The organism is Arthrobacter sp. MYb23 (assembly GCF_002979775.1).
Lineage (GTDB): Bacteria > Actinomycetota > Actinomycetes > Actinomycetales > Micrococcaceae > Arthrobacter.
The window spans coordinates 170,362-227,378 of the sequence record NZ_PCPR01000001.1 but is presented as its reverse complement, the minus strand read 5'-3'; the positions used below and the strand labels follow the sequence as shown (position 1 = coordinate 227,378).

Sequence of the window (57,017 nt, the reverse complement as noted above, 5' to 3'; positions counted from 1 at the left end):
CGAGAAGGCGCAGCGTGATGCGGAGGAGACGGTCCACGTCGCACTCCACACGCTGACTCGGGGTGATGCTCCGGCGCCTGCGACGCTCAAGGCGGCTGCCGCCGTCGTGGTTTCCGGTACGGAAGTATCCGTCACGTGGGCAAGCGGCGCTTCGCAGGCTTTCGACCTGCGCACGTTCGTACCGTGGGACGGGCAGGTGGGCAAGTGATCGAGCTCAAGTACGGGGCCTCCCGGGTGGAACCGCGCCAGGACGCCGCCATGCAGCGTTTCCGCGGACATCGGGTGGGACAGTTCATCCACTGGGGTCTCTACTCCCTCCCGGCAGGCCGCTGGGAAGGCAAAGACGTGAACTTCGCGGCCGAGTTCCTGCCACGGATAGCCAAGATTCCGCAGCAGCGATGGGAAGCGCTGGCCAACGACTTCACGCTGGCGGATTTCGACGCCAAGCAGTGGGCGGACACGGCCGTGGCCTTGGGCGCACGCTACATGACCATCACCACCAAGCATCACGATGGCTTCTGCCTGTGGCCCAGCGCCTACACGGACTTCCACATGGGCAACACGCCGTCGGGACGCGATGTCCTGGCGGAGCTCATCGAGGCGTACGAGGCCCGGGGGATTGACGTCAACTTCTACTACTCCGTGCTCGACTGGCGGCACCCGGACTGGCGCTTCACGCTGGAGAGCGACGCCGACCATGCGGCTTTTGCGCGCTATCTGGACTTCGCGAAGAAGCAGTTGGAGGAACTGGCGGAACGGTATCCGAGCGTCAAGGGCTTCTGGTTCGATGGCACGTGGGACGAATCCGTGAAGGCCAACGGCTGGTGGACCTGGGAAGTTGAACGGATGCTGAAGGATCGGATTCCCGGCGTGGTGGTCAACAGCCGCCTGCGTGCGGACGACTTCGGAGCCCGACACATTGATTCCAACGGCTCGCTCATGGGCGATTACGAAAGCGGTTACGAGCGCAGGCTGCCCGAGCCGTGGAATACCAGTGTGGCCGAGCGGGATTGGGAAGCATGCATGACCATCCCACAGGCGAGCTGGGGGTACCACCAGGGAGAGTGGGCCCTGTCCACGTTGAAGCATCCCTGGGATGTGGTGGACATGATCGCCCACTGCACATCCCTGGGCGGCAACTTCCTGTTGAACTTCGGGCCCAGGGGTGACGGGTCCATGGCCCCGGCCGAGGTGGAGATTGCCCGCAGTGTGGGAGAGTGGCTCGCAGTCAACGGGGAAGCGATCTATGGGTGCGGCTTCGCCGAGGGCTGGAACTACCCGGGGTGGGGGTATTTCACCCGGTCTGCCACTGGCGAGGTGTATGCGGTGGTCACCCGGTCGCCGGCATCCGGGCGGATCCGCCTGCACCTGCCCGCGGGCCTGGAACTCGTGGGGCTCCGGTTGCTGGGCTCTGCCTCCGGTGGGCATCCGTTCAAGAGGCTGGCCGAGTCCTTGTTCGAGGTGGAGTTGGGGGCTGCCTCGGAGGCCGGGCCGCTGGTGTTCGCGTTGGACACCGCTGCCTTGGCCAGTCCCGCGTCCGAAAAGGAACCCAACCCCGACGTGCTGGACTGACGTGCTGGCCTAGGGTCAGGCTGCCAGATCGCCGGAAAGACCCCGAAATCGCCGGAGAGCCGCGAACTCGCCGGAGAGCCGCGAACTCGCCGGAGAGCCGCGAACTCGCCGGAGAGCCGCGAACTCGCCGGAAAGCTCCGGCGTTCTCGCAGCTCTCCGGCGATTTCGGAGAGCCAGGTCTAGGCGCCGGCAGCGGCCAGGCGGGCCTTCTTCTTCAACACCGAGTTCTTCCTGGTGGTGCGGAGCATGTCGATGGTGAGCAGCACCAGGGCAAGCCACACCACGCAGAAGCCGATCCAGCGGGCAGTGGTCATGGTCTCGTTGAAGACGGTCAGCGCCACAATGAACTGAAGGACCGGAGCGAAGTACTGCAGCAGGCCGATGGTGGTCATGGGGAGGCGGCGGGCTGAGGCTCCGAAAAACAGCAGCGGAACGGCCGTGATGACGCCGGAGGCCACCAGGAGCCAGAAGTGGCCTGCGCCGAGGGTGGTGAGAGTCTCCGCACCCGTTACGCCAAGGACCACCATGGTGATGGCGGCAAAGGGAGCCAACACCACAGTCTCAACGCTGAGGCTGGTAAGGGCGTCAACCTTGGGGCCAACCCGCTTTTTCACGAAGCCGTAGAGGCCAAAGCTGAACGCGAGGATCAGGGCAATCCAGGGGAGCTGACCGTAAGAGAACGTCAGGACGCCCACGGCCACGAAACCAATCCCCACTGCTGCCCACTGCAAAGGACGCAGCTTCTCCTTGAGGACGAAAACGCCGAGCAAAACTGAGACCAGCGGGTTGATGAAGTAACCCAAAGACGTCTCAACGGCATGTCCGGTGGTGACACCAAAGGTATACGTGAGCCAGTTGATGGCAATCAGCACAGCGGCCAGGGCCAGGGGGCCAAAAACCGAACGGTCCTTTACTGCAGCGCCGAAAACGCGCCAAGCCCGGGTGATGGTGATGAGCAGTGCGCAGAAGAGCAGGGACCAGACGATCCGGTTGGCCACGATTTCGATCGCGCTCGCGGGCATCAGGACGAAGAAGTAGAGCGGAAGCAGCCCCCACAGGCCGTAGGCGCCAATGCCAAAGAGGATTCCCGCTGTCGACTCGCTTCTCACTGGTTTGCCAGCCGGTTTCGGCGAACCGCCGGAGCCGGTACCCCCGCCCGCCGTCGTCGTGGGGTGGTTTGAAGAGGGTGGGTTGGCAGCTATCTGATCCGGAGTCGACACATTGTCGCCAACACCACCTGGCCCCGCAATATTCCGCAATCTTTATCATTTTCTGTGACTCCTGCCATATAAGCGGCCCGGTGTTGGGTGGACCTCTAGAATTGGATTCTGCGCGCCCCAACAATGGCGTGGCTCACTGCTTCGGAAGGGCTAACGGTGTCCAACTCAGCCGCAACAACCCCCAATCGTCCGCTTCGTGTCGCGATCGTCGGCGCGGGACCCGCAGGCGTGTACGCCGCGGACATCCTGACCAAATCCAACGAGGTCAAAGACGGGCATGTGGAGGTCAGCATTGATCTCTTCGAGGCATATCCGGCGCCGTACGGTCTGATCCGCTACGGAGTGGCCCCGGATCACCCGCGCATCAAGGGCATCGTCAATGCACTGCACAAGGTCTTGGACCGCGGTGATATCCGATTCCTCGGCAACGTGACCTACGGCCGGGATCTCACGCTCCACGATTTCCGCGCGTTCTATGACGCCGTCATTTTCTCCACCGGGGCCATCAAGGATGCTGGCCTGAACATTCCGGGCGTCGAGCTGGAGGGCTCCTTCGGCGGCGCTGACTTCGTGTCCTGGTACGACGGACACCCGGACGTTCCCCGCGACTGGCCACTTGATGCCAAGGAAATCGCCGTGATCGGCAACGGCAACGTAGCCCTGGATGTGGCCCGGATGCTCGTGAAGCACCCTGAGGAACTCCTGGTCACGGAGATCCCGGACAACGTCTATGCCGGGCTCAAGAAGTCGCCGGTCACAGACGTCCACGTCTTCGGCCGCCGTGGCCCGGCCCAGGTGAAGTTCACTCCGTTGGAGTTGCGCGAGCTGTCCCACTGCAAGGACGTGGACATTGTCCTGTACCCGGAGGACTTCGAGTTCGACGAAGCCTCGGACGAGGCCATTAAGACCAACAACCAGATCAAGACCATGGTCAACACCATGACCAACTGGCTGGTGGAGGAACACGCCGAATCGGAACAGCCTTCATCGCGTCGCCTGCACTTGCACTTCCTGCACAGCCCCGTGGAGATTCTTGACTCACCTGAGGCACCCGGCAAGGTCTCCGGCATCAAGTTCGAACGCATGCGATTGGACGGAACGGGCAACGTCAAGGGCACTGGAGAGTTCATCGAGTACCCCGTCCAGTCCGTCTACCGGGCCATCGGCTACCACGGTTCGCCGTTGGAGGAGCTGGAGTACGACGCCCGCCGCGGTGTCATACCGAACGACGGCGGCCGCGTCCTGGGCGCCGACGGCGAGCCCGTGCCGGGAATCTACGCCACGGGTTGGATCAAACGCGGACCGGTGGGGCTGATCGGGCACACCAAGGGTGATGCCCTGGAGACCATCGGCTTCCTCCTGGAGGACAGGCTCAACCTTCCTCCGGCGGAAAACCCGGATCCGCAGGCCATCATTGACCTCCTCGAGGAACGCGGCATTGAATACACCACGTGGGAGGGCTGGAACAGGCTCGATGCTCACGAATCCGCCCTGGGTGCCGCGTGGACTTCCGGCGAAACGCTTGGTGACGGGTCCGCCGTCGAGGGTGACGGTGTGGTCCGCGAGCGCATCAAGGTTGTTCCGCGCGAGGAAATGATCCGGATCTCGCGCGGCTGACATTCGACGGTTCCCGAACTAGACTTCACGGTACTGTCCCGCCCACACCACGTGCAGCGCACTGTTGTTGCGGACTATCAGGGAGTTCGATGAGGAATCCAGTCCATCCGCCCGTTCCTGGCAGCGATGCCGCGGAGCTGCTGCAGAAGCGTGCCCTGGTTGGCCACGAGCGCTTGGATTCTATGCTTCTTGGGGTGCCCGAGGACATCGTTGGGTTGCGCCGGTTGGTCCGTGAGTCGTGGCAACGTTCGGCGAGCTTGCAAGCCAACCCGGATGTCGCGGAAGCGCCTCTTGCCATGGACCGCGATGAGTTGGAGGAGTACCGCCGGCAGCATCCCTTGGCCACCATCATGCCTGTCATCAAGAAGCTCCTGGTTCAACCGAGCCATGACAGTGGCCTGTTGGTGGCTGTGGGTGACGACGTCGGCCGCCTCCTGTGGGTTGATGGCGATCCGGTGATGCAGCGCCGCGCTGAGGGCATGATGTTCGTGGCCGGCGCTGACTGGTCCGAGGCTTCTGTTGGCACCAGCGCACCTGGCACCGCGCTTGCTTTGGATCGCAGTATCCAGATCTCGGGCGCGGAGCATTTCAAGCGCTCCGTGCACCCGTGGAGTTGCACGGCTGTTCCCTTCCATGATCCCGATTCCGGCGCAGTACTGGGCGTCGTGGATATCACGGGCACGGAAACCGCTGTCGCCGCACACACCCTTTCCTTGGTGGAGGCAACGGTTGCTGCCGCCCAGGCCCAGCTGCGCATTGAACGTTTGACGCTGGCCGCTGCCGTCAAGGACAAACCTCGACGCCGGAGCGCGGCAGCAGCCTCCGGGCACGTCCTGTACCGGAACAGCCTGCAGTTGTTGGGCCGCGATCAAGCCTTGCTCAGCATCGATGGCCGGACGGTTTCCCTCTCTGCCCGGCACAGCGAGATCCTGGCCATCCTCAGCAGTCACCCCAGCGGACTCAGTGCTGAGGACCTCTGCACTCAGCTGTATCCCGGGGACGGCTCTGCCGTGACCCTCCGCGCTGAAATGGTGCGGCTCCGGAAAGTCATCCACGAACTCAGCCCGGACGCGGTCCCGGAGTCCCGTCCATATCGTTTGCCCGTGGAGCTGTTGCCGGACTCCGGTCAGGTCCTGAGTTGCCTTCAGCGCGGCGCCCACCGCATCGCCTTGGAAATCTACAAAGGCGGGCTTTTGCCGCGCTCGGAGGCCCCCGGCGTCGTGAATTTGCGTGATCGGGTTTCGCACCTGCTGCGCGAGGCTCTGCTCAGTGACGGCAGTGTTGATTCGCTCCTCAAGTACGCTGAGCTGCCCGAGGCGAAGTACGACGTCGACCTCCGCCTTGCCGTCCTAAAGGCTCTGCCGCCGCGCTCACCCAAGCGGGCCGCCGTGGTGGCTGACCTTGAGCGGATCGAAGCCGAACTAACGTTGTGAACCATAGCGAGTGAGCTGACTCACACGGTTGCAACGTAGCTGCAACCCCCTGGCTCCTAGGCTCGAATCAATGGCGACAGCCACCGTGATTCGCAGCAAAGGAGCTAACAATGACTGTTTATGCACAGCCGGGTGCCGAGGGTTCGAAGGTCACGTTCAAGGACCGTTACGAGAATTGGATCGGCGGCGAATGGGTTGCCCCGGTCAAGGGCGGCTACTTCGAGAACATCACCCCCGTCACAGGCAAAGCCTTCTGCGAAGTTGCCCGTGGCACCTCCGAGGACATCGAGCTGGCGTTGGACGCCGCGCACAAAATTGCACCCTCGTGGGGCAAGACGTCCGCCACGGAACGCGCAGCTATTTTGAACAAGATCGCGGACCGTATTGACGAGAATGTGGAACTCCTGGCGGTGGCGGAAACGTGGGACAACGGCAAGCCCGTCCGCGAAACCCTCAACGCCGACATCCCGTTGGCAGCTGACCACTTCCGCTACTTCGCCTCCGCCGTCCGTGCGCAGGAAGGCCACCTCTCCCAGCTGGATGAGGACACCACCGCCTACCACTTCAAGGAACCGCTGGGCGTTGTTGGCCAGATCATCCCGTGGAACTTCCCCATCCTCATGGCCGTGTGGAAGCTCGCCCCCGCACTGGCAGCAGGCAACGCCGTAGTACTCAAGCCCGCCGAGCAGACGCCCACGTCCATCCTGGTCCTCATGGAACTCATCGGCGATCTTCTCCCGGCCGGTGTGATCAACGTGGTCAACGGTTTCGGTGTGGAGGCCGGAAAGCCGCTCGCTTCGAGCTCCCGGATCCGCAAGATCGCCTTCACGGGTGAAACCACCACGGGACGCCTCATCAGCCAGTACGCCTCCAACAACCTCATTCCCGTCACCCTGGAACTTGGTGGCAAGAGCCCCAACATCTTCTTCGATGACGTAGCCGCCCAGAACGACGCTTTCTACGACAAAGCCCAGGAAGGCTTCACGCTCTTTGCCTTCAACCAAGGCGAAGTCTGCACCTGCCCGTCACGTGCACTGGTTCAGGAAGGCATCTACGACTCCTTCATGACGGACGTGGTGGCCCGGACCAACAAGATCATCCAGGGCAACCCGCTGGACACCGATACCCAGGTTGGCGCCCAGGCATCGAATGACCAGCTGGAGAAGATCCTGTCCTACATCGACATCGGAAAGCAGGAGGGCGCCAAGATCCTCACGGGCGGGGCCCGGGCAGAACTGTCCGGCGACCTGGCAGGCGGCTACTACGTCCAGCCCACCATTTTCGAAGGCCACAACCGGATGCGCATCTTCCAAGAGGAGATCTTCGGGCCGGTGGTGTCCGTGACCAAGTTCAGCGACTACAACGACGCTATCGGCATCGCCAACGACACCCTCTACGGTTTGGGTGCCGGTGTGTGGTCGCGCAATGGAAACGTGGCTTACCGTGCAGGCCGGGAAATCCAGGCCGGCCGCGTCTGGGTCAACAACTACCACGCCTACCCGGCAGGTGCCGCCTTTGGTGGCTACAAGTCCTCAGGTATTGGCCGTGAGAACCACGCCATGATGCTGGACCACTACCAGCAGACCAAGAACCTCCTGGTCAGCTACAACGAGAACAAGCTCGGCTTCTTCTAAGAGTTTTTGTACAGCAGATGCCCTTATGGAGCGGTTTTAGGGGCATCAGCTGTACAAAAACTCCCATCATTCGTACAGATCAAAGGAGATCGTCAATGACCACCATGCAAGCAGCAGTAGTCACGGAATTCGGAACCGACCTTGTGATCAAGGAAGTGGAAAGGCCGACGCCGGGTCCCGGCCAGGCGCTGGTCCGTCTCATTACCTCGGGGGTATGTCATACCGACCTGCACGCCGCCGAGGGCGATTGGCCGGTCAAGCCGACGCCACCCTTTATCCCGGGGCATGAAGGTGTGGGAGAAGTAGTGGCCCTTGGCGAAGGTGTCACGGATGTTGCCATTGGCCAGTTGGTGGGCAACGCCTGGCTCTGGTCTGCCTGCGGCGATTGCCAGTATTGCCGAACCGGGTGGGAAACCCTGTGCGAGTCGCAGGAGAACGGCGGCTACAGTGTGGACGGCTCGTTCGGAGAGTACATGCTGGTGGATACACGTTTTGCTGCGCGGATTCCCGAAGGCTCGGATCCGGTGGAGGTTGCGCCCGTGCTTTGCGCAGGCGTCACGGTCTACAAGGGTTTGAAGATGACCGAGGCCAGGCCGGGACAGTGGGTGACCATCTCCGGCATCGGTGGCCTGGGCCATATCGCCGTGCAGTACGCGGTGGCCATGGGGCTCCGGGTGGCAGCGGTAGACATTGCCGATGACAAGCTGGCCCTGGCACGTGAGCACGGTGCCGAACTGACAGTGAACGCACTCCACGAAGATCCCGCGGAAGTCATCCAGCGCGAAACCGGTGGCTGCCACGGCGTCCTTGTCACGGCGGTGCACCCCTCGGCGTTCGGCCAGGCGATCGGTATGGCACGGCGCGGCGGAACCATCGTCTTCAACGGGTTGCCTCCGGGAGACTTCCCTGCGCCAATCTTCGAGATCGTCCTCAAAGGACTGACTGTCCGGGGCTCCATTGTGGGAACGCGCCAGGACCTTGAAGAAGCGCTGGAGTTCTATGCCCAGGGCAAGATCAAGCCGACGGTTTCGACCAGGGAACTCTCCGAGGTCAACGCGGTCTTTGATGAGATGAAGCACGCCAAGATCGACGGCCGTGTGGTGCTGAAGTTCTGATGAACAGCATCAGCTTGGAGGCCGTGGTGACGCTGCCCGGGGAAGATTTCTCCCGGGTGGCGCTCACCGCGGTGTCCGTGGAACTGCTCCGCAAGCTGTGGGATCAGCACGGGCCGCTGATGTTTCATCAGTCGGGCGGCTGCTGCGACGGCTCCGCCCCCATGTGCTACCCGGCGGGGGAGTTCCTGACCGGTGACTCCGATGTCCTCCTCGGCAGGTTCGATATTGGAGCAGGCGGGGAGCCGCAGCCGCTCGAGTTTTGGATGTCCAAGGAACAGTTCAACTATTGGTCCCACACCCACCTGACGGTAGACGTGGTGCCCGGGCGCGGTAGCGGATTCTCTGTGGAGTCACCTGAGGGCAAGCGATTCCTGATCCGCTCCACCCTCATGGACTGGGACGTACCAAGCCTTTAGGGGAATCTGGCTGGTGTGATCGGGGCAACGCGCTTCCGTCACACCAGTCACACGGGTCACAAGGTCTAAGGAACCGTCTCACTATCTGGGATAAATATGGCCGTCCATTGGTCGGACACTATTCTTGATGAGTCCTATACCACTCCCATCCAGAATGTGGCATTTTTATGAACATTTTCAGGACCAAATCCATTGAGCAGTCCATCGCCGATGCCGACGAGCCCGGGCGAAAGCTGAAGCGCAGCCTCAGTACCTGGGACTTGATGATCATGGGCGTCGCCGTTGCTGTCGGCGCCGGGATCTTCTCCGTCGGAGCCAAGGCTGCTGCAAACTTTGCCGGCCCCGCCGTCACCATTTCCTTTGCCATCGCCGCTGTCACGTGTGCTTTGGCCATCATGTGCTACGCCGAATTCGCCACCGCGATTCCCGTTGCAGGCTCAGCCTACGTCTTTACCTACGCCACCATGGGCGAGGTCCTGGCCTGGATCATCGGCTGGAACCTCATTCTTGAACTCTTCACCGCCGCGGCCGTGATCGCCAAGTACTGGGGCATCTACCTCAGTACGGTCTTTGGCTTGATGGGAGTGGACATGCCGCCGTCGGTCAGCGTGTTCGGCATCGATCTCTACTGGGGCGCTTTCCTCATTGTCGCGATCTTCACCGTACTGCTGGTGCTGGGGACAAAGTTGTCCGCCCGCGTTGGCAACGTCTTCACCCTGATCAAGATCGCCGTAGTGCTCTTCGTGATCGTGGTTGGCTTCAGCTACGTGAAGTTCTCCAACTACACCCCCTTCATTCCGGCCTCCGAACCTACCGATTCCGGTGCCGCGGACGTCATGAAGCAGTCCTTCTTCGGCTTCCTCACCGGCGCAGCTCCTGCGCAGTACGGAACTCTCGGTGTCTTCGCCGGTGCGGCTCTGGTGTTCTTCGCCTTCATCGGCTTTGACGTGGTGGCTACCTCCGCCGAAGAGGTCAAGAACCCGCAGAAGACCCTTCCCCGCGGCATCTTCGGTGGCTTGGCAGTTGTGACGCTGCTCTACATCCTGGTCTCCCTTGCGTTGACCGGCATGGTCTCCTACACGCAATTGGCCGAGGTGAAGAACCCCACGCTGACAACAGCATTCGAGGCCGTGGGCAATACGGATGCTGCCAAGGTTATCGCGTTCGGCTCCCTGGTGGGCCTGACCACCGTGATCATGGTGCTGCTCATGGGCCTTTCCCGCGTGGTCCTGGCCATGAGCCGCGACGGACTCCTGCCACGCTCGCTGTCCAAGACCAGCGAAAAGCGCTCCACGCCGGCCCGTCTGCAGATCATCTGCGGGGCAGCGGTGGCCATTGTGGCAGGTGTAACCAAGGTGGACTTGCTCGAGGAAATGATCAACATCGGTACGCTCTCTGCGTTCGTGATGGTGAGCTTGGGCATCCTGGTGCTGCGGAAAAAGCGTCCGGACCTGAAGCCCGCCTTCCGCGTCCCGTTCGGCAAGGTCCTGCCTTGGGTCTCCGCAGTGCTCTGCTTCTACCTCATGACAAACCTGGCCGTTGAAACCTGGATCTTCTTCGCAATCTGGCTGGTCATCGGCATGGGCATCTACTTCGCCTACGGCCAGCGCCACTCAAGGCTGAACGAGAAGTTCGCCGCGGCCAAGGCCTCCGTTAACGGCGGTGCCACAACGGTCCACTCCAAAGGCGATGAGGACGAAGACTCCTACACCAAGGCCTAGGCCTTAGTGAGCACGCTGTAAGAGGGCAGTTTGTTGCTGCTATGAGAGCGCCCGGAAACCATCGGTTTCCGGGCGCTTTCGCGTGTACCCCGGAATGAGTGGCCCCGTGGCCGGTCCACGGAGATGCGGTTACGGCGCCGCATGCTCGCCGACCCACTCCACCAAGGGCCTTAGCACTTCCCAGCGGTCTGCGATCTCATCCTTGGCTGCGGGGGTGGAAAGCCACTCCGGCTGACCCACCTCAACGCTCGCTGACAAGGACTTGTGCTTGAGCAGCTCCGCGCGGGGATGCTCTTTGTCGAAGCCCCGCGGAACGGTCTTAAGCTTTTCACCCTCCACGGCGAAGCCCGCCGCCGCCACCGCATCAACAATTCCCTGCAGCTCCAATCCACTGTCCGGAGCATCCACGGCAGCCCGGAAACGTGCCAGTTGGGCTGGCGTATGGGAGTGGTATCCGCCGCCGATCAGCAGGCCGTCGGCACTGATCTGGAGATAGAATCCAACGCCCTCCTGCCCGGCAGCGAAGGCGCCTTGCGCTGTCTTGTACGGCGATTTGTCCTGGGAGAATCTGACATCCCTGTTGGGCCGAAAGATCTTTGCCGGCCCGAACTGCGGCTCCAACTCCGCAAGGAGGCCCACCAGCGGCTCCTTCACTTCGGCGTCGTACATGGCTTTATGCTCCAGCCACCACTCTCGGTTGTTGTTCTCTTCAAGCTCGGCGTAGAAACGGAATGCGGCGGTTGGGATGCCTTCGAATGTGCTCATAGAAGGATCCTAGGTACGGCAATACCGGCCCAGCCATAGCAGGGATGAGCTATGTGGAAAAACAAAAAGAACACCCCGCCGCGGAGAAGATCCGCAACGGGGTGTTCCTGGAAAGCAGAAGAGCAAAGACGCTTAGAGCTTGTTGGCTGCTTCGGCGTCGGACTCGGTCTGGCCCGCACCGAGGTTGGCGCGGAGCTTGGCGCCGAGCTCGGAGTCAACGTTGGTCCAGTACTGGATGGCACGTTCCTTGATGTCGGCGTGCTTCACGCCGCCAACGGCACCGGTGATGGTGTCCAGGAGACGGGCCTTTGCGGCGTCGTCGTAGACCTCGCGGTACAGGGTACCGGCCTGGCCGAAGTCGTCGTCCTCAGCGTGCAGGGTGTGGGCGGAGAGGGTGAGCTCGCCGTCGTTCTCCCAGCCGCCGGCCGGCGATGTGGGCTCAACAGCAGCCGGGCCACCTACCGAGTTCGGTGCGTACACCGGGGTGGAGGGGGAGTTGAACAGGAAACGACCCTGGCCATCCTGGCTGTAGTTGTTCACCTGGTTCTTGGGCTGGTTCACCGGGATCTGTGCGTGGTTGGTGCCCACGCGGTAACGGTGTGCATCTGCGTAGGAGAAGATGCGGGCCTGCAGCATCTTGTCCGGGGAAGCGGCAATGCCCGGTACGAAGTTCGACGGCGCGAAGGTGGCCTGCTCGATCTGCGCGAAGTAGTTCTCCGGGTTTTTGTTAAGCTCCATGGTGCCCACGTGGATCAGCGGGTAGTCAGAGTGCGGCCAGACCTTGGTGAGGTCGAACGGGTTGAAGCGGTACGTCTTGGCGTCCTCGTAAGGCATGACCTGGACGTGCAGTTCCCAGGAGGGGAAGTTGCCGTCGGCAATGTTCTCCTGGAGGTCGCGGATGTAGAAGTCCGCGTCCGAGCCGGCAAGCTGCTCAGCCTGGTCGCCGGTGATGGTCTTGACGCCCTGATTGGACTTGAAGTGGTACTTGACCCAGAAACGCTCGCCGGCGGCGTTGATCCACTGGTAGGTGTGCGAGCCGTAGCCCTGCATTTCACGCCAGGAAGCCGGGAGGCCGCGGTCGCCCATGAGCCAGGTGACCTGGTGGGCGGACTCGGGGGAGAGGGTCCAGAAGTCCCACTGCATGTCAGCGTCACGCAGGTGGGTACCCGGGAGGCGCTTCTGGGAGTGGATGAAGTCCGGGAACTTGATGCCGTCGCGGATGAAGAAGACGGGGGTGTTGTTGCCAACGAGGTCGTAGTTGCCCTCGGAGGTGTAGAACTTCACGGCGAAACCGCGGGGGTCGCGCCAGGTGTCGGGAGAGCCGTTCTCGCCTGCAACGGAGGAGAAGCGGATCAGCATGTCCGTCTCGGTGCCCGGCTGGAGGAAGGCAGCCTTGGTGTAGGCCGAAACGTCCGAGGTGGTCTTGAACGTACCGAAAGCGCCGCCACCCTTGGCGTGCACTACACGCTCCGGGACCCGCTCGCGGTTGAACTGCGCAAGCTTTTCCACCAAGTAGTGGTCCGTGAGGATGATGGCACCGTCAGCGCCGACGGACTTCGAGTGCGCGTCGGACGTAACGGGGGCACCTGACTGAGTTGTTGAAATGGCAGTCATTGTTCTCCTTTTTCTTATTTCTGAGTTACGGAAGTTACGGGAAGCTGTTGTTTGGACTGGCAATCCTGGCAGACGCCCTGGTACAGGACATCTGCGATCTGGATGGTCATGGGCTTGGAATTTTCATCCCAGTGCGGGGTGAGGCACGGTGCGTGGCCCACGGCGCAATCCACGTCCTCCACCTTGCCGCAGCTGATGCAGACGGCGTGATGGTGATTGTCGCCCACCCGGGTTTCGTAAAGAGCCGGGGAGTGCGGAGGTTCAAAGCGGCGCAGCATCTGCAGGTCCGTGAGGTCGCTGAGCACTACGTAAACGGACTGCGCCGTCAGTTCAGGAAGCTCTTTGCGGGCAGCGGCAAGAATGCCTTCTGCCGGGGAATGCGGATGGTGCTGGACTGCGGCGAGTACTGCCAGCCGCTGTTTGGTCACACGCCGGCCGTGGGCATGCAGGGCGGCTGCCCATTCTGCTTGCTCGGCTGTGTGATCTGTCATGCATTCATTGAAACACTTATTTTGAGGAGTTCACAATAAGGCAAGGCTAACTTCTGGTGAACGGAGCAGATCCTCCAGCGGATTGACCACTTCAGCGGCGGACCGGCCCAGCGCGTGGACCCGCAGCGGAGTACCTGCAGTTTCCGATTCCAAGGCCAGGCAACTGAATCCACTAAGACCCCCACCCAGGGGAAGCTCCGCCAGGACAGCCCCCATTGCCAGCAATTCCGCCGGCAGGATCTCGCGAACAGACGCCACAGGCCGGACAGCTTCAATGACCGTATGGCGCGGCCCTGTCTGCACCGCCCGAGCCAGCGGACCTGGGTGAGAAGCCAGCGGACTTGAGTCAGAAGCGGGCGGACTTGTGTCAGAAGCGGGCGGACTTGTGTCAGAAGCGGGCACGACGGCGTCCCCCACTTGAGGTCCGGAACTCACGGCGGCCTCGGAGCGGCTCCGTCGCAGCGCCTCACGGACTGCGGCATCGGTAGCTTCCAGAGGGTGATCAGGCTCCCCGAGGCGACGGTGGGCCGGCAACGAAAGCTGAGCCCCCGGCGTCGTGGTTTCTCCGTCCCAGCGGCCGAACAGGTGGAACGTGGGAGTTGAGGACTCAGCCACGGGCTCGCCGATGGCGGAGCCCAGAGGGTGCCAGCGGTGGGCGAACATCACCGCGAAGCGGGTTGCCCCGAGTACGTCATGGAGGGCGGCGCGTACAAGGTTGTGGCAGAAGAGCCAGTCGGACGCTGAGGCCTGCGCGAACTCGGTGGAGGGATCGGACAGACGGATCAGGATGTGCCCGGCCGTGAGGGGGTGGCGTGGCCTGGCTATTTCCCAAAACCCCGAACGGTACAGCAAACGACGCTCCAAGCGCATGTCAACTCCTTCCCGGGGTGAGCCTACCAAGCGTTCCCGCACCCAGGGATAGTTGCGGGCGGTTGCCGCAATGCTCGTTAAGGTAGGACGGTGGCGAAACTACTGGCAGATATCACCCCCTTAAAGGAGAGCCCCGCTTTTAGGCGGCTCTGGCTGGGGGCCTCCGTGGCTGCCATCGGAACCCAGCTGACCTTGGTGGCGGTGAGCCTGGAGGTTTATCGGCTCACTCAGGAGAGCTTCTACGTGGGCCTCCTGGGGATCTTCGCGCTGGTGCCCCTGGTCATTGCCGGGCTGTATGGGGGCTCTGTCTCGGATGCCTACGATCGCCGCAAAGTTGCCCTCATTGCCTCGCTGGTCCTTTGGGCCACCACGGCCGCATTGGCTTTGCAGGCGTGGTTGGAAATCGGCAACATCTGGCTCCTTTACGCGTTGGTAGCCGTGCAAAGTGGCGCCCAGGGCATTAACGGCCCTGCCCGCAGTGCCATCATTCCGCTCCTGGTCCGCAAGGATCTGCTTCCGGCGGCCAACGCACTGAGCATGCTGACGTTTGGCCTGTCCATGACCGCCGGGCCGCTCCTGGCAGGCGTCCTTGTGGCCACCATCGGATTCGGCTGGACCTACACCATAGATGTCATCAGCTTCACGTTCGCCCTGTGGGGGCTCTTCAAACTCCCGCCCCTGCCACCGTCCAAGGATGCCGTGCGGCCAGGGCTCCGCTCCGTGGTGGAGGGCTTCCGGTTCCTGGGGACACGGCCCAACGTTCGCATGACGTTCATCATCGACCTCATCGCCATGATCTGCGCCCAACCCCGGGCTTTGATGCCCGCCATCGGGGCCGTGATGATCGGTGGAGGCGAAACCACCGTGGGTGTATTGCTCGCCTCCACAGCCGTGGGTGCTTTCCTGGCCGGGCTGTTTTCCGGGCCCCTGGGAAGGGTTCGCAAGCAGGGCAGCGCCGTGGTGTGGTCAGTGATCGGCTGGGGCGCTTCCATTGCCGGGTTCGGTCTGGTGGTGCTGCTCGCCGGGGATTCCGGCCGCGACGGCGTCACTGCCTGGCTGATCCCGGCTGCCCTGTGCTGTGCCCTCGCCGGGATCTCGGACTCCATCAGCGCCGTCTTCCGTACCACCATCCTCCAGTCAGCCACTCCGGACCACATGCGGGGCCGGCTCCAAGGCGTGTTCATTGTGGTGGTGGCCGGAGGGCCCAGAGTGGGGGACATGCTGGCCGGCGGTGTCACCCAGTTCCTCAGTGAAGGCGGAGTGTTGCTTCTAGGCGGACTTCTTTGCATTCTCCTGGCATGGGTGGCTTCACGAATGCAGCCCGGATTCGTCGCCTACGACGCCAAACACCCTGTGCCCTGACCCTGCGGCACGCTGCCGGCCACCCGCCGACGTAGGCTGGCAACGGAACACGACGGGCGGCGTCGGCGTTAATCCGTACAGAACCCCTGCCAATGACGAGGAAAGCGACAAGAACAACCGTGCATAAACACAACAATGGACTCAAGACCGCGGCACTCTTCGGTGTGCTGTGGGCGGTGTTGTTGGGTTTGGGCGCCATCATCGCGGCCGGGACGCGCAGCACCACACCTATCTGGATCATGGCGTTGATCGGTGTTGGTACCACGGCTTATGGCTACTGGAACAGCGACAAGATCGCCATCCGTTCCATGGCTGCCTACCCCGTCACAGAGGCGCAGGCGCCGCAGCTCTATCAGATAGTCCGAGAGCTGTCCGTGCGTGCCAACAAGCCCATGCCGCGGATTTACCTATCGCCCACCATGACTCCCAATGCTTTTGCCACCGGACGCAATCCAAAGAACGCCGCCGTGTGCTGCACCGAGGGCATCCTTCACCTGCTGGACGCCCGCGAACTCAGGGGCGTCCTGGGGCATGAGCTGATGCACGTGTACAACCGCGACATCCTGACGTCGTCAGTTGCCGCGGCCGTGGCCGGAGTCATCACCTCCGTGGGGCAGATGCTGCTGATCTTCGGCAGCGGCGACCGGCGCAACGCCAACCCGCTGGCCACCATCGCCATGGCCCTGCTGGCGCCGTTCGCGGCCTCATTGATCCAGATGGCCATCTCCCGAACCCGCGAGTACGACGCCGATGAAGACGGTGCCGAGCTCACCGGCGACCCCCTGGCGCTCGCCTCAGCCCTGCGCAAGATCGAATCCGGGGTCAGCCAGTTGCCGCTCCCGCAGGACCAGCGGCTGGTCAATGCCTCACACCTGATGATCGCCAACCCGTTCCGCGGCGGCGGCATACGGCGTATGTTCTCCACACACCCGCCCATGAAGGAACGGATCAGCCGGCTGGAAAGGATGGCCGGGCGCCCGCTTTCCTAGAGAGCCAAACACGTCGTGAACCCGCTTTTCCGTGGTTGACCAACAACGGAAAAGCGGGTTCTCAACGTCATTGTGCTGACCAGGTCTAGGCGAACAAGCCCTCGCCGATGAAACCGCCCGCCTGGACGCCCGGAGGCACCGCAAAGAGCCCCGAGCCCGTGTGCTTCAAGTACTCCACGGACAGGGTGTCGCTCTTGGCCAATGCCAGCTGCATGGGAACGTAGTGGGTTCGGGGATCCTTGACGAAGGCAATGAAGAACAGCCCGGCGTCGAGGTGTCCCAGCCCGTCCGAGCCATCCGTGAAGTTGTAGCCACGGCGCAGCATCCTCACGCCGTTGTTCTGGTCCGGGTGGGCCAGGCGCATGTGGGAGTCCATGGGAATCAGGGGATCTCCGTTGCGGCCTGCCATGGCGAAATCGGGGGTGCTGAACTCGTCCCCGCCGGACAACGGAGCGCCAACTCCCTTGGTGCGGCCAATCAGTCCCTCCTGTTCGCGCAGGGAAGTCCGGTCCCAGATTTCAATGTGCATCTGAATCCTGCGGGCCACCAGGTAGCTGCCGCCGTTCATCCATTGTTCGCCCGCCGAGCCGGCGCCTACCCAGACGTGCTCATCAAGCAGGGCGTTGTCCTCGACCTTGAGGTTGTTGGTGCCGTCCTTGAATCCGAACAGGTTCCGGGGTGTCACCTGGGCCCTGGACGTAGAGGACGTGCGTCCAAAGCCCAACTGCGACCACCGGACCCGGACCTTGCCGAAGCCGATCCGTGCAAGGTTCCGAATAGCGTGGACTGCCACTTGGGGGTCATCAGCGCAGGCCTGGATGACGATGTCCCCACCCGTGCGGCCCGGCTGAAGATCGTCCCCTGGGAAATGCGGAAGATCGATCAGTGCCTCCGGACGACGGCCCTCCAGACCAAAGCGCGCCCTCCCATCCTTCTCGAACAGCCCCGCGCCAAAACCGAAGGTCAGCGTCAACTTCGCAGCCGCCAAATCCAAAGCTTCGCCGGTGTCTTCAGGCGGGGCATCGTACGGCCCGTCCACGGCGCCCGTCGCGCCAGTGGGGAGGCCGGTTGTCATGGATTCGGCCGCGGCAGTCCAGTCCTTGAGGAGCTTGATGAGTTCTTTGCGGTCTTCAGTGGTGACATCAAAAGCGGCCATGTGCAGGCGATCCTGGGCCGGGGTAGTGATGCCGGCCTGGTGCTCGCCAAAGAATGGGACCACCGCTTCGCCGGTGCTGGTGTCCGCGGAGGATGCAGCAGCGGCAGACAACGCGTCATGTCCCAGGAACCCGGCAGCCAGACCGGCAACCGCACCCGCGCCGCCTACTCCCGCGAGCGAGAGCAGGCCACGGCGGGAGACGCCCGTGCGGCGGCTTTCAGCGGCAGCTGCTGTACCGCCGTCGGCCGCTTCCCGGGACGTCACGACGGCGGCAGCCTCAGCTGCCGTGCCCTGCCGGACAAGGTTAGTGTCTTTGTCGACGGGCTCGTCGGTGTGCCCGAAGGGGCAGCCAGTCACAACACTACGGCTGCGGTGAGCTTGGAGAGGGGCTCACCCAGCGAATCGACCAGCGCGGCGAGCTGCTGGACTTGGTCCTGGCTCAGCTCGTTGTAGAACACGAAGCCGTCGCCCTTGGCATGCGTCTTGAGTTCGGTTTGGAGCGCCGTGAACTTCTCGTCCAAGGACTTGGCGAGCTCGGGGTCCTTCTGCTCAAGGGCCGGCCTCAGGTTCTCAAAAGCGATGCGTGCGCCGTCCACGTTGGCCTGGAAATCCCAAAGATCCGTGTGGGACCAGATTTCCTCTTCGCCTGTGACCTTGCCGGTGGCAACTTCGTCCAGGAGTTCCTTGGCGCCGTTGCCGAGCTTGTCCGGAGTGAGCTCAACCGTGCGGGTGCGGGTGACGAGGTCTTCGGTGTCTGCAACCAGCTGGGTGGAGATGGCGGTGCGCTCGGCCGGCGTCATGGCGGTGTATTCCGCAGGCGGGAAGAGGTCCTTCTCCGCACGGTGCCAGCCGGTCCATTCCTGTCCGGGTTCAAGGTCTGCCTCGCGGGCATCCAGCTTGGGGTCCAGGTCGCCGAAGGACTCAGCTACAGGTTCGATCCGCTCCCAGTGCATGCGGGTTGAAGCGTAGAGCTCACGGGCCTTGGCGGCATCACCGGCGGCGAACGCATCGGCGAAGGCTTTGGTGCCCACAATGAGCTGCTCGCTCTGGTCTTTGACGTAGGCCACGTACTGCTGGGATCCCGTGTCCAGGAGCTTCTGGAAGTCGGCGTCGACGCTGGGCTTGTTGCCGGATTCGGTGACCTCAAAGGACGCGCGGATGCCTTCGCCCTGCATGCCCGGCTTGCAGGCCGTGTTGTACTTGCCAGCCGGAGCGGTGACCACCAGGTTGCGGGTGATGCCGGGCCCGATGTTCTCCACTTCGCCGAGGATCCTCAGACCGTCTTCGGCCAGAAGGTAGAACTCGGTGACCTCCGTGCCTTCGTTTTTCACGGCAAAAGTAAGGTTGCCGCTGGGGGCGGTGCCCGTGGACACCTTGCATTCGTTGGCGTTGCTGCTGACCTGGATGGGGCCGTCTGCGGCACCCGTGGTCTTGGTGTTGTCAGTGCAGCCGGCAAGTACCAAGGGAACGGCTGCGGCCGCGCCAATGACGGCCAGGGTCCTGCGAAGTTTGGGGGTTCCGAGCATGGTGGGTCCTTATGTTGAAGGGCGTGACGGGAGTTACCCGGAAAACTGTGGTGGCCTTAGGCCTGTGTTGCGACAGCAGAGACTGAGGCTGCGCTGGAAGCCTTGGGAGGTGACGAGCGGTTAGCCCGGATGTACAGGATCAACACCGGAACCACGTACAGCAGCCAGGCGGCTGCCTCCAGCCAGGTGGTGGCGGGGGAGAAGTTCAGGGTGCCTTTGAGCAGGGTGCCGTACCAGGACGACGGCGGGATGGCGGCTGAGACGTCGAAGGCCAGGTTGTTCAGGCCCGGCAGGATTCCGGCTTCCTGCAGATCATGGATGCCATAAGCCAGAACACCGCCGGCGATAATGATCAGTCCTACCCCGGTCCAGGTGAAGAAGCGGCCCAGGTTCACCTTCAGGATACCCCGGTGAAGCAAATAACCCAGGGCGGCAGCGGTGATGAGCCCCAGCAGTGCACCGAGCAGCGGCAACGTGGTTTCACCGGTGGCCTGGGCTGCTGCCCAGATAAACAGGGCGGTTTCCAGGCCCTCCCTGCCCACGGCCAGTGCCGCAACCACCACAAGGCCCCAGGCGGCGCCGTCGGCCGCTTTGTCCACCTGCGAGCGGAGTTCGCCACCGAGGCTGCGTGCGGTACGGGCCATCCAGAACACCATCCAGGTCACCAGAGCGACGGCAACGATGGACAAGCCTCCGCCGATCGCTTCCTGCGCCTCGAACGTTAGACCACGGGGGCCAAAAGTCAGCATGGCGCCGAAACCAAGCGAAATGGCGATTGCGAGGCCCACGCCCATCCAGACACGGGGGATCAGGTGCCGCCGGCCGGTCTTGATGAGGTAAGCCATCAGGAGGACCACGATGAGAGAGGCCTCAAGGCCTTCGCGCAGGCCGATCAGGAAATTGGCGGTCATGGATTTTCTTTCGCTAAGGGGAGCCGTACTTAGGCTCACCTAAGGAAGAAGGATACTGTGACTTGACTATTACGCAAAGTAATCATGCGCTAATGCGCTCGCTCATTACGACAATCGATGTAGTTGAGGGCAGCAAAAAGCCGGGATGCAGCGCCCAGATGAGCGTGCGTCCCGGCTTTGAGGCCCTTGATTGCCTCCGCGTTTTTGCGAGGGTGCTAGCTGCGGAAGTTCACGAACTGGAGATCGGCCTCGTCGAACTTCTTCAGGATGTTCATGGTCTCCTGCAGGTCATCGCGGGACTTGGAGGTGACCCGGAGTTCGTCGCCCTGGATCTGGGACTTGACGGACTTGGGGGCTTCATCGCGGATGATCTTGTTGATCTTCTTGGCGATGTCCTGCGCAATGCCCTCCTTGATGGTGCACTCCAGGCGGAATTCCTTACCGGACGGGTAGGGCTCGCCTTGGTCCAACGACTTCAAGGAGATGCCGCGCTTGATGAGCTTGGACTGGAAGACGTCCAGAACAGCCAGGATGCGGTCCTCGGAGTTGGCCTTCATGAGGATCTTTTCGCCGCTGAAGTCGATCTCGGCACCGACGCCCTTGAAGTCGTACCGCTGGGCGATTTCCTTCTGGGACTGGTTGAGCGCGTTGGCAACCTCTTGCTTGTCTACTTTGCTTACGACGTCGAATGTGGATTCGCCTGCCATGACTCTCCTTAGGTTGGGGGCCCTGTGAGGGCGGGTTGGTCTGGCATCCAGCCTAGTACGGAAGGCGTGGGTTGGGGCCGGGGAGTTCTTTCACAGTTCGCTCACAGCGCATGCAGGGCTGGAACTGAGGCTGCCGGTCGAGAGTTGTACCAGTTGGAAGAACGCATCCACGGAGGATCAGCATGAGCAGCAAGGCCGTCCAGTCCATCAGCAAAACCGCGTCCGCAGCAGCAGGTTCCCTTGGTGCGGCGGCAGGTTCCCTTGGTACGGCCGCAGTTGCCGCAGCAAGTGCCGTAGCTGCCGCGGCTGTCGCGGCATCGATCGTCCTCAGTCCGGTTCCCAACGCTGCTTCGCGTATGGACGGAGTCCACGCGGACTTGCTGCGCGCTGTGCAGCTCAACCAGATCACTGCCGAGCAAGCCGAAAAGTTCGAAGCTAAATTGGCCGGCAGGATCCTCGGAGAAGCCTGAAATCCCGCGAAATCCCAGGCGTCCGGCGCCGATTAGATTCTTCGCAGAAAATTCTGTAAGGTTGTCTCTGCCTTCGGTTACCGGATCTAAAAGAAACGGTCTCCGGAAGTGATCTTCTTTTGAAGTTCGGCAGATTACCCGAGCGGCCAAAGGGGGCTGACTGTAAATCAGCTGGCAACGCCTACGGGGGTTCGAATCCCTCATCTGCCACCCAAGGAGAATCCCCGGAACCACTGGTTCCGGGGATTTTTTCGTGTGCCCACAAGTCTTCTGCTGGCTGATCCCACCTGCTTGAGGATCCCGCAGTTGTTCGCCCAGCTCCCCGTTGTGCGGCGGGGGACTCGAACGAGTGCGTGACTGGGGGAACCGCGGACTCGGCTGTGCGGCTAGCACCCACTTTGATGGCATCAACCTTGCGGCGCGCCGCAAACCTCGGCGCGCCGCAAACCTCGGCGCGTCGCAGCACCCGAGTGCTCGAAGTGGGTGGTGACGGTGCGGCATAGACCCCGACGCCGGGACTAAGCCTCGCGCTCCTGCCTGAAGTCTGTGCCCTGCCGAATGTGCGTGCCCCGCCCGGTTTCCGTGGCTTGCCGGAGTTCCGCGATCTCCCTCCGAAGGGCTGCGATTTCCGTCACGAGGTCCGCCATCTCGGCGCGGACCGGTTCCTCGGCAGCTGCAGCCTTGACTTCCGCTGCCGCGGCCACGCCCTCGGCGTTCTCCTCAATTCGCTGCAGAAGCCATGAGGCAATGGAGGCCGTGACAATACCCAGGACCGCGATCCCGCTCATCATCAGGGCGGCAGCCACCATCCTGCCTATAGGAGTCACGGGGTAGAGGTCTCCGTACCCCACGGTGGTGATGGTGGTGATGGCCCACCAGGCGGCGTCCCCGAAATTGAGGATTTTGGCGTCGGGGGCGTTCTGCTCCACGTCCAGCACTGCCAGGGCCCCAATGAGGATCAGCATCGCAGCTGCACCGGCGACATACGTGGCTACGCGTCCGCGCAGTGTTTCGCCCACCGTGCGCTGCAGGACGGAGAGCAAAGTCACCAGCCGCAGCAACCGGAGTGGCCGGAAGAAGGGGAGCACCACAATCAGGAGTTCGTGGAGATTCCAGAGGAACCACCGCATGCGGTCCTCGGCAAGCCAGAGATTAACGAAGTAATCCAAAGCGAAAATTCCCCAGGTAATCCAGAGGACCACTTCGAAGGGGGTTGCCTCAGCCCCGCTCACGCGACCAATGACCTGCCACGCGTAAGCCGTGAGGAAAATCAATGCCGTGGCCATGAGGGGCCATTCAACCAGGTCCCTGTATCGCGCTTGAGTCATACGGGAATACTAGCCACAGCGAAAGCCCCGCCTTTACTGCAAGGGATCAGGAGGCTGGTGTCTCCAGCCAGTAGCCGTCCAAGTGGTGAATCAGTTGACGCCCCAGGCCGCCCTTGAGTTGGATCCACAGCGTACTGCGATCATTGGTCATGCCATCGATGGTTCCCTCGATCCGGTTGCCGCGGGCATCCTTGAGGACCACGTGCTGGTGGCGGGAGAGTTCAGGCCAAACGTCGCCTTGCGGCCTGGCGGTTTGCAGCGTGCTCAAAGGGGTCCCCCTTGTGTGTTCCATCAATATGAGTTTCAGATATTGTGCACGTCTTTCATGAACCAGCGGTAAACGTTAGTGCAAACGTTGGACATAAACCCGCTTTGCCCAAGAACGGGTCCACTATGCGGTCCCTGTATTCCCCGCAAAGTTACTGATGGGTAACATTGAGTCATGCATCTGCTTCTTCGCACCCTCATGTTGCTGTTAACCTCCTCCAAGCGCTCGCCGCTCGGTGTTTGGGAAGAATCCTCGCTGCCCCTGCGGGTTCTGCCCACTGACATCGACATCGCAATGCACGTCAATAACGGCATGTATTTCTCATTGATGGACCTCGGCCGCTTCGATCTCATGGTCCGCAGCGGCATCTGGGCCAGGATGCGCAAGCGGGGCTGGAGTCCGGTGGCAGCCGGTGAAACCATTGCCTTCCGCAAGTCCCTGCAACTTTGGCAGCGCTACACCATTGAGACCCGCATCATCGGGCTGGACACCAAGGCCATCTACTTTGAACAGCGCATGGTGGTGGACGGTGAGATCTACGCCCGCGCACACATCGCCACCCGCTTGGTCAACAAGGGCAAGCCCGTCACGCAGGAAGAAATCATCGCTGAGTTCGGAGCGCCACCGGCTGACCTTGAGTTGCCTGAGTGGATCCACGAGTGGCGCGAAAACAACGCCCTTCCCGGTTCGCGGCGTCCGGCACCGCACATCTGGCGCTAAAACGTCTGGCGCTGAGACGTCTGCCGCTAAACCCCCACATCGCGTCGTTGCAGGGCCGTCGCTCCCAACACGATGAGTACCGCAGAGATACCGTATAGGCCCGCGGCAGCTCCCCAGTCCGCGCCGTTGGCTACCGGGGAATTGCCGTAGGCCCAGTGGTACGGCGAAAGATTCAGCAACCACTCGACATCCGGACTTTGCCGTCCCACGGCGTTGAACACGTACCCAAGAACAGCCACTGCGGCACCAGCTGCGATCCCGTAGATCTTCCGGCCGCTCAGCGCACCGGCGAAGAGCGCAGCAGTCCCGCTGAGCAACGCTAAAGCGGCAAACAGCAGCACCGCCCCGGCAAGATGCCCGACGTCGATTCCCAGTTGCGAGGGCCCGTTCAGTCCCAGCACCAACAGGAAAACGAGGACCGAAAGCAACGCAATACGAACCACGATTGCCAGGGCGCGTTCGAGGACTACCTGCACCCGAGTAACACTGTGGGCGAGCGTTAGTTCGAGCAAGCCGGATTCCTCGTCGCCACCTACGGCCGCGGCACCCCAGCCGATGGAGGCCATGGACATCAGCAGGAATCCGATCAGCCCGAACATGGTGGCCTGGGTGTAACCGGGTCCTGAGGCGATTTGATCGTAGTTCAGGGCTTTGGTCATTTCGGGAGGAAGCGCATTGATCAGGTCCTGCATCTGCGCGCTGCCTCCGATCGAGGGATAGAGCGGCAGGTACAGCATGCATGCCGCCGACAAACCGACTGCCCAGGCCAGCGTTGAACGCCAGGAGTCGGTCAGGGCCTTGGTGAACAGGGGGAGGATCTTAGGCACGGTGTGCTCCTTCCGCGTGTCGGCCAGATACTTGACCGTTTTCAGGAGCTTGGCCCGGCCCAGGAGCTTGGCCCGGCCCAGGAGCTTGGCCCGGCCCCGGAGCCTGGCCGAGCCCTGGAGCTTGGCCAGGCAGAGGTGACTGGGCCGTGTAGAGCGTCAGGACGGCTTCCTCCAGGTCCGGTTCTTCGAGGACAAGATCCGTCAGGTTCAACCTGGCCAGCTCCTGGACCAAGGGCTGAACGTGGCCGGAGAGCGTCGCCGAGGCCTCAACTGTTGGGGCGGCGTGCCCTTCGGCTTTGAGCTCCCGGACCGCCACGTTGGCGATGCCGGGCACGCGGGCCAGCACCGCGCCGACGTCGTGCGCTTCCGTCCCGGTGCTGTTGAACCGCAGTTGCCGGGCTGCTGCCGTCCTGAGCGCCTCCACGGTGGAAACGGTGACGATTTCGCCGTCACGGAGGATAGCCACGGCGTCAGCGGCCTGCTGTACCTCACTGAGGACGTGCGAACTGAGGAACACCGTTGCGCCGTCATCCACTGCCTCGCGAACCATCGCATGGAACACCTGCTGAACCAGGGGGTCCAGGCCGCTGGTGGGCTCGTCCAGCACCAGGAGCTCGGGCTTATGCATGAAGGCCTGCAGGAGTCCGAGCTTCTGCTTGTTGCCTTTGGAGAGTTTCCGGGTCTGGCGATCGAGGTCCAGGTTCAGCCGTTCGGCGAGTTCGTTGACATGCTTGGGTTCCACTGGCCCGCTGATCGCCGCGAAGTGCTCCAGCATGCGGCGCCCCGTGGTCCTGTTTTCCAAGTGGAGCTCACCGGGAAGGTAGCCGATCCTGCGGCGAAGCGCCGTGCCGGCCGAACGGGGATTCTGTCCCAGGACGGAAATGGACCCCGCACTGGGCCGAATAATATCCAGCAGGCAGCGCATGGTGGTGGTCTTGCCCGCTCCGTTCGGCCCGATGACGCCGAATACTGATCCGGGTTCCACCGCAAAATCAAGTCCGTGCAGGACTTCCCGGGACCCGAACTTCTTTCGCAAACCCTCGACGACGATTGCCTGGGTCACGGGGCATGCTCCCTTCCGGTGTTGGTGCTGGTGTTGGTGTTGATGGCTTCGCGGGCCGCGTCAAGGAACCGCGCGTCGGCGTAGAAACCGTGCGTGTAAATCTCCAGGGCGGGCAGGGTCAGTTGCCGGAGGAGTTCGGGGCCGATCCCGTGAGGCTCCGGGCCTAGAGTCCCCAGCGTCCGTGAGAGGTGCCGTCCCAACATGAGGATCGAGAGGCTGTTGGAGGCGATGACGACGGCGGTGGAGCGGACGTCGTCGAACTTTCGGATGGTTCCGGCCTCCATCCCGGCGTGGATGATGTCCTGGGTTTGCTTCACGACGGCGTCGAAGAAGGCGTCGCCTGCCTCGGACTCATCGCTGAGGGTGCGTCGGATGTAGGTGATTTCGTCGGCGTACTGATCCGGGTGGTTCAAGTAGTCCTGGATCAGCTGCCTCGTGGATACCGGATCGGCTTTTTCGCGACCCTGGGTTGCTGTTTGTGCGAGGACATGCTGATCGCAGGCATCGCGCAGCCCGGCTTTGCTTCCGAAGTGATGGATGACCAGGCCGGGACTGACGCCGGCGGTAGAGGCAACAGCCCTGACGGTGGCGCGGGCGAATCCATCGCGGCCGAAGAGCCCAATGGCGGCGTCGCGGATGCGGGCCCGGGTGGTTAGATCCTCTGCGCTTGAACGCATGTTTCATAGACTAAACACTTGTTCAATCTGCGACAAGAGGTTTTACGTGATCCACGGAAAACTTCCGCATGGGCGTTTATTCCCTGTGACGCAGACAGCGAACAGGGAGCCCCTCCGCGGGACTTCGCGGGCGGGGTCGCGTACCGTGGAAGCATGGCTACAGTTGACATCACTGGAGAACAGTTCGCATCGACCATCGAGGACAATGACATTGTCCTGGTGGATTTCTGGGCATCCTGGTGTGCCCCGTGCCGTCAGTTTGCCCCCACCTATGGGGCCGCTTCAGAGAAGCACACTGACGTGGTGTTCGCGAAGGTGGACACCGAGGCTGAGCAGCAGCTCGCCGCCGAAGCCGGGATCACGTCCATCCCCACGCTCATGGCCTTCCGTGAAAAGGTCCTCGTCTTCTCGCAGCCGGGTGCCCTCAACGGTCCGCAGTTGGAGCAGGTCCTCGAGGCCGTGAAGGGCCTGGACATGGAAGAAGTCCACGCACACGTCGCCAAGGCACGTGCCGAGGCTCAGGAAAGCTAAGACCAAGCGGCGGCTTCGAAACATCGCAACCGCCGGAAAGCATCGAGGTCGCCGGAAATTTCCGGCGACCTCGATGCATTTAAGGCGTTCTCGCAGTCTTCCCGCGATGTCGCCGGATAATGGTGGCTAGAGCCGCTCGAGCTTGACGGGCTCGGCCAGCAGTGCGCTGAGGGACTCGTTCAGGTCCTGGACGGCGATGCCCTTGGAGTGCTTCTCCAGAAGCTCCTCGGATTCCCAACGCTCAGTGAGGACGAGCTTTTCCTCGGTGGCTTCAGTCAGTTCGTAACGGATGCAGCCGGGTTCATTGACGACCTCGTCGATCGCGATTTCCAAAGCGAGCTTCACACGGAAGAACTCGCCTTCGTTGGGGATGAACGTGGCCTGCAAGTCGATGGGTTCACTCATGGCTCCAACCCTACCGGCAGGACACGGCGTCGCTGGAGGTGGTTACGGTTCTGTTGCGGGCAGTGACTTGGTAGCGTTCCGTCATGTTGTCCTACACCGCCGGAGACACTGACGTCCCGCTGCTCGAAGAGACCATTGGTGCCAATTTTGAGCGCATCGCGGCGCAGTTCCCCTTGCGGGATGCGCTGATCGAGGCCGCTGCTGCGCCAGGCGGTGACGCCCGCCGGTGGAGCTACCAAAAGCTGAACGACGACGTCGATCACCTCGCCCGCGCGCTGCTCGCCGTGGGCGTGGCAAAGGGCGAAAGGATAGGCATCTGGAGCCCCAACTGCGCTGAGTGGACCATCCTTCAGTACGCCACAGCCAAAATCGGCGCGGTGCTGGTGAACGTGAACCCGGCGTACCGGAGCCATGAGCTGGAGTTCGTGGTGAAACAGAACGGTATGCGGATGTTGGTGGCGGCGCCCTCGGATAAAAACAGTGACTACGTTGGCATGGCCAGGGATGCTGCCCGCAACTGTCCCGATCTCCAAGAGCTGGTCTTCCTCCCGGGGCCGCCGGAGCTGGGACTCACCGTGGGCGTCCCGGAAGCCAACCAAGAACTCACGTACGGCCAACTCCTGACCCGGGCAGACGGCGTCGGGCCTTCAGCCTTACGGGACCGAATGGCGGAACTGGACCCGCACGATCCCATCAACCTGCAGTACACCTCAGGCACCACGGGATTCCCCAAGGGCGCCACCTTGACGCACCACAACATCCTCAACAACGGGCACTCGATCGGCCGGCTCCTGAGCTACACCGAGCACGACCGTGTGGTGATTCCTGTGCCGTTCTATCACTGCTTCGGCATGGTGATCGGGAACCTGAATGCGCTGAGTTTCGGCGCGGCAACCATCATTCCGGGCCGCGGGTTCAATGCCTCGGCAGCTTTGGAAGCGGTGCAGGACTTCGGCGGAACGTCCCTGTACGGGGTGCCCACCATGTTCATCGCCGAGCTCGCGCTGGAGGACTTCACCTCCTATGACCTCTCCACGTTGCGGACAGGAGTTATGGCGGGCTCCTTGTGTCCTATCGAGGTGATGCGCCGGGTGATCGATGAAATGCATATGGTTGACGTGGCCATTTGCTACGGCATGACAGAGACGTCGCCCGTGTCCACCATGACCCGTGCGGGAGACACCCTGGAGCATCGGACCGGCACGGTGGGCAGGACCATGCCGCACCTGGAGAGCCGCATCATTGACCCGGGTTCGGGCGACGTGGTGGAGCGTGGCGTGATCGGTGAGCTCTGCACGAGGGGTTACTCGGTGATGCAGGGCTACTGGGGTCAGCCGGACAAAACCGCTGAGGCAATTGACGCTGAAGGGTGGATGCACACTGGTGACCTTGCCAGCATGGATGAGGACGGATACGTGGTGATCGAGGGCCGGATCAAGGACATGGTGATCCGGGGCGGGGAGAACATCTACCCGCGGGAGATCGAGGAATTCCTCTTCTCGCACCCCGCCATTCAGGACGTGCAGGTCATCGGAGTCCCCGATGAAAAGTACGGTGAAGAGCTGATGGCGTGCGTCATCCTCAAACCTGGCGCACCGCCCCTGACCGCCGACGATCTGGCTGAGTACTGCCACGGGAAGCTGGCCCGTTACAAGATTCCGCGCTACATCGACATCCGGGAGTCGTTCCCCATGACGGTCTCCGGGAAGGTGCGGAAGGTGGACATGCGGAAGGACGCGGTGACCCGGCTGCACCTCCGGACCGAGAACGGGTAGTTAGCACAGGCGAGAATATCCAAGGAATGTCAGGTTCGTTGAATCCCGATGCTAAGAAGCGCTTCATTCGGAGTTGGCGCGACGCGCTCTAACTTAGGGGGCAACGCTACAGGGATCTTCGTGAGGGGCCGGGAAGGCGGCTGGTCCTGTGGCATTGGGAGAAGCAACTGCCTGGCGCTTTGTTGAGTTCGGTAGCCGGTCATCTCCGTGGCCGCGGGCATGGACCCAACTGGCTGTCGACACGGCCCGGGCATGAGCGACAACCAGACGAGGATTAGACGTCCTCGCTTACGACGTGCTGCTGTGGCGACACAGGATAAGTCTCAAGTTCCGGGTCAGCGAGTATCTCCCGAATGCAGGAGGCCGATCCCCCGATATAGACGCTTCTGGCGTATATATCGTTGCCCACGCACCAAGCGCCGTCAGCCGGTATCCACCACAGCGGAGCTCCAGAAAGCCCCGTTGCAAGCGGAGAGCAAGCTTCATCCACCGTTCCTTCCAGGACGTACATATTTCTGCCATAGGAAGCTCGTACCAGTTCAGAGTTGCGGTAGTTGTCACTGATCCCGGCATAGCCTTCCCATGCGAGGAAGTAGATATGGTCAGGGGTCTGCGTATGTCGACGCAGAGTTGGAGCTAGAGTTGCCGCTGCTTTGCTATCAAAGCCACCCATAACCGGATCCAACCGGGGCTGGCCAGGCATGTCTGCCTGGCCCGAGATGTCAGACCACTGCGTTGGGGCAGAGACCGGCGAGGACGACCCGCCAACCTCACTCCAGCGCATCGTCCGGCCAAACTCGGAGCGGGCAGGATTGAGGATGCGGCAGTAGGCCTCGAAATCCAAAGGGAAGAAGTTAGCAACAGTCAGTTCGGTTGCTGAGCGTGCCCCCCTCATGGCTTTTAGCCAGGGTGGAAGGGCCGAAAAATGGGGCGAGCGCATCGTCTTATCCTGCCAGCTTTGACTGGTGGAACGAAGGAACGCCGACCAGCTTCAGGGCTGCGGGTAGGCGGGAGGACAGTAGGACCGCTAGTGAGTTTTGATCATCACTCACCGTTCCCCGGCCTTCCCGAGGACTTGGGCTCAACCCCCGGAACGAGACCGGGTAGTTAGTTGGTATTCCGGCTGATCGTCCGGATTCCCACTACAAGTCCGACGGCGGCCGTCACCACAGCGGCCACGAGGCCCCACATGGTGTCCATGCCGATCTGCCCGGAAAACAACTCCCGTTCTGCGTTGACCAGGTAGGTCAGCGGATTGAACAGGCTGGCCACTTTCATCCACCCCGGGCCGGCCTCAATGGGCAACATGATGCCGGACAGGATCATCAGCGGGAACAACAGGGTTTGCTGCACGCCCCAGAAGATCCACTCCTTGTTCTGTGAAACCAGGGCAAGAGCATAGGACAACGCGCCCAGCCCGATGCCGAAGATGCCCAGAATGACCAACCCCAACAAGACGTGGAGGGGATGGAAAACGAAGCCAAAGGGGATACACACCACGGCGATCAGCAAGCCCTGCACCACCAATGGAGCCCACTCCTTCAGCGCCCGGCCAATCATGAGCGAAGACCGGGATAGGGGAGTGGCAAGGATCCGTTCATAGGACCCGGTCATGAGTTCGTACTGCAGGTTGGAGCCGGTCATGGAGGTGCCGAACAGGGCGATCATCACCACCACTCCGGGCAGGAACCATTGCAGCGTGGATTGCCCTCCGAAGGCCGGGGCGCCCACTGCCGAGCCCAGCAGGGGGCCGAACAACCCCAGGAACACCAACGGTTGGATGAGGGAGAAAATCAGCGAAAAAGGATCCCGCAACGGCAGCAGCATTTCGCGCCAGAAAACAAACCACGTGTCGGTTAGTATGCTGCGTGGTCCCCGCCTTTGGAGGGAAACTCCCGGGGCAACGGCTTGCTCAATCATCAGACTTCAGCTCCTTCACGCAGGCTGCGGCCGGTCAATTCCAGGAAAACATCGTCCAACGTGGGCGGTTTCAATTCGAGCGACTTGGCGGGAGCGCCGGCGTCGTGCATTTCCTTCAGCAACCCCGGCGCCAGTTGGGCACCCTGCGCCAGTCGGAGGCGGAAGCGGACCACGCCGTCGTAAGCGTTTTCCTCCATGTCGCCTTCCGCGGCGGCACGGCCCAACAGCCCCCGCACCTCGGACGCGGAACCGGCGGCGACTTCGACGGCCAGGAGGTCCCCGGCGAGATTCGCTTTGAGCCGTGAAGCGGTGTCGTCCGCGATGATGGTGCCGTGGTCGATCACAATGACGCGCTCGGACATGGAATCGGCCTCATCCATGTAATGGGTAGTCAGCACGATGGTGGTGCCGTGTTCCTCGCGCATCCGCAGAATGTGCTCCCAGAGATTGGCACGGTTTTGGGGATCCATGCCCGTGGAGGGCTCGTCCAGGAACAGCAAGCCGGGGGAGTGCATCAACCCAAGTGCCACGTCCATGCGGCGTCGTTGCCCGCCGGAAAGCTTGATCACCGTGCGCTTGGCGAGGTCGCTGAGATCCAGGGATGCCATGAGTGTTTCGGCGCGTGCCTTGGCATCGGTGGTGTTCATTCCGTAGAAGCGGCCTTGCATGATCAGTTCGTCGATCACCCGGTAGCTGTGCCCGCCGCCGTTACCTTGACCGATGTAGCCGATTCTGGCCCGAACTCCCGCAGGGTCCTTGCCCACGTCAACTCCCGCCACGGTGGCTGAGCCGGACGTGGGTCTCAAAAGGGTGGTGAGCATCCGCAGGGTTGTGGACTTGCCCGCGCCGTTCGGGCCAAGGAAGGCCACCAGCTCGCCGGGGGCGACGTCGATGTCCACGCCCTTCACGGCTTCGACGGTTTCCTTCTTCACGGTGAAGGTCTTGGTGAGCTTCTCGGTGTGGATCACGGTCACTCCAGGGATGGCAGGTGATGGCTCCTGGGCGCCACGCTATACCCGTGGATGAGGCCAGTCCATGCCCCTGCGGACAGTTCCTGTCCGCGAAGAAATCTCAGTGTCCGCGGTGATCCTGAACCGTCATCCGCGGTCCGAAAGTGGGCTTGCGGAAGCCGCTGAGGTACAGCATGCGTACCAGGCGCTGCCTCTGTCCGCGCCACGGCTCAAGGAGCTCGATCATGCCCGCATCGTCGGTCTTCCGGCCTGTCAGGGCGTACCCAACGTACGCGGCCAGATGGTAGTCGCCCACAGAAATCGAGTCCGGGCAGCCATGGGTGCGTTGGACCACTTCGGCAGCAGTCCAGATGCCGATGCCCGGAATGGTCTGCAGTTTGGTCCCGGCTTGTGCCGAGTCCAGCTCCGCCAGGCGTTCAAGCGCGACGGCGGACTGCAGCGCCCGCATCACCGTGGCCGAACGCTGTGGTCCAACTCCGGCCTTGTGCCACTCCCAGGAGGGAACAGCCAGCCACTGCCTGGCGGTAGGCGGAACCAGGAGTCCGGCAGGAGCCTTGCCCGGTGCCGGCGTTCCGTAGCGATATATCAAATACCGGTAGCCTCGCCTGGCCTCCAACGTGGTGACCTTTTGCTCCAAAATGGTGGGCACCAGTGAGTCAACCATCCGCCCGGTGGAAGGCAGCCGCAAAGCCAGGTTCCGGCGTCGTGATTCCGTGACCAGCCGCGGGAGGGTGGCATGGAAGGCGGGGTCATCAAAGGCCGACCAATCGTCGTGAGCGCCCAACAACCCGGGCATGCCGGCCACTGCGTCCTCTGCTCCCGGGCCCCAGGCCTGGGCATCCACGAAGGACTCGACTCCCAAACCCCCTCCGGACAGCCTCACGGTGACAGGCCCCGAAGCAGTGGTGAAGGCCATCCAAAAACCGCTGGAATGCGACGCAAAGGAAGGGTCGGCGTTGCCTCGCATGAGCGGAAACATGGTCTGGTCCAGACGGAACGAAGCGCCCGGATGCCACCGAATGGCCGCATCAGCCGCGGCCGCAACAACGGCCGGGGCGTCTGCAATGGTCATGTTTTTATGGTCCCACGCGTGGCTGACATTCTGCAGCCGGAACCCCTTACGGCAGCAACCACGCGCCGCTAGACTCCGTGATGTGGCGTGGGTGGGCCGCGCCATGTCCAAGGAAAAACTTCCAGAATCAAGGAGCGCGAACCATGGGTGGAGTGGTGCATTTTGAGATCCCCGCGGACAACAACGAGCGGGCCAATACTTTTTACCAGAGTGCCTTCGGCTGGACCCTGAGGCCCATGGAGGGCATGGAATATACGGCGGCAATCACGGCGCCCACTAACGAAGAGACGGGCGCCCCCAACGAGCCAGGAGCCATCAACGGCGCCTTGTTCCCGCGCACTGACGCCCTGAAGACACCCATCCTCACCATCGATGTGGACGACCTCGACGCCGCGCTGGGGCAGATCGAATCAGCAGGCGGCAGCGTGGTCCAAGCCAAGGACGCCGTACCCACCATGGGCTGGTACGCGTACTTCAAGGACACCGAGGGCAACGTTTTGGGCGTCTGGCAGACCGACGCCTCCGCCGGCACGTGACCCGGCCACCACCTGACCCCGGCCACCACCTGACCCCGGCCACCACCTGAGTCCTGCCACCACCCGAGTCCGAGCCGCCCCGGGTCGAGGCCCGTAGCGACCAGACGGTAACTTTGTATCTATGAAGTATGCCCAGTCCGTGTTGGACCTCATCGGCAATACGCCGCTCATCAAGCTCAACCACGTCACGGAGGGCATCAAAGCCACCGTCCTCGTCAAGCTCGAGTACATCAATCCCGGCGGATCCATCAAGGACCGGATCGCCGTGAAGATGATCGAAGACGCGGAAAAGGATGGTCGGCTCAAGCCGGGCGGAACCATCGTTGAGCCGACGTCGGGCAACACCGGAGTTGGACTGGCGCTCGTAGCCCAGCAAAAGGGCTACAAGTGCATTTTCGTAGTGCCGGACAAGGTGGGCGAGGATAAGCGCGCGGTGCTTAAGGCATACGGCGCCGAAGTTGTTGTGACGCCCACCTCGGTCGCACCCGACAGCCCGCAGAGCTACTACGGCGTATCCGACCGCCTGGTCAAGGAGATCCCGGGCGCCTTCAAGCCGGATCAGTTCTCCAACCCCGCCGCACCCGGCAGCCACTTCGAGTCCACGGGCCCGGAAATCTGGCAGGACACCGACGGCCGGGTCACCCATGTGGTCATCGGTGCGGGCACCGGTGGCACCATCACCGGTACGGGCCGTTACCTCAAGCAGGTCTCGGCTGACCGCGCGGAGTCCGACGGCGGCCAGGTCAAGGTCATCGGCGCGGACCCGGAAGGTTCGGTCTACTCCGGCGGAACCGGCCGGCCCTATTTCGTCGAAGGCGTGGGCGAGGACATGTGGCCCGGCAACTACGATCCCACCGTCCCTGATGACGTCATCGCTGTTTCTGACGCCGACTCCTTCACCATGACCCGCCGCCTTGCCCGTGAGGAAGGCCTCCTGGTGGGCGGTTCCTCCGGCATGGCCGTGGTGGCGGCGCTGCAGGCTGCCAAGGACCTGGACGAGTCCGCTGTGGTGGTGGTGATCCTTCCGGACTCCGGCCGTGGCTACCTTGCCAAGATTTTCAACGACCAATGGATGCGCTCCTACGGCTTCCTCTCCGGCGGTGAAGAGTCCTCCGTGGGTGAGGTCCTCAAATCCAAGACGGGGGAGATGCCGGACCTGGTCCACATCCACCCGAACGAAACCGTCCGCGATGTCATCAACATCATGAACGAGTTCGGCGTCTCCCACATCCCGGTGCTCTCTCAGGAGCCACCTGTGGTGATGGGTGAGGTGATGGGCGCCGTGGACGAGCGCAGCCTCACCAGCAAACTCTTCCGCGGTGAAGCGAAGCTGGCGGACAAGGTCTCCGAACACATGGGTGAACGGCTCCCGGTTGTCGGATCCCTGGAATCCATTTCCGCCGCGCGGGAGCTGCTGTCCGACGTCGACACCGTCATGGTGACCTTCGCCGGAGCGCCCGTGGGCATTCTGACGCGCCACGACCTCCTGGCGTACTTGAGCAATTGAGCGCCACGCGCTGACCCCTTCAAATTCTGAACCTATCTATCCGTTGAACGAACCTATCCGTTGAATGAACCTAGAGGAGCTTCCATGTCTGCCACCAACAACGCCGGGTTCAACACGCGCGCCGTCCACGCCGGACAGGCTTTCGAACCGGTGACCGGCGCTGTGGTGCCCCCGCTGCATTTCAGCACCACGTACGCCCAGGACGGCATCGGCAACCTTCGCTCGGGATACGAATACGGCCGGGGAGGCAACCCCACCCGTGACGCCCTCCAGGAGCAGCTTGCCGCCCTTGAAGGTGGCACGGCTGCGTTCTCCTTCGGCTCGGGCCTGGCAGCTGAGGATTCGCTGATTCGGGCGGTTGCCCGGCCCGGGGACCACATTGTGCTGGGCAATGACGCCTATGGGGGCACCTATCGCCTGATCAATCGCGTGCTGGGGGACTGGGGCATCGGCAACACCCCGGTGGACATGTCCGATCTCGATGCCGTGGCTGCTGCGGTTGCTGCGAACAAGACGCGCCTGGTGTGGGTGGAAACGCCGTCCAACCCGATGATGAAGATCACGGACATCGAGGCGCTCGCCGCCGTGGCGCACGACGCCGGTGCCCTTCTGGTAGTGGACAACACCTTCGCGTCTCCCTACTTGCAGACCCCGCTCGCCTTGGGTGCCGATGTTGTGGTGCATTCCACCACCAAGTACATCGGTGGCCACTCCGATGTGGTGGGCGGCGCCATTGTGGTCAAGGACGCTGAACTTGCCGAGAAGATCGGTTTCATCCAGTTCGCCGTGGGTGCGGTGTCCGGTCCGATGGACGCTTTCCTGACCACCCGCGGCTTGAAGACGCTGGGTGTTCGCATGGACCGCCACAGCGAGAACGGGCAGGCCGTGGCCGAATGGTTGCTGCAGCGTCCCGAGGTGGAAGCCGTCCTCTACCCGGGCCTCCCGGACCACCCCGGCCATGATCTGGCTGCGAAGCAGATGAAGAAGTTCGGCGGCATGGTTTCCGTTCAGTTCAAGGGCGGGGAGTCCGCTGCCCGCACGGTAGCTGAATCCACTTCGGTGTTCACGCTGGCGGAATCGCTGGGTGGGATCGAGTCCTTGATGAACTACCCCTCGGAAATGACCCACGCGTCGGTGAAGGGTACCGAGTTGGCAGTTCCGGTGAACCTTCTCCGCCTGTCCTGCGGCATCGAAGAAGCCGAAGACTTGATCGCAGACCTGGAACAGGCGTTCGCCAAGATCAGCTAGTCCTTCGCTGCCCGTCCCTCGAATCCGGCTCTGGTTCGCACTCCTCACCGTTCTATGGCGGGGGGGTTCGAACAGGGGCCGGATTCTCCGTTGGGCGGCGGAGAACATCTAGCTTTCTTTAGAGAAGTCAGCTAGCTTTAGCCGCATGCCTCTTCGTTCCGACTGGTCTGCCCGTACGTGCAGCCTTGCCCGCGGCCTGGATGTCCTTGGAGACCCATGGGGGAGCCTGGTCCTTCGCGAGATCTTCTTCGGCAACGGCCGGTTCGACGCCATCAAGCAACGCCTCGAAGTCGCCGACGCCGTGCTCAGCAAACGCCTGGGATGGCTCCTCGACGCCGGACTGCTCTCCCAGCGCCCCTACCAGGACGGTGCCCGCACACGCCAGGAATACGTGCTCACCCCCAAAGGGGAGGACGCACTCCCCGTCCTTAACGCCATCATCATCTGGGCCGAGAAACACCTGGATGCTCCCAACGAGGTGTCCCATATGAAGGTCATCCACACTGACTGCGGGCAAGCCACGATGTCCGCGGATACCTGCACTCACTGCGGCGCGCGGCTCACAGCAGCCAACACCAGCTGGCACAGCTTCAAGCGCAGCGAGCACCCACTCCCGCTCGCCGTTGCACCCCCTGAACTTGAGACCACAGCTGAAACCCGGACCCCTAAAACCAGCACCACAGATGCCCCTGAATCGGAGATCCCCACATGACCGCTCCTGACGTCACAGGGACCCCGCCCGAAAAAATTAGGACTCCTGCCGGCAAAACCCCTGCCGGCAAAACGCCTGCTGGCAAGAACCGGCGCCTCCACCCCGCCTGGATCGTGGCGGCCGTTGCCTTCCTGGCATTGGTTGGAGCAGCAGGATTCCGTGCGGCACCGGGCGTGCTCATGGTGCCGCTGCAGGAGGAGTTCGGCTGGTCCACCACCGTGCTGTCCCTGGCCGTGAGCATCAACCTGGTGCTGTTCGGCTTGACGGCCCCGTTCGCGGCGGCCCTGATGGAGCGCTTCGGCGTCCGCAAGGTCACGTCCTTGGCTCTCTGCCTGATCGGACTCGGCTCAGCACTGACTGTCTTCGTCAACCAGTCCTGGCAGATCTTGCTCACCTGGGGGCTGCTGATCGGCCTGGGCACAGGGTCCATGGCCCTTGTCTTCGCCGCGACCATCGCCAACACCTGGTTCGCCAAGAGCCGTGGCCTGGTCATCGGCATCCTCACCGCAGGCAGCGCCGCCGGACAGTTGGTGTTCCTGCCCTTCATCGCAGCGCTTGCCCAGAACCCGGGCTGGCGGGGTGCTTCCTTGCTCATCGCGGCGGGTGCGCTCGCCGTGGTGCCACTGGTACTGCGCTGGTTGCGGAACTCGCCCGCCGACGTCGGGGTATTGCCGTACGGTGCCGAAAAGCCTGAGACGGACCAGGCAGCCGCCGACGAACGTGACGCTAAAGCGGCCGACGCCGGAACAACCGCGACGACGCCAGGCAAGCCCGCCGCTGTGGTTGCTTTGCCGGGATCAGGGGATTCCCCCAACGCCGCGATCCGTGCCTTGCAGGTCCTCAAACGCGCCAGCAAAGTTCGCACGTTTTGGGCCTTGGCTGCAGGCTTCGCGATTTGTGGGGCCACCACCAACGGACTTATCGGCACGCACTTCATTCCCTCGGCACACGATCACGGCATGCCTGAAACCACTGCGGCTGGGTTGTTGGCCGTCGTCGGAATCTTCGACATCGTGGGGACCATCGCGTCCGGTTGGTTGACGGACCGGTTCAACCCCAAGGTGTTGCTGGCTGTGTACTACCAGTTCAGGGGGATCGGCCTGTTGGTTCTGCCGTTGCTGCTTGGTTCCTCTGTGGAGCCGAGCATGATCATTTTCGTGGTGGTCTACGGGCTCGACTGGGTTGCCACCGTGCCGCCCACTGCAGCTATTTGCCGCTCAGTCTTCGGCGCCGACGGGTCTGTGGTCTTCGGCTGGGTGTTCGCAGCCCACCAACTCGGAGCTGCGGTGGCAGCCCTTTTGGCCGGGTTTATCCGCGATGCCACCGGGCACTACAACTACGCCTGGCTCGGTGCTGCCGCCATGTGCACGGTGGCCGCGGTCATCAGCGCCACCATCCGCAAGGACGCAGTGAAGAAGGAACCCGTCGCGGTTGCCTGATACGGGTTCTTCGGGTTCTGTTGTGGGGCCCGCTCTGCGCCTCTTTTGCTCAAAGAAGCACGCAAAGCTGGCCCCACAACGGGAGGCTTAGTCCGCTTCCGTGATCCGGAACGTCAACGTCCGAGCTTCCGGCCGCAACGCATAGTCCGGCCAGACGTCCGGTCCGCATGCCCTGGATCCGAGGCCGTGCTGGGCGGCATCGAGGTACAAGTAGCTGCCCGTGCTTGCCGGCAACTCGTGCGGGTGTGCTGCCGTGGAAATCTCCTGCGCAGTGTGCCGGGAAAGCGTGAAACCGGGCAGGCGCCCACGGGAATCAGGGATAGCGCCGAGCCCCAGCCACGGCGTTCCGGAGTTCTGCAGGTCCAGCGTTCGGACAGCACTCCGGTGTCCCGTTTCCTGCGGTTTGGCGTAATTCACCGAAAGCTCGTCGATGCCCGCCGAGTAGCGGCCCACAAGCGTCGCATGCATGCTGTCCGGGTAGGACTCGCGGGGACCGGCGCCGAACCATGAAGCACCGTCCACTGATCCGGGAAGGTCAAAGCGCACTCCCACCCGCGGCCAGATGATGTTCCACCCGGAGCTGGGAACAATGTCCAGGCGGAGCCACAGTTCGCCGTCGGAAAGTTGCCAGTTCTCCTCCACCGAGACCCACTGTGCGGCGTCGGCGGCGGCGTAGCGGGTTTGGACCCGAATGCTTGAATCGCTGGCAGTAACCCTCTCCACCCGGGCCGTGATCCGGTCCATGCCAGCATCGCGCCACACTTTTTCCATGGACGGTGCAGCGACGCCATCGCCGTTGTTGAGCCAAGGATCGGCGAGGTCGTAGCTGCCACGGCCGGCTCCGGCGTCGTTATCCGTGGGCGCACGCCACAACTCCAGCCGCGGTCCGGACACCGGCAGTCCCGCGAGCGACACCAAGCGGCCATCCTCAAAGACACCGGGGCCCAGCGACACCATCCCGGAAGCCGGTGAAGCTGCCCGTCCGGCCGAGGACAAGGGCCTTGGCGCTGCCAAGCGAGGACCTGTGGCCAGTTCCAGTTGCGCTGCGGAGATCACGTGCCCGGCCTCGGCCCATGTGGTGTCCTTGCGGAGGACCGCTTCCACAGTCAGCCACTGCTCACCGCCCTCCATGCCACCACCCTCCATGCCACCGAACTGTGGCAGCTGGATCAGCGCCGAATCCCCAGCGGCCAGAGCGGCACCGCCTGAGGTGACGACGTCGAGTTCGCCGGAAGCGATCGGCACGCCGTCCACCTCCGTACGCCAGCGGAGCACGATGTCCGAGGCATCAGCCGTGTGCCTCAAATTGGCGACGGAGACGAATCGCCGTGTGCCGCCGTCGTGCGTTTCCGTGCTGAAACCCAAGCGCAGGGGAGCGACGATCTGTTTGTACTCAAAGAGCCCGGGGCTGGGCGTCGAGTCTGAGAGGACCATGCCGTCCATCACGAAGTTGCCGTCGTGGACCACTTCGCCGAAGTCACCGCCGTAGGCGAAGAACTCAGTCCCATCATCGGTGGTGGTCCGGATGCCGTGGTCACGCCACTCCCAGACGAACCCGCCGTGCAGCCGCGGATACCGGTCCACCAGGTCCTCGTACTGATCAATGGCGCCGGGACCATTGCCCATGGCGTGGACGTACTCGCAGAGAATGAAGGGTTTGGTGCGCTGCCGTGCGGACTCCGCCGCGGAGCACCCCAACAGCAGAGAGCCGGAATCGTCGCGGCCAATCGCCTCAGTTTCCGGCACTGACGAATACATGCGCGAGTAAACGTCCGTGTACGCACCGGTGTAGTCGCCCTCGTAGTGCACGGGCCGGCTGCTGTCGCGGGCGTGAGTCCACGCGGACATGGCGGCGAGGTTGGCGCCGGTACCGGACTCGTTGCCGAGGGACCACATGACGATTGAGGGGTGGTTCTTGTCCCGCTCCACCGTGCGTTCCATCCGGTCCACGTACGCCTCGCGCCAGGCGGGATCATTGCTGGGGTTGCCTACCCAGCCGTGCCGCTCAAAGCCGTGTGTTTCAAGATCGCACTCAAGGATCACCCAGAAACCCATCTCGTCCGCGATATCCAGCAGACGAGGATGCGGCGGGTAGTGGCTGGTGCGGATGGCGTTGACGTTGAACTGCTTCATCAAGGAGAGGTCCGCGCGGGCGAAGTCCTCGTCAAACACACGGCCGCGGTCCGGATGTGTCTCGTGCCGGTTCACGCCGTGGAACACAACGCGGCGGCCGTTCACCAGGAACTGGTCACCCTTGATTTCAACCGTGCGGAAACCCAGGCGCAGCGAAATGGTCTCGCCTTCGCTTGCCACCGTTGCGTTGTACAGGCGTGGAACCTCCGCGGACCAAGGTTCGACGCCGGTGATCGCCACCGGGGCGACGTCGGCTGGGGAGTGCCAGACGACGTCGACGTCCAGTTCCGGAACTGCCAGCCGAACCGGGTAGGCGGCGTTGTCTGCGGTGATTTCGGGATCAATGATGCCTGAACCGTCGGTGTAGGACGTCCGCAACCAGACGTCGTCAATGCCCTTCTGAGGGCGGGCCTGCAGGGTGACGTCGCGGAAGATGCCGGGCATCCACCACTGGTCCTGATCCTCCACGTAGCTCGAAGCGGACCACTGATGGACCCGCACAGCCAACACGTTATGTCCCGGGCGCGCTGCCTTCGTGACGTCGAATTCCTGGGCCAGGCGGCTGCCGGTCCCAACACCGATTTCGTTGCCGTTGAGCCATACCTTGTAGCGGGATTCCACGCCGTCGAACCTCAACACGAGGCGTTGGGCGTCATTCCACTCCCCAGGCAGATCAAAGCTTCGACGGTAATCGCCGGTGGGGTTCTCGTCCGGGACATGGGGTGCATCGGTAGGGAAAGGGAACTGGACGTTGGTGTAGATGGGGCGCCCGTAAGCTCCCTCGCCCTCCAAAACCCAGTGAGCCGGAACCGGGATCTGGTCCCAACCGGAGTCGTCCAGGGTTTCCTCGCCCACACCTTCGATTGCCTCACCCGCGGGAAGAACACCCCGTCCGCCGGGCGTTCCCGGAGCCCCTGGGAGAAGGCGGAAACGCCACTGTCCGTTCAGGGACAGGGTTGGTGCATCTGTGTGCAGCCAGGAGCGGGCCGGGAGTCTCTTTCCGGTGCCGGGACCGGTGTCGGTGATGTAGTGGGAGTTGATGGTCATTACTTAACGGCTCCTTCTGTCAGCCCACCGCGCCAGAAGCGCTGCAGGACAACCATGGCGATGCTGAGCGGAATGATGGAAAGCAGCACCCCGCCCGTGGTCAGTTCATAGAATTCGGGCAAACGGTCAACCTGGCTCAGCCAGTTGTTCAGGCCGAGGGTAATGGGGTAAAGCTCGGAATCGGACAGCATGACCAGCGGCAGGAAGTAGTTGTTCCAAATGCCCACCAGCTGGAACAGGAATACGGTGACCAAAGCGGGCGTGAGTACCTTCAGGCCTATGGTGTGGAAGATGCGGAGCTCGCCGGCGCCATCGATCCTGGCGGCTTCCATCAGCGAGGTATCCACTGTGGCTTGGGCGTAGATACGGCAGAGGAACAGCCCGAAAGGGGATACCAGCGATGGCAGCAGGACACTCCAGTACGTGTTGGCCAGGCCCATCTGGCTGAACAGCAGGAAGAGGGGCAAGGCAGTGGCTGTGCCCGGAACCAGCACGCCGCCCAGGATGGTGCCGAACACCAGGTTGCGTCCCTTGAACTCGTATTTGGCCAAGGCATAACCGCCTGCTGCGGCAAAGTATGTGGCCAGAAGTGCGCCGACGCCGGCATAGATCGCTGAGTTCAGGAACCAGCGGCCAAAAATGCCGTTGTCGTAAGTGAGCACGCGGCCGATGTTCTCCCATAAAGAGAACGTGGGGGCGAACCAGAAACCGTTGGTGGAGAAGAGGTCCTCTGTGGACTTGGTGGAGGCCACAAACACCCAATACACGGGAATCAGGAAGTACAAGGCCACCACCACCAAGAGTGCGGTGACAATGATGGTGGAGGACCGGCGTCGTCCGGCGGAACGGTCAGGGCCCGCCGACGCATTGCTGCGGACCGGTGGGGTGGTTGGCTTCGTTGCGGTGGCGGTCATGAGGACTTCCTGTTCGTCAGTGCGAGGAAGGCGAAGGAAAGGGCAAACGCGGCCACAGCAATGATGACCGATTGGGCTGCAGCGACGTTGTAGTCGTTGTAGGCGAACGCTGTTGTGTAAGCGCTGAGGTTTGGTGTGTACTGGCTGTCGATCGCCGGGGCCACGGTCTTCAAGACCTGGGCTTCAGCGAAGAGCTGCAGGGTTCCGATGATGGAGAACACCGTAGTGAGCATGAGGGCCGGACGGATCAGGGGCAGCTGGATGCTGCGGGCCACGCGCCACGTGGAGGCGCCGTCAACCTTCGCGGCCTCGTAGAGTTCCACCGGGATGGCTTTGAGCTGCGCCACGATGATCAGCATGTTGTAGCCCGTGTAGCTCCACGTGACGATGTTGGCTATGGACCACAGAACGCTGTTCGCGCCCAGGAAATCCGGGGTGAGGCCAACGATCTTGGCGGCATCAAACATCGGGCTGAGCCCGGGGACGTAGAGGAAAGACCACAGGATGGTGGCAATGACGCCAGGGACGCCGTAAGGGAGGAAGTAGGCGGCACGGAAGAAGCCTGGCCACTTTGCCGAGGCCGATTCGAGCATGAGGGCCAACGCCGTGCACAGCACGATCATCACCGGCACCTGGACAACTCCGAACAGGAGCATCCGGCCAATGGAAGCGACGAAGCTGCCGTCTGCCAGGGCTTGGGCATAATTACTAAAACCGGCGAACTCACTCGTTACCCCGGCCTCACCGAAGAGTCCGCTGCGGGTCACCTTGGCGAAGCTGGACATGATGGCCACAACAATGGGCAGCAGGAAAGTGAGCACGAAGAGCCCCAGGAAAGGTGCCAGCAAAAGCCACGGCGCGCGTGAAGCAGCGCCGGCCCGCTTGCCGGTACGGCTTGGTCCCGAGGGGCGCTGCACGGTGGGTGCGGTGCGGTTGGTGCTCATGCCGTTTCCTTTCGAATGCTGAGGCCCTTGTTCTTGAAAACGGTGATGATCTGCTGTTCGGACGCCGCGATGGAATCAACCAACGAGGTACCGAATGCTTTCTTACGGAAGCCGTCGCTGAGGATATTGAAGGACTGTTGGGTCACCGGCCACCATGACCAGTCCGGGTTCTGCTGTTGGGTGGCGGGGACAAAAACTTCCTCGTTGTAGCGTTGGCCACCGAAGAACGCCGAGGGTTGCTGCCGATCCGTGCCGATGAAGTCTGGGTTGGGTGACCAGCCGATGCCGCTGTTCTTGATCTCGGCGTCGATTCCCTCTTTGGACGTGGTCAGCCACACCGCGAACTCGAGTGCCTCCCTGGGGTGTTTACTGTTGGCCAGGACTGCAGCCGTGGAGCCACCCAGGTAGCTCGATCCAAACCCAGTACCGCCCCAGGTGGGCATGGGCGCAACCCGCCACTTGCCTTCGGAGCCGCTGACACCCTGCACCAGTGCGTCACCCCAGCTGCCGGTGATCGTGGAGGCAATGCCACCCTTTCCGGCGGCTGCGAACCAGCCCGGGGAGAAGGCGCCGTAAGCGGTGGTGACAAGGTCGTCGTCGATCGCCTTGTCAAAGAACCGGGCCGTGTTGAGGGTGGCGTCGTCGGTCATGTTGATGACCCAGCCATCCTCCTCCGGGCGCAACCACTGCGCGCCGGCCTGCCCTGCGAAAGAGGCAAAGGGGGAGGCATCACTGATGGGGAAGCAGTCAAGGTAGCTGTCCACGGAGCGAAGTTCGGCGGCCAGGGCAGCCCACTCGTCCCAGGTTTTCGGAGTACTGCCGCCCACCTTGTCCAGGATGGCTGGCTGGTAGAACATGCCCATGGGGCCGGCGTCCTGGGGGATGCCGTAAACGCCGCCGGTGTAGCTGACTTGTTTCCACAGCGTGGGATCGTACAAGTGGGCGTAGTCGTTGGCGCCGTAGCGGGTCAGATCCACCAGCCCGTTAACCAGCATGAATTCCGGGATGGACCGAAGTTCCACCTGAGCCAGGTCGGGTCCGCCTCCCGCTGCCAATGCCGAATACAGCTTCTGGTATCCGCCGGCATTGCCGCCCGGAATCCACACCACGTCCACCTGGATGTTCGGGTTGGCTGCGTTCCAGACATCGGCCACGTTCTGGAAATCCTTGAGCCAAGCCCAGTAGGTGAGCCTCACGGGCCCGCTGGCGGCGGGAATGGTTGGGGCAGCATTGACGGACTGAGTTCCGGGAGTTGCGCATCCGGCCAGCAGGCCCATTGCCGCTGTGCCCAAGCCTGCGCCCAGGAGTTGTCTTCGCGTGAATCGGGTCATAAGCCTTCACCTCTTCGTGTCAGGTTGACGATGACGCGGGCTTGGATTCAGTGGGTCCGCCGCGGCAAGTGTGACCACGGTAACAGAAAATTCGAGTACTCACTCGAATTTCATCTTTGAGTCGAAACACGCATGTACACTGGCTAGCCATGACCACAAAGGACGTGGGCCGCGCAGCGCGGCGTGGCCCCTACGCGAAATCCGAAGAACGCCGCCGAACCATTCTTGACGCTGCGCACGAGGTTTTTGCTGCGCACGGCTACCGCGGCGGGTCACTGCAGGGCGTGGCGGATCGGGTGGGGCTGAGCCAGACCAGTTTGCTGCACTACTTCCCATCCAAACGCGATCTCCTGATGGCAGTCCTGGAGCGCCGCGACGAAATCACGGGCGATGCCTTCCCGGATGACATGGAAGAAGGCTTGGTCGACTCCGTGCTCCGGACGGCGCTCTTTAACGAGAACATTCCGGGCGTGGTTGAGCTCTACACCATTCTCTGCGCCGAGTCCGTTACCGATTCGCATCCCGGACGGGTCTACTTCACCGAGCGCTTCGAACGGCTGCGCAAAAGCTACTCTCGTCGCTTCGCCGAATTGGCTGCCGAGGGCAGGCTGAGGCCCGGCGTCGATCCTGATGAAGCTGCCATGTCCCTGGTTGCATTGTGGGATGGTCTTCAAACGCAGTGGCTGCTGGCCCCTGACGACGTGGACGTGGTCAAGGGCCTGCGTGGCTACTTCAATCTGGTGGTCCTCCCCGAACCCGATCCCTCACCCAACTGAGTCGCAGTTGATGCCGTTTGAACGGCTCTAAACGGCCTCAACTGCGACTTACTTGGCTAGCCGCGGAAGGCCCCGATGCCTGTGATGTGCTGCCCCAGAATCAGGGTGTGAACCTCATCCGTTCCCTCATAGGTGCGCACGGATTCCAGGTTGTTGGCATGGCGCAACGGTGAATAGTCCAGAGTGACGCCGTTGCCTCCCAGAATGGTGCGGGCCTCACGGGCGATCTTGATGGCCTCGCGGACGTTGTTCAGCTTGCCCAAGGAAATTTGCTGAGGCTCCAAATGCCCGGCGTCCTTCAGCCGGCCCAGGTGAAGGGCCAGCATGGTGCCCTTTTGGATTTCCACGAGCATGTTCACCAGTTTCTCCTGAGTCAGCTGGTAGCCGGCCAGTGGCCTGCCGAACTGGAGACGGTTCCCGGCATACTCCAAAGCAGCTTCGTAAGAGTCCCGGGCCGCTCCCATGGCACCCCAGGCGATCCCGTAGCGTGCCTCGTTCAGGCAGGAGAACGGTCCCCGAAGTCCCGAGGCACCCGGGAGGATGGCGTCCGTACCCAGCCTTACGCCGTCGAACGTTACATCGCACTGAATGGAAGCGCGCATGGAGAGTTTCGGCTCGATCGGCGTCGCGGTCACACCGGACGTGCCGGCGGGAACCAGGAACCCGCGGATGCCGTCTTCAGTGTTCGCCCACACCACCATGACGTCCGCAATGGACGCGAGGCCGATCCAACGTTTGGCACCGTCCAGAACCCAGCCGTCGGTTGTTTGGCGGGCAAAAGTGGTCATGGACGACGGATCAGACCCCGCCGTCGGCTCTGTCAGCGCGAAACAGCCGATCAGCTCTCCGGCGGCCATTCGCGGCAGCCACTGCTCTTTCTGCGCCTCCGAGCCCCATTTGTGGATAGCCGTCATGGCAAGGGAGCCCTGAACCGAGACGAACGTGCGGATCCCCGAATCGCTGGCCTCCAGTTCCATCGCTGCAAGGCCATATTCGACGGCGGTCCGGCCGGGGCAGCCGTAACCCTCCAGATGCATGCCCAGGACACCGAGCTCGCCCAACTCCGGGGCAATCGCGCGCGGGAAATGAGCGTCCTCGTACCACCGGGCGATGTTGGGGCGGATCCGTTGCGCGGTAAAGTCGCGGACCCGCTCGCGGAGGGCCAGCTCGTCCGCGGTCAGCAGGGAATCGAGGGCAAGGACGTCGGAGGTGTTCGTCGTTGAATCGCTCATTCCAGCATCCTAGGCGGCTAAACCTGCGTTCCTGCCCGGTTAGTTCTCCGCCTCAACGAAAGAAGGGCCGGAAACACCAGTGTCGCGAGGTGTTTCCGGCCCTTTCGGGAGACCAACTGGGGAGGAACGCAGCCTACTCGCCGCGTACCACTCCAACCTCGGCCCGCTCACCGGTGAAGTAACCCCGGGTGGAGGGTGCGAAGCGGCAAACGATCGCCAAGACAACGCCCAATGCCAGCAACAGCACGCCGCTGACGAACGCCCCGCCAATGCCGAAGATCTGAGTGTCCCCGTAAGCCGGGTCCCACATCTGGACTGCGGAAATGAAGAACGCCGCCGTGAGGGACAGTGCGCCGAGGAACGGCAGGATGCCGCGGAACCACAGGTTCCTGGCGGAATCCCGGAGCGTGGAGCGGAAGAACCATACGCAGGAGAATCCGGTCAGTGCGTAGTAGAACGCGATGAACAGGCTGATGGCACTGATGGAGTCCGAGAGCAGGTTTTCGCTCAGGAAGCTCATGGCAACGTAGTACACCACGGCCACTGCACCCATGATCTGAGTGGAGAACCCGGGGGTCATGAAACGCTCATGGACCTTGCCGAACCGGGGAGGCAGTGCGCCGTGGACACCCATGGACAGGGTTCCGCGGGCAGTGGGCAGGATGGTGGTCTGGGTGGAGGACAGGACGGACGCCAGCACGGCCACAATGATCAGCCAGCCCCAAGGACCCAGCACTACGTCTTTCATGGCCAGGAAGACGTCGTCCTGGTTTGCTTCGTTGCCCAGTCCGATGCCGTCGGTACCGATCGTGGCGTACATCATCACCAGGAGGGCCACAGAAACGTAAATCGCCAGAAGGACCGTGGCCGAGATAACGGCGCCACGACCGGGGGTCTTGGCCGGGTTTTCCGTTTCCTCATTCAGTGCCAGGCAAGTGTCCCAGCCCCAGTAGATGAACAGTGCCAGCAGGACACCGTGAACCACAGCGCCGGGATCGGCAAAGGCGCCGGCAGGATTGAACCATTCGAAGTCGAAGGCCTGCCCCTCGGGCGCTCCACCGGCGATCCGGAAAACAATGGCCACCGCAAAGATGCCCAGCGAGATGTACTGAATGTAGGTAAGCGTGCGCTGGACATGCTCGCCAAGCCGGATGCCGCGGTGGTTCACGTACGTCATGAACACAATGAAGAGCACACCGGTGGCCGTCACCAGCCATGTGTTGTCAGCCAGGGAACCGTCGCCAATTAACAGCCACAGATACTTGCCTGCGATTTGCGCCAGGTTGGCCAGCACCACCACGCCCGCGAGGGCCACGCCCCAGCCGCCGAGCCAACCGGCCCAAGGACCGAAGGCTTTGCGGGCCCAAAAGAAGGTAGTACCGCAGTCCGGCATGGCGCTGTTGAGCTCACGGAACGCATAGGCAATGAACAACACCGGGATGAATCCGAGGATCAGGATCAGGGGAGTGTAGTTGCCGTTGACGGCCACAATGAGACCCAGAGTCGCAGCCAGCGAATAGACGGGCGCGGTGGAGGCAAGACCCAGCATGACGGAGTCGCCCAGGTCCAGGATCCCGGCGTGGAGGCCTTTGGGAGGTACGACGGCGGTACGGTTGCCGCCCGCTGAGCCGCCACCCGGCGTCGAGGTTTCAGTGCTCATAGTGCAGCTCCGTAGGAAGTAGCAGGGGGCGCGATGGGCGCCGGGGCGTCAATGGTGTTGGGAACGAAGCGGCAGAAGTAGTCCGTGATGGGTCCGTCGGATTCGCGGATTCCACAGCCAACGGATTCGCCGTCCACTACCCAGAGACCCAAGACAGGATGGTTCCCGTCAAAGTCGGGGAGGGAGTGGTACTGCTGGAAGCACCAGCCTTCGCGCCCGTAGCCTCCGGGTTGCTGGATTTCGACGCCGGGGGCATGAATGCGGATGTTGTCGCCCTCGCGTCCGTGCAACGGCTTGGCCACCCATTCCTTGAGTGGACCCGGATCGCCGAGGTAGGCAGGCAACAGGTTCTCGTGGTTGGGGTAAAGGTGCCATAGAGCAGCCAGCAGGGCTTTGTTGGACAGCAGCATCTTCCAGGCCGGCTCAACCCAGCGCGGGTTGTGGGCGCGCTGGAGGAGACGATGCCCGAAAGGCTCTTTCATCATCAGTTCCCACGGGTACAGCTTGAACATGGTGCTGATCATGAAGTTGTCCAGGTCCACGAACCGGTTCAGGTTGGGGTCCCAGCCGATATCGGACATATTGATCCCGATGGTGGTCCAGCCACCCTGGCTCGCGACGTCCCGCATGTAGGCGGCCGTCATCCAGTCCTCGCCGGATTCTTCCGCCTCCGAGTGGGCCACATGCAGGGTGCTCATGCCGGTGCGGAACTGCAGCTTCTTCCACTGACGGATCAAGGCTTCGTGGATTCCGTTCCACTGGTCCTTCTCCGGGAAGACGTCCTGAAGCCAGAACCACTGGGCCACGGAAGCCTCGATCAACCCGGTAGGGGTATCGGCGTTGTACTCCAGCATCTTGGCCGGACCACCCTTGCCGTCATAGATGAAGTCGAAGCGGCCGTAGATGTCCATGTCCGCGGCCAGCAGCGACTCTCCGGCGAGTTCCAAAGCCTGCTGCCCGATGCCGATATCGCCCATGGCTCCGGTGGCCAGGTACTTCGCGGCCTCCAAGCACATGATGTGCATGTCCTCGGCGGTCTTCTCGAGAGTTTCCACCTCGTCTTCGGTGAATTCGTAGTAGGCCGATTCGTTCCAGTATTCGATTTTCCGGCCATTGGGCATGGTGGTAGTGGAAAATACCAGGCCCTGTTCTTCGATCTTTTGCTTCCAGTCCGGCCTGGGCTCGGAGTGCAGTCGACGCACGCCTAGCCTCCCGAGCTTCCGCCGCTTTTGGAGCTGCTGCCGAAGCCGCCACGGCTGACCGTGCCGCCCTTGGTGCTGTATCCCTTGGAGGACTTGGCGTCCGTGGGAACATTCTTGGTGTAAGTCGGGTAGGAGCTGCGGTTCTGGCCCACGGCGGGCACACTGGCTCCGCGGGAATAGAAGTACCAGGCGTAAGCCCCAGAACTGCGGCCCCCCGAGCTGCTGTTGTCACACTGGTTATCGTCTACGCGCTCGCCTGTTTCCTCGTTGAAACAGACCTGCGCGTAGTCAGCTTCCTCCTTGTTGCTGGCCACAATCGCCGTGATGGTTCCGGCGAGGAGGGCAGTCACGCCCAAACCCACCACCAGGGTGCGGCGATGCGAGCGCTTCTTCTTCTTGGCTGCCTCGGCCTCACCGCGTTCGCGTTCTTTAGCGAAGGGGTCAACTACGGGGAGAGGTTGACCGGGTTTGGGTGCTGCAGCCCCCGCCTGAGGTGCCCCGGCGGCCGTTTTCCTGCGCTTGCCTTTGCTGCCCTGCGCCGGTTCTTTTTCGACGGGTGTGAACAGCTCAGGGTGGAGCTCGGGCTTGGGTACCTGCCACGGAGGAGGCTTGGGCGGGTTGTTACCCGCCGCGAAGTCGCCGTTGTTGTCCCTGCTGCCGCCGTCGTTGCCGGCTGCGTCAGGGCTGTCTTTCGGGCCCATGTATATCCCCCTGGATAGACCGTTGAAGTGTCCAGCGCCACGCCGGACCAGAATACTCAGAGCAAGCCTAGTCCCTGTGTGCCGCGCAGGCACGGGTGACAGCGGTAAATGGGGATAAGTCCCCATGCTTGGAAGCATGTAAGGATGTAGCCATGGCGGGACCTGAAGCAAATAGCAACGGCGACGACGGCGTGCTGCTGAGGCTCCCGCCGGTCCGCGGCATTGGCGCTGGACGGGTCATCACGGGCCTGGTGCTGGCTGTTTTGTTGCCGCCGGGCATCGAACTCATGGTCACAGTCCTCGGTTTCCGCAACTTCGCCATGATCATGCTGTTGCAACTGGCCGTGGCTGTTGCGGTGGCAGCCATCGGCGGTTTGTGGCCGGCAGTGGTCGCCGCGGTGCTGGGCAGTTTCCTCCTTAACTACTTCTCCGCTGACCCGGTGGGTTCCCTTTCCATCGCCGATCCCACCACTTTGTTCACGTTGGTGGTTTTTCTTGCGGTGGCCTGCGGGGTTGCGCTCGCAGTGGGCCTTGCCAGCCGCCGGGCGCAGGAGGCAGCCCGCTCCGGGGCCGAGGCCACGGCCCTCAGTGAGCTCGCCCTGCGCATCCTGAGCTCGGATGGAAGCCTGGAAACGTTCCTTGAAAAAGTGCGCGGCAATCTGGGCATGGAAGCGGTGACGCTGCTGGGGTCACCTCCGGAAGGTTCCTCTGCACGAGGTGCGGCCGGTGCGTCACCGGAATGGCGTGTCCTGGCGGGTGCCGGCCCCAATCCGCCGGTGACCCACGCCGCCGCAGACCATGCCGCCGTCGTCGATCCCCACTACACCTTGCTGCTGCGCGGCGGTCCGTTGTCAGCCCACCAGCACCGGATGCTGGCCGCGTTCGGGGCGTTCGTGGTGGCTGTCCGGGACAGGCAGCAGTTGGTGGAAAGCCGGCGTGACAACGTGCGGTTGGCTGAGGGCAATAAGATGCGGACCTCCATCCTGCGCGCTGTCTCCCATGACCTCCGGACCCCGTTGGCCGGAATCAAGCTTGCTGTCAGCAGCCTGCGCCAAGAGGACGTGCATTTTCCGCCGGACGTGGAACGCGAGTTGCTGGAGACCATTGAGGAGTATGCCGACCGCCTGGACCATTTAGTGGACAACCTCCTGGACATGTCGCGCATTACGGCGGACGCGGTCAATCCGTTGCTGACGGGCATTGTGTGGGCTGAAGTGTTGCCCCAGGCATTGCGGGGAGTTTCCAGGGAGCGGCTGCGTAATGAATTGCCGCCCAATCTTCCCCCGGTGCAGGCCGACGCCGGAATGTTGGAGCGGGTGGTGGCCAACATTGTGGAGAACGCCGTGAAGTATGCGCCGGACTCCGATGTTGTCCTCACTGCCCGCGCGGGTGAGGGGATCACTCTGGGGGACCGGCCTGCCAGCGAATTGCGGATCATTGATCACGGCAGGGGAGTGGGGCACAGGGAAGTGGTGGATATTTTCCAGCCGTTCCAACGCTTCGGTGATTCCTCATCCCCGTCGCCGTCGCCGGGCGGGGGCATCAGCGCTGGTGGCGGGATTGGATTGGGCCTGGCCGTCGCGAAGGGGTTCAGCGAGGCCATGGGCGGCAGGCTCGCTGCGGAGCCGACGCCGGGTGGCGGCTTGACCATGGTGGTCACCTTGCCGCTGTGGACAGGGGGTGCGCAATGACGCTGGTGCTGATCGTCGAGGATGAAGCCCGCATTGCCCGCGCCATGCAGGTGACCCTTCAAGCCCACGGCTACCAGGCGCTGACTGTGGGAAACGGCGCCGACGCCCTGCAAGCTGCCGCCAAGCAACCCGTGGAGATCGTGGTGCTGGACCTCGGCTTGCCGGACATGGACGGGGTGGAGATCATCCGGCGCATTCGTGGCTGGAGCAGCATGCCCATCATTGTGCTGTCCGCGCGGCACGCCTCGGAGGACAAGGTTGAAGCGCTCGACGCCGGTGCGGACGACTACGTGACCAAGCCTTTCGGTTTGGATGAGCTGCTCGCGCGGCTTCGGGTCGCCTCGCGCCGGGTTGTCACCGAACATGAGGAACCAACGCTGTCCACCACGGACTTCATGGTGGACCTGGCGGGCAAGAAGATCCTCAAAGATGGCTCGGAAGTGCGCCTGACACCCACGGAATGGAACATCCTGGAGCTGCTGGTCCGTAATAAGGGGAAGCTGGTGAGTCAGCAGCAGATCCTCACCCAGGTTTGGGGACAGGCGTACGCGAAGGAAACGCAGTACTTGCGCGTCTATATAGCCCAGCTGCGGCGGAAACTGGAGCGGGATCCTGCCGAGCCGCGGCACCTGCATACCGAAGCGGGCATGGGCTACCGCTTCGATCCTTAGTCCTGGGCCACACTGGCACCCCGGCCCATCTGGGCCACCCCGGCCCTGCCGGCCAGGGACGTACGTACACTGGTGTCCATGAACACCGCATCCCTCCTTGCCGTCTGCCGTGTCCACCAGCTGCTGCCCGACCCCGCGGGGAGTGTGGGCGTCACGGGCATGGACAAGCGTCCGGTGGAGGGGCCTGTGAAGGTCCACAAGCTGGGGCTGCATGGGGATGTCCAGGCAAACCGGGTGGATCACGGCGGGGAAGATCAGGCCCTCTATGCGTATTCGCAGGCGGACGCGGACTACTGGTCAGAAGAGTTGCAGCGGGAGATGCCTGCCGGAATTTTCGGCGAGAACCTGCGGGTCACGGGAATCGAAACCACCGGGGCTGTCATTGGCGAACGGTGGAAGATCGGCTTGGACGTTGAGCTGGAGGTCACGTCCCCCCGTGTTCCCTGTGCCACGTTCCAACGGGTGATTGGCGAGCCGCAATGGGTGAAGCGCTTCACGCAGGCCGGCCGGGTTGGAACCTACCTCCGGGTGATCAAGACAGGCACGATTTCTGCGGGAGACCACCTCCACCGCACCTTCGTACCCAAGCACGGCATCACTGTGGGCCAGTGGTTCAGCGAACCCACCGCAGAACTGGTTCAGATCCTGCTGGATGCAGATGCCGACGGAGAGATCCGGTTGCAGGAGGACTACCACCCCGTCTTCGAAAAAGTTTTGCGCAGAAGCGGCCTCTAGGGCGGCGCCCCTGCACCACCAGATACGGGTGTGAACAAGCTCACCCGGCCTTTGCCGTCCCTCAAGTCGCGGTGATGGGCCTCTGTGCCCTACACTTGAAATATCCCCCACTCCGGAAATCCCTTTATCCTGCCCAATTCTTGAGGCAGGACTGGTAAGTGTTGGGGCCCGCAAATGTGTGTGGGCATTTTCATAGGGAGAGCCGGCTAAAGAAAACGCTGTACAGACTGCTGGGATAGCAGCCAAGAGATGCAGCGGGAAGTCCTGCCATGGGATTGCGATAGCGCCGGACTTCTTGCGAAAGCAGGGCACCTTTCCTGTTTCTCGCGACGAGTAATGCGGCCAAGCCCAACCGGGCCGCGCCGACTGCCCTATGGATGAGGAATTTCCCCCTATGACCGAAAATCTCAACGAAAACTTCGACGCCGAGTCCGCTGATGTAGCGACCCCCGTTTCTGCTGATGTTGCAGAAACCTCCGCTCCCGCCGAAGCTGAAGCACCGGCCGTTGCCGCTGCCCCCGTCGAGACTCCTGCAGCTGAGACTGCAGTCCCCGCCTTCACCGAAGCTCCTGCTCCCAAGGCAGACGCTGAGGAAGAAGAAGAAGGCGTCAAGTTCGTCGACCTTGGCATCGACGGACGCGTCCTGGCCGCCCTTCAGGACGTCGGCTACGAGAAGCCGTCCCCCATTCAGGCAGCCACCATCCCGTTGCTGCTCGAAGGCCGCGACGTTGTGGGCCTCGCCCAGACCGGTACCGGCAAGACCGCGGCTTTCGCCGTTCCTGCGCTGTCCCGCCTGGCTGAACTTCACGACCTCAATGGCCCGTCCCGCAAGACCCAGGCACTGGTCCTGGCTCCGACGCGTGAACTTGCCCTTCAGGTTGCTGAGGCTTTCACCTCCTACGCCAAGCACATTGACGATTTCACCGTCCTCCCGGTGTACGGTGGCTCGGCTTACGGCCCCCAGCTCGCCGGCTTGCGCCGAGGTGCACAGGTTGTTGTGGGTACCCCCGGCCGTGTGATCGACCACATCGCCAAGGGTTCCCTGGACCTTTCCGAGCTCCAGTACCTGGTACTGGACGAAGCTGACGAGATGCTGCGCATGGGCTTCGCCGATGACGTTGAGCAGATCTTCCAGCAGACCCCGGAAACCCGCCAGGTTGCGTTGTTCTCTGCCACCATGCCGGGCCAGATCCGCCGCATGTCCAAGCAGTACCTGAACAACCCGGCTGAAATCTCGGTGAAGTCCAAGACCACCACCGGCGCCAACACCAAGCAGCGCTACCTCCAGGTCATGGGCCCGCACAAGCTCGATGCCCTGACACGCATCCTCGAGGTTGAAGAGTTCGACGGCGTTATTGCCTTCGTGCGGACCAAGATGGCTACCGAGGACCTCGCCGACAAGCTGAAGTCCCGCGGTTTCCAGGCTGCCGCCATCAACGGCGACATCCCGCAGCAGCAGCGCGAGCGCACTGTTGACGCACTGAAGGAAGGCCGCATCGATATCCTCGTGGCCACCGACGTCGCTGCCCGTGGTCTTGATGTGGAGCGCATCAGCCACGTCATCAATTACGACATCCCGCACGACACCGAGTCCTACGTGCACCGCATTGGCCGTACGGGCCGTGCAGGCCGTAGCGGTGACGCCATCCTGTTCATGACGCCGCGTGAGAAGTACTTGCTGCGTTCCATCGAGAAGGCAACCCGTCAGCCGGTTGAGCAGATGCACCTGCCCACTGCTGAGACCGTGAACACCCTGCGTCTGGGCAAGTTCGCCGAGCGCATCACCGAGACCCTCGCTTCCGAGGATGTCGCAGCGTTCCGTGACCTCATCTCCTCCTACGAGGAAGAGCACAACGTTCCGGCTTCGGAAATCGCTGCAGCCTTGGCCGTCATGGCCCAGGGTGGACAGCCCTTGCTGGTCAAGGAACTGCCGGCCGCTCCTGAATACCAGAAGCGTGAGCGCTCCAAGGATGGCTTCGGTTCGCGTGGCCCGACCCGCGCACTCACCGAAGGCAACGCCACCTACCGGATCTCCGTGGGACGCCGCCAGCGCGTCATGCCGGGTTCGATCGTCGGCGCCATTGCCAACGAAGGCGGCATCTCCTCCGCACAGATCGGCGGCATCGACATCCGCTCGGACCACTCCCTGGTGGAGCTCCCGGCAGACCTGAGCGCCGATCAGTTGCGCGCACTGTCCCGCACCCGCATCGGTGGCGAGTTGATCAACCTTGAGCTGGACAACGGCCGCAAGCCCAGTGGCGATCGTGGCAGCTACCAGGGTGGTGGACGTGGCGGCTATGGCGACCGCGAAAACCGTGGCGGTGGCAACTTCAAGGGCAACGGTGGCTTCAAGAAGGACTTCCGCAAGTCCGAAGGCGGCGAGCGTACCTCCGCTGACCGTGGTGGCCGCTCCTACAGCGACCGCTCCGAGCGCACCGCAGGCAGCTTCGGCGACCGCGATCGCGGCCAGGCCAGCGGATCCCGCTTCGGCGGTCACGGCGATGGTGCACGCAAGCCCCGCAGTGGCGGCGAAGGTGGACACCGCGATTTCAACCGCAAGGGCAAGTGGTAAACACTGGCAAGTGGTAAACACTGGCAAGTGGTAAACACTTCCTTGGTGGTCATCACTAAGTAGTTTCCGTCAGGGGGCCGGCTTTCGAGTCGGCCCCCTGACGTGTTTAACGGGGTTACATGCGTCCCCGCCCCGCCGTACCATCAAGGTGCTGGCCGACTGGCCGCAAGCGAACGCAGGAGGGTGCTCCATGGGATTGCTGGACAACGTAAGAAAGAGCCTGGGCTTCGGCGGAAAGGGCGTTGAGGACAGAAGCGAGTCAGTTCCGGTAGACCGGACTGCGGTGGCCCAGGCAGCTGAGGATGCTGCCGCCGTCGAGGTTTCATCAGCAGATCAGGCCGCAGCGGAAGCTGCAGCGGCACAGGCGGCCCGGCAGCAGGAGGCCGCGGACGCTGCAGCAGCGCAGGAGGCCGCGAATGAGGGCTTGGAGCCCGAGGCCCCTGAAGTCCGCCCACAAGCGGAGGAAGCCGCCGCTGAGGCCGCCGCAGGGGCCGGGCAGCCGGGACCGGTGGCACCGAGGGTCACGGAGGTTGTGGTGGAGCAGGGCGACACCATGAGCGGGATAGCTGCGCAGTACGGCGTGGACCTGGGTGCCCTCATCGCCACCAACGCGGACACTGTGCCCAATCCGGATCGGATCTACCCCGGACAGGTGCTCCGGCTGCCCTGACAGCGAGCCTCGAAAGGGCGGACTTCGACGGCCGATGAAGCCGCAGTTGGATCAGAAAAATGACGCCTTCGCAAATTGTGTCGGCGCCGTTTTTCCGCGTTTTTTCGCCGATTTGTAGCTTCTGAAATCGTCCGGTAGAGTATTTACTCG

52 protein-coding genes and 1 tRNA gene (1 of these 53 running past the window's edge) are annotated in these 57,017 nt (G+C 62.7%); 26 read left to right on the top strand and 27 right to left on the bottom strand.

Going from position 1 to position 57,017, the window contains the following annotated elements; all coding sequences use genetic code 11:
* Together CQ020_RS01105 and CQ020_RS01100 are read left to right on the top strand one after the other, a co-directional pair.
* A protein-coding gene (locus CQ020_RS01105; RefSeq protein WP_258141638.1) for a DUF2264 domain-containing protein crosses the window boundary here: on the top strand, positions 1–208 show its end. It extends 1,778 nt beyond the left edge of the window; only the last 208 of its 1,986 coding nucleotides appear in the window; the start codon falls outside the window, past its left edge; the stop codon is at positions 206–208.
* Entirely contained in the window at positions 205–1,572 is a 1,368-nt protein-coding gene (locus tag CQ020_RS01100; RefSeq protein WP_258141636.1) for an alpha-L-fucosidase, read from the top strand. The genes CQ020_RS01105 and CQ020_RS01100 overlap by 4 nt, the downstream gene beginning before the upstream one ends.
* A 179-nt stretch (positions 1,573–1,751) precedes the next feature.
* Here CQ020_RS01100 and rarD read toward each other — a convergent pair whose 3' ends face one another.
* Positions 1,752–2,831: an EamA family transporter RarD gene (gene rarD, locus CQ020_RS01095; protein ID WP_105690171.1), complete on the bottom strand. Its 1,080-nt coding sequence runs from the start codon at positions 2,829–2,831 to the stop codon at positions 1,752–1,754.
* Positions 2,832–2,948: 117 nt separating this feature from the next.
* On the opposite strand from rarD, the gene CQ020_RS01090 reads away from it, so the two are divergent.
* The 6 genes from CQ020_RS01090 (at position 2,949) to CQ020_RS01065 (ending at position 10,728) form a co-directional block, all read left to right on the top strand.
* Entirely contained in the window at positions 2,949–4,409 is a 1,461-nt protein-coding gene (locus tag CQ020_RS01090) for an FAD-dependent oxidoreductase (protein WP_105690170.1), read from the top strand.
* 89 nt (positions 4,410–4,498) lie between these two features.
* Positions 4,499–5,842, top strand: coding sequence for a GAF domain-containing protein (locus CQ020_RS01085; RefSeq protein WP_105690169.1), 1,344 nt, complete (start codon positions 4,499–4,501; stop codon positions 5,840–5,842).
* Positions 5,843–5,952: 110 nt separating this feature from the next.
* Positions 5,953–7,476, top strand: coding sequence for an aldehyde dehydrogenase family protein (locus tag CQ020_RS01080; protein ID WP_105690168.1), 1,524 nt, complete (start codon positions 5,953–5,955; stop codon positions 7,474–7,476).
* 104 nt (positions 7,477–7,580) lie between these two features.
* Positions 7,581–8,591: an alcohol dehydrogenase AdhP gene (adhP, locus tag CQ020_RS01075; protein ID WP_105690392.1), complete on the top strand. Its 1,011-nt coding sequence runs from the start codon at positions 7,581–7,583 to the stop codon at positions 8,589–8,591.
* Positions 8,591–9,007: a DUF779 domain-containing protein gene (locus tag CQ020_RS01070; RefSeq protein WP_105690167.1), complete on the top strand. Its 417-nt coding sequence runs from the start codon at positions 8,591–8,593 to the stop codon at positions 9,005–9,007. Before adhP ends, CQ020_RS01070 begins: the two co-directional genes overlap by 1 nt.
* 167 nt (positions 9,008–9,174) lie before the next feature.
* On the top strand, positions 9,175–10,728 hold the full coding sequence (locus tag CQ020_RS01065) for an amino acid permease (RefSeq protein ID WP_105690166.1): 1,554 nt from the start codon (positions 9,175–9,177) through the stop codon (positions 10,726–10,728).
* Between the two features lie 129 nt (positions 10,729–10,857).
* Here CQ020_RS01065 and CQ020_RS01060 read toward each other — a convergent pair whose 3' ends face one another.
* The 4 genes from CQ020_RS01060 to CQ020_RS01045 form a co-directional block, all read right to left on the bottom strand.
* Positions 10,858–11,493, bottom strand: coding sequence for a DUF2461 domain-containing protein (locus CQ020_RS01060; protein ID WP_105690165.1), 636 nt, complete (start codon positions 11,491–11,493; stop codon positions 10,858–10,860).
* A 132-nt stretch (positions 11,494–11,625) separates the two neighbouring features.
* On the bottom strand, positions 11,626–13,107 hold the full coding sequence (locus tag CQ020_RS01055; RefSeq protein WP_024817690.1) for a catalase: 1,482 nt from the start codon (positions 13,105–13,107) through the stop codon (positions 11,626–11,628).
* A 14-nt stretch (positions 13,108–13,121) separates the two neighbouring features.
* Positions 13,122–13,598 carry a Fur family transcriptional regulator gene (locus tag CQ020_RS01050; RefSeq protein WP_089595887.1) on the bottom strand — a complete coding sequence of 159 codons (477 nt, stop codon included), beginning with the start codon at positions 13,596–13,598 and terminating at the stop codon, positions 13,122–13,124.
* Positions 13,599–13,628: 30 nt separating this feature from the next.
* Positions 13,629–14,468: a hypothetical protein gene (locus CQ020_RS01045; protein ID WP_105690164.1), complete on the bottom strand. Its 840-nt coding sequence runs from the start codon at positions 14,466–14,468 to the stop codon at positions 13,629–13,631.
* Between the two features lie 90 nt (positions 14,469–14,558).
* On the opposite strand from CQ020_RS01045, the gene CQ020_RS01040 reads away from it, so the two are divergent.
* Positions 14,559–15,830, top strand: coding sequence for an MFS transporter (locus CQ020_RS01040; RefSeq protein ID WP_105690163.1), 1,272 nt, complete (start codon positions 14,559–14,561; stop codon positions 15,828–15,830).
* Positions 15,831–15,949: 119 nt separating this feature from the next.
* Positions 15,950–16,819, top strand: coding sequence for a zinc metalloprotease HtpX (gene htpX, locus CQ020_RS01035; RefSeq protein ID WP_105690162.1), 870 nt, complete (start codon positions 15,950–15,952; stop codon positions 16,817–16,819).
* Positions 16,820–16,904: 85 nt separating this feature from the next.
* On the opposite strand, the gene efeB is transcribed toward htpX, so the two are convergent.
* From efeB to CQ020_RS01015, 4 genes are all read right to left on the bottom strand, one after another.
* A complete protein-coding gene (gene efeB, locus CQ020_RS01030; protein WP_374955171.1) occupies positions 16,905–18,332 on the bottom strand; it encodes an iron uptake transporter deferrochelatase/peroxidase subunit in 1,428 nt (475 codons plus the stop codon).
* Complete coding sequence (efeO, locus tag CQ020_RS01025) at positions 18,329–19,501, bottom strand: iron uptake system protein EfeO (protein WP_105690161.1); 1,173 nt, start codon at positions 19,499–19,501, stop codon at positions 18,329–18,331. Before efeO ends, efeB begins: the two co-directional genes overlap by 4 nt.
* A gap of 56 nt (positions 19,502–19,557) precedes the next feature.
* The gene (efeU, locus tag CQ020_RS01020) at positions 19,558–20,412 is read right to left on the bottom strand and encodes an iron uptake transporter permease EfeU (RefSeq protein WP_105690160.1); all 855 of its coding nucleotides are present in this window, start codon (positions 20,410–20,412) and stop codon (positions 19,558–19,560) included.
* A 215-nt stretch (positions 20,413–20,627) separates the two neighbouring features.
* On the bottom strand, positions 20,628–21,119 hold the full coding sequence (locus CQ020_RS01015) for a YajQ family cyclic di-GMP-binding protein (RefSeq protein ID WP_024817682.1): 492 nt from the start codon (positions 21,117–21,119) through the stop codon (positions 20,628–20,630).
* 182 nt (positions 21,120–21,301) lie between these two features.
* On the opposite strand from CQ020_RS01015, the gene CQ020_RS01010 reads away from it, so the two are divergent.
* Both CQ020_RS01010 and CQ020_RS01005 read left to right on the top strand, forming a co-directional pair.
* Positions 21,302–21,589: a hypothetical protein gene (locus CQ020_RS01010; protein WP_105690159.1), complete on the top strand. Its 288-nt coding sequence runs from the start codon at positions 21,302–21,304 to the stop codon at positions 21,587–21,589.
* Positions 21,590–21,717: 128 nt separating this feature from the next.
* Positions 21,718–21,799 (top strand) — tRNA-Tyr (locus CQ020_RS01005).
* A 308-nt stretch (positions 21,800–22,107) separates the two neighbouring features.
* Here CQ020_RS01005 and CQ020_RS01000 read toward each other — a convergent pair.
* Both CQ020_RS01000 and CQ020_RS00995 read right to left on the bottom strand, forming a co-directional pair.
* The gene (locus tag CQ020_RS01000) at positions 22,108–22,917 is read right to left on the bottom strand and encodes a potassium channel family protein (RefSeq protein ID WP_258141634.1); all 810 of its coding nucleotides are present in this window, start codon (positions 22,915–22,917) and stop codon (positions 22,108–22,110) included.
* 46 nt (positions 22,918–22,963) lie between these two features.
* Positions 22,964–23,185, bottom strand: a complete 222-nt coding sequence (locus CQ020_RS00995) for a hypothetical protein (RefSeq protein ID WP_105690157.1) — start codon at positions 23,183–23,185, stop codon at positions 22,964–22,966.
* 174 nt (positions 23,186–23,359) lie between these two features.
* On the opposite strand from CQ020_RS00995, the gene CQ020_RS00990 reads away from it, so the two are divergent.
* A complete protein-coding gene (locus CQ020_RS00990; protein ID WP_105690156.1) occupies positions 23,360–23,905 on the top strand; it encodes a thioesterase family protein in 546 nt (181 codons plus the stop codon).
* Between the two features lie 26 nt (positions 23,906–23,931).
* On the opposite strand, the gene CQ020_RS00985 is transcribed toward CQ020_RS00990, so the two are convergent.
* From CQ020_RS00985 to CQ020_RS00975, 3 genes are read right to left on the bottom strand one after another with little or no spacing between them, the layout of a single operon-like run.
* A complete protein-coding gene (locus CQ020_RS00985) occupies positions 23,932–24,732 on the bottom strand; it encodes an ABC transporter permease subunit (RefSeq protein ID WP_105690155.1) in 801 nt (266 codons plus the stop codon).
* Positions 24,725–25,795: an ABC transporter ATP-binding protein gene (locus tag CQ020_RS00980; protein ID WP_105690154.1), complete on the bottom strand. Its 1,071-nt coding sequence runs from the start codon at positions 25,793–25,795 to the stop codon at positions 24,725–24,727. The genes CQ020_RS00985 and CQ020_RS00980 overlap by 8 nt, the downstream gene beginning before the upstream one ends.
* Entirely contained in the window at positions 25,792–26,472 is a 681-nt protein-coding gene (locus tag CQ020_RS00975; RefSeq protein ID WP_105690153.1) for a TetR family transcriptional regulator, read from the bottom strand. The genes CQ020_RS00980 and CQ020_RS00975 overlap by 4 nt, the downstream gene beginning before the upstream one ends.
* A 153-nt stretch (positions 26,473–26,625) precedes the next feature.
* Between CQ020_RS00975 and CQ020_RS00970 the strand changes: the two genes are divergently transcribed.
* Complete coding sequence (locus CQ020_RS00970) at positions 26,626–27,003, top strand: co-chaperone YbbN (protein WP_024817674.1); 378 nt, start codon at positions 26,626–26,628, stop codon at positions 27,001–27,003.
* A 126-nt stretch (positions 27,004–27,129) separates the two neighbouring features.
* On the opposite strand, the gene CQ020_RS00965 is transcribed toward CQ020_RS00970, so the two are convergent.
* Complete coding sequence (locus tag CQ020_RS00965; protein ID WP_024817673.1) at positions 27,130–27,408, bottom strand: putative quinol monooxygenase; 279 nt, start codon at positions 27,406–27,408, stop codon at positions 27,130–27,132.
* 83 nt (positions 27,409–27,491) lie between these two features.
* Here CQ020_RS00965 and CQ020_RS00960 point away from each other — a divergent pair, with 83 nt between their 5' ends.
* Positions 27,492–29,183 carry an AMP-binding protein gene (locus tag CQ020_RS00960; RefSeq protein ID WP_105690152.1) on the top strand — a complete coding sequence of 564 codons (1,692 nt, stop codon included), beginning with the start codon at positions 27,492–27,494 and terminating at the stop codon, positions 29,181–29,183.
* A 274-nt stretch (positions 29,184–29,457) separates the two neighbouring features.
* On the opposite strand, the gene CQ020_RS00955 is transcribed toward CQ020_RS00960, so the two are convergent.
* The 4 genes from CQ020_RS00955 to CQ020_RS00940 form a co-directional block, all read right to left on the bottom strand.
* Positions 29,458–30,078, bottom strand: coding sequence for a hypothetical protein (locus CQ020_RS00955; protein WP_146116600.1), 621 nt, complete (start codon positions 30,076–30,078; stop codon positions 29,458–29,460).
* A 212-nt stretch (positions 30,079–30,290) separates the two neighbouring features.
* Positions 30,291–31,103, bottom strand: a complete 813-nt coding sequence (locus tag CQ020_RS00950; RefSeq protein WP_105690150.1) for an ABC transporter permease — start codon at positions 31,101–31,103, stop codon at positions 30,291–30,293.
* Complete coding sequence (locus CQ020_RS00945) at positions 31,103–32,071, bottom strand: ATP-binding cassette domain-containing protein (RefSeq protein ID WP_181151713.1); 969 nt, start codon at positions 32,069–32,071, stop codon at positions 31,103–31,105. Before CQ020_RS00945 ends, CQ020_RS00950 begins: the two co-directional genes overlap by 1 nt.
* 103 nt (positions 32,072–32,174) lie before the next feature.
* Positions 32,175–33,146 carry a DNA-3-methyladenine glycosylase gene (locus CQ020_RS00940; protein WP_105690148.1) on the bottom strand — a complete coding sequence of 324 codons (972 nt, stop codon included), beginning with the start codon at positions 33,144–33,146 and terminating at the stop codon, positions 32,175–32,177.
* A 143-nt stretch (positions 33,147–33,289) separates the two neighbouring features.
* Here CQ020_RS00940 and CQ020_RS00935 point away from each other — a divergent pair, with 143 nt between their 5' ends.
* The 5 genes from CQ020_RS00935 (at position 33,290) to CQ020_RS00915 (ending at position 38,588) form a co-directional block, all read left to right on the top strand.
* A complete protein-coding gene (locus tag CQ020_RS00935) occupies positions 33,290–33,682 on the top strand; it encodes a VOC family protein (protein ID WP_105690147.1) in 393 nt (130 codons plus the stop codon).
* Positions 33,683–33,803: 121 nt separating this feature from the next.
* Entirely contained in the window at positions 33,804–35,189 is a 1,386-nt protein-coding gene (locus CQ020_RS00930; RefSeq protein WP_105690146.1) for a cystathionine beta-synthase, read from the top strand.
* Between the two features lie 84 nt (positions 35,190–35,273).
* Entirely contained in the window at positions 35,274–36,437 is a 1,164-nt protein-coding gene (locus CQ020_RS00925; RefSeq protein WP_105690145.1) for a cystathionine gamma-synthase, read from the top strand.
* Between the two features lie 145 nt (positions 36,438–36,582).
* Positions 36,583–37,149, top strand: a complete 567-nt coding sequence (locus tag CQ020_RS00920) for a helix-turn-helix domain-containing protein (protein ID WP_105690144.1) — start codon at positions 36,583–36,585, stop codon at positions 37,147–37,149.
* Entirely contained in the window at positions 37,146–38,588 is a 1,443-nt protein-coding gene (locus CQ020_RS00915) for an MFS transporter (protein ID WP_105690143.1), read from the top strand. The genes CQ020_RS00920 and CQ020_RS00915 overlap by 4 nt, the downstream gene beginning before the upstream one ends.
* A gap of 87 nt (positions 38,589–38,675) precedes the next feature.
* On the opposite strand, the gene CQ020_RS00910 is transcribed toward CQ020_RS00915, so the two are convergent.
* The 4 genes from CQ020_RS00910 to CQ020_RS00895 are packed head-to-tail and all read right to left on the bottom strand — an operon-like array spanning position 38,676 to position 44,957.
* Entirely contained in the window at positions 38,676–41,768 is a 3,093-nt protein-coding gene (locus tag CQ020_RS00910) for a glycoside hydrolase family 2 TIM barrel-domain containing protein (protein ID WP_181151712.1), read from the bottom strand.
* Entirely contained in the window at positions 41,768–42,682 is a 915-nt protein-coding gene (locus CQ020_RS00905) for a carbohydrate ABC transporter permease (protein WP_105690142.1), read from the bottom strand. Before CQ020_RS00905 ends, CQ020_RS00910 begins: the two co-directional genes overlap by 1 nt.
* Positions 42,679–43,626: a carbohydrate ABC transporter permease gene (locus CQ020_RS00900; protein WP_105690141.1), complete on the bottom strand. Its 948-nt coding sequence runs from the start codon at positions 43,624–43,626 to the stop codon at positions 42,679–42,681. The genes CQ020_RS00905 and CQ020_RS00900 overlap by 4 nt, the downstream gene beginning before the upstream one ends.
* The gene (locus tag CQ020_RS00895; protein ID WP_105690140.1) at positions 43,623–44,957 is read right to left on the bottom strand and encodes an ABC transporter substrate-binding protein; all 1,335 of its coding nucleotides are present in this window, start codon (positions 44,955–44,957) and stop codon (positions 43,623–43,625) included. The genes CQ020_RS00900 and CQ020_RS00895 overlap by 4 nt, the downstream gene beginning before the upstream one ends.
* A 149-nt stretch (positions 44,958–45,106) precedes the next feature.
* Between CQ020_RS00895 and CQ020_RS00890 the strand changes: the two genes are divergently transcribed.
* Entirely contained in the window at positions 45,107–45,733 is a 627-nt protein-coding gene (locus CQ020_RS00890) for a TetR/AcrR family transcriptional regulator (protein ID WP_105690139.1), read from the top strand.
* A gap of 56 nt (positions 45,734–45,789) precedes the next feature.
* Here the strand turns inward: CQ020_RS00890 and CQ020_RS00885 are convergent, their stop codons facing one another.
* The 4 genes from CQ020_RS00885 to CQ020_RS00870 all read right to left on the bottom strand — a co-directional run bounded on the left by CQ020_RS00885 (position 45,790) and on the right by CQ020_RS00870 (position 50,528).
* Positions 45,790–46,965, bottom strand: a complete 1,176-nt coding sequence (locus tag CQ020_RS00885) for an acyl-CoA dehydrogenase family protein (protein WP_105690138.1) — start codon at positions 46,963–46,965, stop codon at positions 45,790–45,792.
* 133 nt (positions 46,966–47,098) lie between these two features.
* A complete protein-coding gene (locus CQ020_RS00880; protein ID WP_105690137.1) occupies positions 47,099–48,625 on the bottom strand; it encodes an APC family permease in 1,527 nt (508 codons plus the stop codon).
* Positions 48,622–49,827, bottom strand: a complete 1,206-nt coding sequence (locus CQ020_RS00875; RefSeq protein ID WP_105690136.1) for a glutathionylspermidine synthase family protein — start codon at positions 49,825–49,827, stop codon at positions 48,622–48,624. Before CQ020_RS00875 ends, CQ020_RS00880 begins: the two co-directional genes overlap by 4 nt.
* 2 nt (positions 49,828–49,829) lie before the next feature.
* The gene (locus CQ020_RS00870; protein ID WP_105690135.1) at positions 49,830–50,528 is read right to left on the bottom strand and encodes a Tat pathway signal protein; all 699 of its coding nucleotides are present in this window, start codon (positions 50,526–50,528) and stop codon (positions 49,830–49,832) included.
* A gap of 152 nt (positions 50,529–50,680) precedes the next feature.
* On the opposite strand from CQ020_RS00870, the gene CQ020_RS00865 reads away from it, so the two are divergent.
* From CQ020_RS00865 to CQ020_RS00845, 5 genes are all read left to right on the top strand, one after another.
* Positions 50,681–52,219 carry an ATP-binding protein gene (locus CQ020_RS00865; RefSeq protein WP_105690134.1) on the top strand — a complete coding sequence of 513 codons (1,539 nt, stop codon included), beginning with the start codon at positions 50,681–50,683 and terminating at the stop codon, positions 52,217–52,219.
* Positions 52,216–52,890, top strand: a complete 675-nt coding sequence (locus CQ020_RS00860) for a response regulator (RefSeq protein ID WP_024817653.1) — start codon at positions 52,216–52,218, stop codon at positions 52,888–52,890. Before CQ020_RS00865 ends, CQ020_RS00860 begins: the two co-directional genes overlap by 4 nt.
* Positions 52,891–52,968: 78 nt before the next feature.
* Positions 52,969–53,625, top strand: a complete 657-nt coding sequence (locus CQ020_RS00855) for an MOSC domain-containing protein (RefSeq protein ID WP_105690133.1) — start codon at positions 52,969–52,971, stop codon at positions 53,623–53,625.
* 394 nt (positions 53,626–54,019) lie between these two features.
* Positions 54,020–56,197 (top strand): DEAD/DEAH box helicase, encoded by a 2,178-nt coding sequence (locus CQ020_RS00850; protein WP_105690132.1) that lies wholly within the window; start codon positions 54,020–54,022, stop codon positions 56,195–56,197.
* Positions 56,198–56,387: 190 nt separating this feature from the next.
* Positions 56,388–56,867, top strand: coding sequence for a LysM domain-containing protein (locus CQ020_RS00845; RefSeq protein ID WP_105690131.1), 480 nt, complete (start codon positions 56,388–56,390; stop codon positions 56,865–56,867).
* The last annotated feature ends 150 nt before the right edge of the window (positions 56,868–57,017 follow it).

Bases quoted from the DNA above. Each gene is read 5' to 3' on its own strand.
- CQ020_RS01085 (WP_105690169.1), top strand. From the start codon at position 4,499: ATGAGGAATCCAGTCCATCCGCCCGTTCCTGGCAGCGATGCCGCGGAG.
- CQ020_RS01080 (WP_105690168.1), top strand. From the start codon at position 5,953: ATGACTGTTTATGCACAGCCGGGTGCCGAGGGTTCGAAGGTCACGTTC.
- adhP (WP_105690392.1), top strand. From the start codon at position 7,581: ATGCAAGCAGCAGTAGTCACGGAATTCGGAACCGACCTTGTGATCAAG.
- CQ020_RS01070 (WP_105690167.1), top strand. From the start codon at position 8,591: ATGAACAGCATCAGCTTGGAGGCCGTGGTGACGCTGCCCGGGGAAGAT.
- CQ020_RS01065 (WP_105690166.1), top strand. From the start codon at position 9,175: ATGAACATTTTCAGGACCAAATCCATTGAGCAGTCCATCGCCGATGCC.
- CQ020_RS01060 (WP_105690165.1), bottom strand. From the start codon at position 11,493: ATGAGCACATTCGAAGGCATCCCAACCGCCGCATTCCGTTTCTACGCC.
- CQ020_RS01055 (WP_024817690.1), bottom strand. From the start codon at position 13,107: ATGACTGCCATTTCAACAACTCAGTCAGGTGCCCCCGTTACGTCCGAC.
- CQ020_RS01050 (WP_089595887.1), bottom strand. From the start codon at position 13,598: ATGACAGATCACACAGCCGAGCAAGCAGAATGGGCAGCCGCCCTGCAT.
- CQ020_RS01045 (WP_105690164.1), bottom strand. From the start codon at position 14,468: ATGCGCTTGGAGCGTCGTTTGCTGTACCGTTCGGGGTTTTGGGAAATA.
- efeO (WP_105690161.1), bottom strand. From the start codon at position 19,501: ATGCTCGGAACCCCCAAACTTCGCAGGACCCTGGCCGTCATTGGCGCG.
- efeU (WP_105690160.1), bottom strand. From the start codon at position 20,412: ATGACCGCCAATTTCCTGATCGGCCTGCGCGAAGGCCTTGAGGCCTCT.
- CQ020_RS01015 (WP_024817682.1), bottom strand. From the start codon at position 21,119: ATGGCAGGCGAATCCACATTCGACGTCGTAAGCAAAGTAGACAAGCAA.
- CQ020_RS01010 (WP_105690159.1), top strand. From the start codon at position 21,302: ATGAGCAGCAAGGCCGTCCAGTCCATCAGCAAAACCGCGTCCGCAGCA.
- CQ020_RS01000 (WP_258141634.1), bottom strand. From the start codon at position 22,917: ATGACTCAAGCGCGATACAGGGACCTGGTTGAATGGCCCCTCATGGCC.
- CQ020_RS00990 (WP_105690156.1), top strand. From the start codon at position 23,360: ATGCATCTGCTTCTTCGCACCCTCATGTTGCTGTTAACCTCCTCCAAG.
- CQ020_RS00975 (WP_105690153.1), bottom strand. From the start codon at position 26,472: ATGCGTTCAAGCGCAGAGGATCTAACCACCCGGGCCCGCATCCGCGAC.
- CQ020_RS00970 (WP_024817674.1), top strand. From the start codon at position 26,626: ATGGCTACAGTTGACATCACTGGAGAACAGTTCGCATCGACCATCGAG.
- CQ020_RS00965 (WP_024817673.1), bottom strand. From the start codon at position 27,408: ATGAGTGAACCCATCGACTTGCAGGCCACGTTCATCCCCAACGAAGGC.
- CQ020_RS00960 (WP_105690152.1), top strand. From the start codon at position 27,492: ATGTTGTCCTACACCGCCGGAGACACTGACGTCCCGCTGCTCGAAGAG.
- CQ020_RS00955 (WP_146116600.1), bottom strand. From the start codon at position 30,078: ATGAGGGGGGCACGCTCAGCAACCGAACTGACTGTTGCTAACTTCTTC.
- CQ020_RS00950 (WP_105690150.1), bottom strand. From the start codon at position 31,103: ATGATTGAGCAAGCCGTTGCCCCGGGAGTTTCCCTCCAAAGGCGGGGA.
- CQ020_RS00940 (WP_105690148.1), bottom strand. From the start codon at position 33,146: ATGACCATTGCAGACGCCCCGGCCGTTGTTGCGGCCGCGGCTGATGCG.
- CQ020_RS00935 (WP_105690147.1), top strand. From the start codon at position 33,290: ATGGGTGGAGTGGTGCATTTTGAGATCCCCGCGGACAACAACGAGCGG.
- CQ020_RS00930 (WP_105690146.1), top strand. From the start codon at position 33,804: ATGAAGTATGCCCAGTCCGTGTTGGACCTCATCGGCAATACGCCGCTC.
- CQ020_RS00925 (WP_105690145.1), top strand. From the start codon at position 35,274: ATGTCTGCCACCAACAACGCCGGGTTCAACACGCGCGCCGTCCACGCC.
- CQ020_RS00920 (WP_105690144.1), top strand. From the start codon at position 36,583: ATGCCTCTTCGTTCCGACTGGTCTGCCCGTACGTGCAGCCTTGCCCGC.
- CQ020_RS00915 (WP_105690143.1), top strand. From the start codon at position 37,146: ATGACCGCTCCTGACGTCACAGGGACCCCGCCCGAAAAAATTAGGACT.
- CQ020_RS00910 (WP_181151712.1), bottom strand. From the start codon at position 41,768: ATGACCATCAACTCCCACTACATCACCGACACCGGTCCCGGCACCGGA.
- CQ020_RS00905 (WP_105690142.1), bottom strand. From the start codon at position 42,682: ATGACCGCCACCGCAACGAAGCCAACCACCCCACCGGTCCGCAGCAAT.
- CQ020_RS00900 (WP_105690141.1), bottom strand. From the start codon at position 43,626: ATGAGCACCAACCGCACCGCACCCACCGTGCAGCGCCCCTCGGGACCA.
- CQ020_RS00895 (WP_105690140.1), bottom strand. From the start codon at position 44,957: ATGACCCGATTCACGCGAAGACAACTCCTGGGCGCAGGCTTGGGCACA.
- CQ020_RS00890 (WP_105690139.1), top strand. From the start codon at position 45,107: ATGACCACAAAGGACGTGGGCCGCGCAGCGCGGCGTGGCCCCTACGCG.
- CQ020_RS00885 (WP_105690138.1), bottom strand. From the start codon at position 46,965: ATGAGCGATTCAACGACGAACACCTCCGACGTCCTTGCCCTCGATTCC.
- CQ020_RS00880 (WP_105690137.1), bottom strand. From the start codon at position 48,625: ATGAGCACTGAAACCTCGACGCCGGGTGGCGGCTCAGCGGGCGGCAAC.
- CQ020_RS00870 (WP_105690135.1), bottom strand. From the start codon at position 50,528: ATGGGCCCGAAAGACAGCCCTGACGCAGCCGGCAACGACGGCGGCAGC.
- CQ020_RS00865 (WP_105690134.1), top strand. From the start codon at position 50,681: ATGGCGGGACCTGAAGCAAATAGCAACGGCGACGACGGCGTGCTGCTG.
- CQ020_RS00860 (WP_024817653.1), top strand. From the start codon at position 52,216: ATGACGCTGGTGCTGATCGTCGAGGATGAAGCCCGCATTGCCCGCGCC.
- CQ020_RS00855 (WP_105690133.1), top strand. From the start codon at position 52,969: ATGAACACCGCATCCCTCCTTGCCGTCTGCCGTGTCCACCAGCTGCTG.
- CQ020_RS00850 (WP_105690132.1), top strand. From the start codon at position 54,020: ATGACCGAAAATCTCAACGAAAACTTCGACGCCGAGTCCGCTGATGTA.
- CQ020_RS00845 (WP_105690131.1), top strand. From the start codon at position 56,388: ATGGGATTGCTGGACAACGTAAGAAAGAGCCTGGGCTTCGGCGGAAAG.